Source organism: Mesorhizobium sp. BR-1-1-10 (genome assembly GCF_020165595.1).
Taxonomy (GTDB): Bacteria; Pseudomonadota; Alphaproteobacteria; order Rhizobiales; family Rhizobiaceae; genus Mesorhizobium; species Mesorhizobium australicum.
Genome location: NZ_JAIUIL010000011.1, coordinates 112,623 through 168,470, shown reverse-complemented (window position 1 = coordinate 168,470; position 55,848 = coordinate 112,623). Strand labels below are relative to the sequence as shown.

General features: G+C 65.4%; 57 protein-coding genes (2 of these 57 running past the window's edge). 31 read left to right on the top strand and 26 right to left on the bottom strand.

Going from position 1 to position 55,848, the window contains the following annotated elements; translation table 11 throughout:
- Positions 1–7 carry the 3' portion of an alpha/beta fold hydrolase gene (locus tag LB555_RS23340; protein ID WP_224683877.1) on the top strand. It extends 908 nt beyond the left edge of the window, so only the last 7 of its 915 coding nucleotides appear in the window; the start codon falls outside the window, past its left edge; its stop codon occupies positions 5–7.
- Between the two features lie 116 nt (positions 8–123).
- On the top strand, positions 124–885 hold the full coding sequence (locus LB555_RS23335; protein ID WP_224683875.1) for an alpha/beta fold hydrolase: 762 nt from the start codon (positions 124–126) through the stop codon (positions 883–885).
- Here LB555_RS23335 and LB555_RS23330 read toward each other — a convergent pair.
- The 6 genes from LB555_RS23330 to LB555_RS23305 all read right to left on the bottom strand — a co-directional run bounded on the left by LB555_RS23330 (position 854) and on the right by LB555_RS23305 (position 5,935).
- Positions 854–1,852, bottom strand: coding sequence for a sigma-70 family RNA polymerase sigma factor (locus LB555_RS23330; RefSeq protein ID WP_140716279.1), 999 nt, complete (start codon positions 1,850–1,852; stop codon positions 854–856). The genes LB555_RS23335 and LB555_RS23330 overlap by 32 nt on opposite strands.
- A complete protein-coding gene (locus LB555_RS23325) occupies positions 1,849–2,379 on the bottom strand; it encodes a dihydrofolate reductase family protein (protein WP_015316987.1) in 531 nt (176 codons plus the stop codon). Before LB555_RS23325 ends, LB555_RS23330 begins: the two co-directional genes overlap by 4 nt.
- Before the next feature lie 2 nt (positions 2,380–2,381).
- Positions 2,382–3,320: an alpha/beta hydrolase gene (locus LB555_RS23320; RefSeq protein ID WP_224683873.1), complete on the bottom strand. Its 939-nt coding sequence runs from the start codon at positions 3,318–3,320 to the stop codon at positions 2,382–2,384.
- 106 nt (positions 3,321–3,426) lie between these two features.
- Entirely contained in the window at positions 3,427–4,308 is an 882-nt protein-coding gene (locus tag LB555_RS23315; protein WP_224683872.1) for an SDR family oxidoreductase, read from the bottom strand.
- 123 nt (positions 4,309–4,431) lie between these two features.
- Positions 4,432–5,019 (bottom strand): dihydrofolate reductase family protein, encoded by a 588-nt coding sequence (locus tag LB555_RS23310; protein ID WP_224683871.1) that lies wholly within the window; start codon positions 5,017–5,019, stop codon positions 4,432–4,434.
- Positions 5,020–5,056: 37 nt separating this feature from the next.
- Positions 5,057–5,935: an NmrA family NAD(P)-binding protein gene (locus LB555_RS23305; protein ID WP_224683870.1), complete on the bottom strand. Its 879-nt coding sequence runs from the start codon at positions 5,933–5,935 to the stop codon at positions 5,057–5,059.
- Between the two features lie 110 nt (positions 5,936–6,045).
- On the opposite strand from LB555_RS23305, the gene LB555_RS23300 reads away from it, so the two are divergent.
- From LB555_RS23300 to LB555_RS23290, 3 genes are all read left to right on the top strand, one after another.
- On the top strand, positions 6,046–6,462 hold the full coding sequence (locus LB555_RS23300) for a winged helix-turn-helix transcriptional regulator (RefSeq protein WP_015316982.1): 417 nt from the start codon (positions 6,046–6,048) through the stop codon (positions 6,460–6,462).
- A gap of 158 nt (positions 6,463–6,620) precedes the next feature.
- Positions 6,621–7,868, top strand: coding sequence for a DNA polymerase IV (dinB, locus tag LB555_RS23295; protein ID WP_224683869.1), 1,248 nt, complete (start codon positions 6,621–6,623; stop codon positions 7,866–7,868).
- Positions 7,869–8,080: 212 nt separating this feature from the next.
- Positions 8,081–8,464: a YkvA family protein gene (locus LB555_RS23290; RefSeq protein ID WP_140876324.1), complete on the top strand. Its 384-nt coding sequence runs from the start codon at positions 8,081–8,083 to the stop codon at positions 8,462–8,464.
- A gap of 80 nt (positions 8,465–8,544) precedes the next feature.
- On the opposite strand, the gene LB555_RS23285 is transcribed toward LB555_RS23290, so the two are convergent.
- Positions 8,545–9,078, bottom strand: coding sequence for a sterol desaturase family protein (locus LB555_RS23285; RefSeq protein ID WP_140716295.1), 534 nt, complete (start codon positions 9,076–9,078; stop codon positions 8,545–8,547).
- Between the two features lie 182 nt (positions 9,079–9,260).
- On the opposite strand from LB555_RS23285, the gene LB555_RS23280 reads away from it, so the two are divergent.
- The gene (locus tag LB555_RS23280; RefSeq protein ID WP_015316978.1) at positions 9,261–9,725 is read left to right on the top strand and encodes an NUDIX domain-containing protein; all 465 of its coding nucleotides are present in this window, start codon (positions 9,261–9,263) and stop codon (positions 9,723–9,725) included.
- 45 nt (positions 9,726–9,770) lie between these two features.
- Here the strand turns inward: LB555_RS23280 and LB555_RS23275 are convergent, their stop codons facing one another.
- Entirely contained in the window at positions 9,771–10,958 is a 1,188-nt protein-coding gene (locus LB555_RS23275) for a Gfo/Idh/MocA family protein (protein ID WP_140618018.1), read from the bottom strand.
- Between the two features lie 201 nt (positions 10,959–11,159).
- On the opposite strand from LB555_RS23275, the gene LB555_RS23270 reads away from it, so the two are divergent.
- The 9 genes from LB555_RS23270 to LB555_RS23230 all read left to right on the top strand — a co-directional run bounded on the left by LB555_RS23270 (position 11,160) and on the right by LB555_RS23230 (position 21,368).
- The gene (locus tag LB555_RS23270; protein WP_224526967.1) at positions 11,160–12,053 is read left to right on the top strand and encodes a MurR/RpiR family transcriptional regulator; all 894 of its coding nucleotides are present in this window, start codon (positions 11,160–11,162) and stop codon (positions 12,051–12,053) included.
- A gap of 78 nt (positions 12,054–12,131) precedes the next feature.
- On the top strand, positions 12,132–12,914 hold the full coding sequence (locus LB555_RS23265; RefSeq protein WP_140618016.1) for an SDR family oxidoreductase: 783 nt from the start codon (positions 12,132–12,134) through the stop codon (positions 12,912–12,914).
- A complete protein-coding gene (locus LB555_RS23260) occupies positions 12,911–14,443 on the top strand; it encodes a mannitol dehydrogenase family protein (protein WP_224683867.1) in 1,533 nt (510 codons plus the stop codon). The genes LB555_RS23265 and LB555_RS23260 overlap by 4 nt, the downstream gene beginning before the upstream one ends.
- A 35-nt stretch (positions 14,444–14,478) precedes the next feature.
- Positions 14,479–15,393: a sugar phosphate isomerase/epimerase family protein gene (locus LB555_RS23255; protein WP_140876330.1), complete on the top strand. Its 915-nt coding sequence runs from the start codon at positions 14,479–14,481 to the stop codon at positions 15,391–15,393.
- An 89-nt stretch (positions 15,394–15,482) separates the two neighbouring features.
- Positions 15,483–16,517: an ABC transporter substrate-binding protein gene (locus LB555_RS23250; RefSeq protein WP_015316972.1), complete on the top strand. Its 1,035-nt coding sequence runs from the start codon at positions 15,483–15,485 to the stop codon at positions 16,515–16,517.
- 207 nt (positions 16,518–16,724) lie between these two features.
- Positions 16,725–18,272, top strand: a complete 1,548-nt coding sequence (locus LB555_RS23245) for a sugar ABC transporter ATP-binding protein (RefSeq protein ID WP_224683866.1) — start codon at positions 16,725–16,727, stop codon at positions 18,270–18,272.
- Positions 18,269–19,243, top strand: coding sequence for an ABC transporter permease (locus LB555_RS23240; protein ID WP_224683865.1), 975 nt, complete (start codon positions 18,269–18,271; stop codon positions 19,241–19,243). The genes LB555_RS23245 and LB555_RS23240 overlap by 4 nt, the downstream gene beginning before the upstream one ends.
- Positions 19,244–19,334: 91 nt before the next feature.
- Positions 19,335–20,333 carry an ABC transporter permease gene (locus LB555_RS23235; RefSeq protein WP_140876336.1) on the top strand — a complete coding sequence of 333 codons (999 nt, stop codon included), beginning with the start codon at positions 19,335–19,337 and terminating at the stop codon, positions 20,331–20,333.
- Positions 20,334–20,393: 60 nt separating this feature from the next.
- Positions 20,394–21,368 (top strand): nucleoside hydrolase, encoded by a 975-nt coding sequence (locus LB555_RS23230; protein WP_140618010.1) that lies wholly within the window; start codon positions 20,394–20,396, stop codon positions 21,366–21,368.
- Between the two features lie 114 nt (positions 21,369–21,482).
- Here LB555_RS23230 and LB555_RS23225 read toward each other — a convergent pair whose 3' ends face one another.
- The 7 genes from LB555_RS23225 to LB555_RS23195 all read right to left on the bottom strand — a co-directional run bounded on the left by LB555_RS23225 (position 21,483) and on the right by LB555_RS23195 (position 26,302).
- Positions 21,483–21,791: a DUF1236 domain-containing protein gene (locus tag LB555_RS23225; protein WP_140725290.1), complete on the bottom strand. Its 309-nt coding sequence runs from the start codon at positions 21,789–21,791 to the stop codon at positions 21,483–21,485.
- 69 nt (positions 21,792–21,860) lie between these two features.
- Entirely contained in the window at positions 21,861–22,085 is a 225-nt protein-coding gene (locus LB555_RS23220; protein ID WP_023782864.1) for a hypothetical protein, read from the bottom strand.
- A 771-nt stretch (positions 22,086–22,856) separates the two neighbouring features.
- Positions 22,857–23,459, bottom strand: coding sequence for a cupin domain-containing protein (locus LB555_RS23215; protein ID WP_140618007.1), 603 nt, complete (start codon positions 23,457–23,459; stop codon positions 22,857–22,859).
- A gap of 105 nt (positions 23,460–23,564) precedes the next feature.
- Entirely contained in the window at positions 23,565–23,873 is a 309-nt protein-coding gene (locus LB555_RS23210; RefSeq protein ID WP_015316965.1) for a DUF982 domain-containing protein, read from the bottom strand.
- A 138-nt stretch (positions 23,874–24,011) separates the two neighbouring features.
- Positions 24,012–24,236, bottom strand: a complete 225-nt coding sequence (locus tag LB555_RS23205) for a hypothetical protein (protein ID WP_015316964.1) — start codon at positions 24,234–24,236, stop codon at positions 24,012–24,014.
- Between the two features lie 61 nt (positions 24,237–24,297).
- Positions 24,298–25,929: a chaperonin GroEL gene (gene groL, locus LB555_RS23200; protein ID WP_140716319.1), complete on the bottom strand. Its 1,632-nt coding sequence runs from the start codon at positions 25,927–25,929 to the stop codon at positions 24,298–24,300.
- 58 nt (positions 25,930–25,987) lie between these two features.
- Positions 25,988–26,302: a co-chaperone GroES gene (locus LB555_RS23195; protein ID WP_015316962.1), complete on the bottom strand. Its 315-nt coding sequence runs from the start codon at positions 26,300–26,302 to the stop codon at positions 25,988–25,990.
- 392 nt (positions 26,303–26,694) lie between these two features.
- On the opposite strand from LB555_RS23195, the gene LB555_RS23190 reads away from it, so the two are divergent.
- Positions 26,695–26,973, top strand: coding sequence for an usg protein (locus LB555_RS23190; protein ID WP_015316961.1), 279 nt, complete (start codon positions 26,695–26,697; stop codon positions 26,971–26,973).
- Positions 26,974–27,061: 88 nt separating this feature from the next.
- On the opposite strand, the gene LB555_RS23185 is transcribed toward LB555_RS23190, so the two are convergent.
- The 3 genes from LB555_RS23185 to LB555_RS23175 form a co-directional block, all read right to left on the bottom strand.
- Positions 27,062–27,271 carry a hypothetical protein gene (locus tag LB555_RS23185; protein WP_181174005.1) on the bottom strand — a complete coding sequence of 70 codons (210 nt, stop codon included), beginning with the start codon at positions 27,269–27,271 and terminating at the stop codon, positions 27,062–27,064.
- Entirely contained in the window at positions 27,268–28,767 is a 1,500-nt protein-coding gene (locus LB555_RS23180) for an ATP-binding protein (RefSeq protein WP_224683864.1), read from the bottom strand. The genes LB555_RS23185 and LB555_RS23180 overlap by 4 nt, the downstream gene beginning before the upstream one ends.
- Before the next feature lie 337 nt (positions 28,768–29,104).
- Positions 29,105–29,812: a glutathione S-transferase family protein gene (locus LB555_RS23175; RefSeq protein WP_181177900.1), complete on the bottom strand. Its 708-nt coding sequence runs from the start codon at positions 29,810–29,812 to the stop codon at positions 29,105–29,107.
- A 198-nt stretch (positions 29,813–30,010) separates the two neighbouring features.
- On the opposite strand from LB555_RS23175, the gene LB555_RS23170 reads away from it, so the two are divergent.
- A complete protein-coding gene (locus tag LB555_RS23170; protein ID WP_015316958.1) occupies positions 30,011–30,319 on the top strand; it encodes a hypothetical protein in 309 nt (102 codons plus the stop codon).
- Positions 30,320–30,340: 21 nt separating this feature from the next.
- Here LB555_RS23170 and LB555_RS23165 read toward each other — a convergent pair whose 3' ends face one another.
- The 3 genes from LB555_RS23165 to LB555_RS23155 all read right to left on the bottom strand — a co-directional run bounded on the left by LB555_RS23165 (position 30,341) and on the right by LB555_RS23155 (position 33,146).
- A complete protein-coding gene (locus tag LB555_RS23165; protein ID WP_224683863.1) occupies positions 30,341–31,171 on the bottom strand; it encodes an aldo/keto reductase in 831 nt (276 codons plus the stop codon).
- An 87-nt stretch (positions 31,172–31,258) separates the two neighbouring features.
- Complete coding sequence (locus LB555_RS23160) at positions 31,259–31,891, bottom strand: DUF5074 domain-containing protein (protein ID WP_023775517.1); 633 nt, start codon at positions 31,889–31,891, stop codon at positions 31,259–31,261.
- 34 nt (positions 31,892–31,925) lie between these two features.
- A complete protein-coding gene (locus LB555_RS23155) occupies positions 31,926–33,146 on the bottom strand; it encodes a hypothetical protein (RefSeq protein WP_015316955.1) in 1,221 nt (406 codons plus the stop codon).
- Positions 33,147–33,261: 115 nt separating this feature from the next.
- Between LB555_RS23155 and LB555_RS23150 the strand changes: the two genes are divergently transcribed.
- The 3 genes from LB555_RS23150 (at position 33,262) to LB555_RS23140 (ending at position 34,547) form a co-directional block, all read left to right on the top strand.
- A complete protein-coding gene (locus LB555_RS23150; RefSeq protein WP_140876350.1) occupies positions 33,262–33,441 on the top strand; it encodes a hypothetical protein in 180 nt (59 codons plus the stop codon).
- Complete coding sequence (locus tag LB555_RS23145) at positions 33,438–34,184, top strand: DUF899 domain-containing protein (RefSeq protein WP_140663351.1); 747 nt, start codon at positions 33,438–33,440, stop codon at positions 34,182–34,184. Before LB555_RS23150 ends, LB555_RS23145 begins: the two co-directional genes overlap by 4 nt.
- 99 nt (positions 34,185–34,283) lie before the next feature.
- A complete protein-coding gene (locus LB555_RS23140; RefSeq protein ID WP_224683862.1) occupies positions 34,284–34,547 on the top strand; it encodes a hypothetical protein in 264 nt (87 codons plus the stop codon).
- A 42-nt stretch (positions 34,548–34,589) separates the two neighbouring features.
- Here LB555_RS23140 and LB555_RS23135 read toward each other — a convergent pair whose 3' ends face one another.
- Complete coding sequence (locus LB555_RS23135) at positions 34,590–35,588, bottom strand: bestrophin family protein (RefSeq protein WP_140725270.1); 999 nt, start codon at positions 35,586–35,588, stop codon at positions 34,590–34,592.
- 296 nt (positions 35,589–35,884) lie between these two features.
- Here LB555_RS23135 and LB555_RS23130 point away from each other — a divergent pair, with 296 nt between their 5' ends.
- Complete coding sequence (locus LB555_RS23130) at positions 35,885–36,088, top strand: hypothetical protein (RefSeq protein ID WP_224683861.1); 204 nt, start codon at positions 35,885–35,887, stop codon at positions 36,086–36,088.
- Here LB555_RS23130 and LB555_RS23125 read toward each other — a convergent pair.
- Positions 36,070–37,362, bottom strand: coding sequence for an MFS transporter (locus tag LB555_RS23125; RefSeq protein ID WP_041163791.1), 1,293 nt, complete (start codon positions 37,360–37,362; stop codon positions 36,070–36,072). The two genes, LB555_RS23130 and LB555_RS23125, sit on opposite strands and share 19 nt — an antisense overlap.
- Positions 37,363–37,560: 198 nt before the next feature.
- Here LB555_RS23125 and LB555_RS23120 point away from each other — a divergent pair, with 198 nt between their 5' ends.
- Entirely contained in the window at positions 37,561–38,514 is a 954-nt protein-coding gene (locus tag LB555_RS23120; protein ID WP_224683859.1) for a LysR family transcriptional regulator, read from the top strand.
- Positions 38,515–38,644: 130 nt separating this feature from the next.
- Here LB555_RS23120 and LB555_RS23115 read toward each other — a convergent pair whose 3' ends face one another.
- Entirely contained in the window at positions 38,645–39,262 is a 618-nt protein-coding gene (locus LB555_RS23115) for a TetR/AcrR family transcriptional regulator (protein WP_140716329.1), read from the bottom strand.
- 258 nt (positions 39,263–39,520) lie between these two features.
- Between LB555_RS23115 and LB555_RS23110 the strand changes: the two genes are divergently transcribed.
- From LB555_RS23110 to LB555_RS23085, 6 genes are all read left to right on the top strand, one after another.
- On the top strand, positions 39,521–40,051 hold the full coding sequence (locus LB555_RS23110; RefSeq protein ID WP_224683858.1) for a (2Fe-2S)-binding protein: 531 nt from the start codon (positions 39,521–39,523) through the stop codon (positions 40,049–40,051).
- Entirely contained in the window at positions 40,048–41,100 is a 1,053-nt protein-coding gene (locus LB555_RS23105; RefSeq protein ID WP_224683857.1) for an FAD binding domain-containing protein, read from the top strand. Before LB555_RS23110 ends, LB555_RS23105 begins: the two co-directional genes overlap by 4 nt.
- Positions 41,097–43,355 (top strand): xanthine dehydrogenase family protein molybdopterin-binding subunit, encoded by a 2,259-nt coding sequence (locus tag LB555_RS23100; protein WP_224683856.1) that lies wholly within the window; start codon positions 41,097–41,099, stop codon positions 43,353–43,355. Before LB555_RS23105 ends, LB555_RS23100 begins: the two co-directional genes overlap by 4 nt.
- 231 nt (positions 43,356–43,586) lie before the next feature.
- Positions 43,587–44,069 (top strand): (2Fe-2S)-binding protein, encoded by a 483-nt coding sequence (locus LB555_RS23095; protein WP_224683855.1) that lies wholly within the window; start codon positions 43,587–43,589, stop codon positions 44,067–44,069.
- Positions 44,066–45,049 carry an FAD binding domain-containing protein gene (locus LB555_RS23090; RefSeq protein WP_224683853.1) on the top strand — a complete coding sequence of 328 codons (984 nt, stop codon included), beginning with the start codon at positions 44,066–44,068 and terminating at the stop codon, positions 45,047–45,049. The genes LB555_RS23095 and LB555_RS23090 overlap by 4 nt, the downstream gene beginning before the upstream one ends.
- Positions 45,046–47,361, top strand: a complete 2,316-nt coding sequence (locus LB555_RS23085) for a xanthine dehydrogenase family protein molybdopterin-binding subunit (protein ID WP_224683852.1) — start codon at positions 45,046–45,048, stop codon at positions 47,359–47,361. Before LB555_RS23090 ends, LB555_RS23085 begins: the two co-directional genes overlap by 4 nt.
- 94 nt (positions 47,362–47,455) lie before the next feature.
- Here the strand turns inward: LB555_RS23085 and LB555_RS23080 are convergent, their stop codons facing one another.
- Positions 47,456–48,466: a zinc-dependent alcohol dehydrogenase family protein gene (locus LB555_RS23080; RefSeq protein WP_140663371.1), complete on the bottom strand. Its 1,011-nt coding sequence runs from the start codon at positions 48,464–48,466 to the stop codon at positions 47,456–47,458.
- Between the two features lie 95 nt (positions 48,467–48,561).
- Here LB555_RS23080 and LB555_RS23075 point away from each other — a divergent pair, with 95 nt between their 5' ends.
- Complete coding sequence (locus LB555_RS23075) at positions 48,562–49,488, top strand: LysR family transcriptional regulator (RefSeq protein ID WP_041163790.1); 927 nt, start codon at positions 48,562–48,564, stop codon at positions 49,486–49,488.
- Between the two features lie 35 nt (positions 49,489–49,523).
- On the opposite strand, the gene LB555_RS23070 is transcribed toward LB555_RS23075, so the two are convergent.
- Positions 49,524–50,825 carry a helix-turn-helix transcriptional regulator gene (locus LB555_RS23070; RefSeq protein WP_224683851.1) on the bottom strand — a complete coding sequence of 434 codons (1,302 nt, stop codon included), beginning with the start codon at positions 50,823–50,825 and terminating at the stop codon, positions 49,524–49,526.
- Positions 50,826–50,871: 46 nt separating this feature from the next.
- On the opposite strand from LB555_RS23070, the gene LB555_RS23065 reads away from it, so the two are divergent.
- Positions 50,872–51,828, top strand: coding sequence for an AraC family transcriptional regulator (locus tag LB555_RS23065; protein WP_015316937.1), 957 nt, complete (start codon positions 50,872–50,874; stop codon positions 51,826–51,828).
- Between the two features lie 211 nt (positions 51,829–52,039).
- Positions 52,040–55,848, top strand: the 5' portion of a protein-coding gene (locus tag LB555_RS23060; RefSeq protein WP_224683850.1) for an autotransporter outer membrane beta-barrel domain-containing protein. 601 nt of this gene lie beyond the right edge of the window; 3,809 of the gene's 4,410 nt are visible here — the first part of the coding sequence; the start codon lies at positions 52,040–52,042; its stop codon lies off the right edge, out of view.

Here is a 55,848-nt window from a genome sequence, read left to right as displayed (position 1 = left end):
CAAGTAACAGCACGGCTTCAGCGACCACCGCGGGCTCTGCCAGGGCCGACCTTTGTAACGATGAAGCCGAACGGGATCGCGCCCAGCAAGGGTGCGGCCCGTCGCGACGATGGGAGACATTCTATGCCGTTAACGCATTTCCTGGCTCTTGGAAGCGCCGTTCTCCTGGCGGCGACAGCACCGGCGTCAGCCGCCGATGTCCCGAAGAAAACGGTCGTCCTGGTGCACGGCGCGTTCGCCGACGGATCGAGCTGGAGCAAGGTCATTCCCTTACTGGAGGCCAAGGGGCTCAATGTGGTGGCCGTGCAAAATCCGTTGAGCTCGCTTGCCGCCGATGTCGACGCAACCATGCGCGTCATCGAGGCACAACTTGGTCCAGTCATTCTGGTCGGTCACTCCTGGGCCGGCGTCGTCATCAGCCAGGCCGGCGTGAACGACAGGGTCAAGGCGCTGGTCTACGTCGCCGCCTTCGCGCCGCCAAAGGGCGTGTCGATCAACGAGCTTGGCAAGGGTCAGCCGCCGCCGCCCTGGGCAAGCGCGCTGCAACCCGACAGCGGCGGCTATCTCAGGTTGAGCGCCGAGGGTGTCGCCAAATATTTCGCGCAAGACCTGCCGCCGGCGGAAATCGGGGTGATCGCCGCCACCCAGGGACCAGCCTTCTCCGGTATCTTCGACGAAAAGCTCACCGCGGCCGCGTATGAGACAAAGCCGAGCTGGTACATCGTCGCCAGGCACGACGGAATGATCCCGCCGGCGGCCGAGGCCGCGATGGCGAAGGCGATCGGCGCCAAGGTCACCGAGTTGCCGACCAGCCACGTCGCCATGCTCGCCAAGCCCCGCGAAGTCGCCGATGTTATCCTGGCGGCGGTGGACTCGGTGAAGTAGGCAGGGAAACGATACCGGCGAGGAGGCCAGGATAGATCCCCTCCACGTTTGCCATCTCCAGGATCCACGGGCAGGCATAATAGTCGCTGATGCTGTCGATCACCCCGCCCGTGGCGCCGATCCGGACCAGATATGCCTGCCGCCAGACCTCGCCATATTGCCTGTCGACGACCAGCACCATCTCCCCTTCGAACGCGCCTGGCCGCACGCGCCAGGGCAGTTCGCTGCGCTCATATTCGACGAAGTAGGGCGAACCCGACAGCAAGCCGCTGTAGCAGTCCGACACCTGGAGGCGTGCATCGGCGCTGGTCAGTGCCCGCACGCCGTCCCAGTCCCTGGCGTTGAAGAGCGCGACATAGCGATCAAGCAGCCGCTCCAGTTCGGGATCGTGTGGCGGCGCCGCGGCCGGTTGCGCGGGTAGAGCGGCGAGCTTGGCGCGGCCGCGATTGAGCGCCGATTTGACGCCGCCCGGTGTCGAGCCGACCATCTCGGCGATCTCCTCCAGCGAATGGTCGAAGACATCCTTGAGCAGCACGCAGGCGCGCTCCTTCGGTGGCAGATGCACCACCAACCGCTCGATGGCGCGGCCGGCGCCCGGACCGGCCGGCTCGACCGGCTGCACCACGTCGTCGTCGGCATAGAAGGCCTCTGCCGCGTGCCGCGTGCGGCGATTGCGGATGAAATCGATGCACCTGTTATGCGCGATGCGGAAAAGCCACGGCCGCAGCGCCTGCGCATCGTCGAGCAGCTCGATCTTGCGATAGGCCTCGAACAGCGCCTCCTGCATGATGTCCTCGCCATCCAGCGCCGAGCCGGTCATGCGGGCGCAATAGCGATGCAGCCTGGCGCGCAGATGCGAAACCGTCTCCAGGAACGCGGCATAGCGCAGGTCGAACACGCGGTCGGGCTCAGGCCAGACCCGCATGCCTCGTGCCGTGTCGGGGGATTTGCGGATCTGCTGGTTCATCGCGGCACATAGGTCAGGGTCACCACGCCATTGGCAAAACGGTTGATGTCGACCAGTTCGAGATCGATCGGCCCGACGTCGTCGAAGGCGCGCTTGCCCTGCCCGACCCATGTCGGCACGATCGACAGATGATACTCGTCCACCAGCCCAGTGGAAAGCAAGGTGCGGTCGAGCTGCGACACGCCATATTTCAGGATGTCGCCCCCCGGCTGGCGTTTCAGCGCCGCGAGCGCCTCGGCGACGTCGCCCTCGATCAGCGCGGCATTCCACGACACCGTCTTCAGCGTCGTCGAGGCGACCAGCTTCTTCAGGCCGTTGATGCGGTCCATGTACGGACCCTTGGTCCCGGGCCAGCGCGCGAAGAACATCTCGTAGGTGGCGCGGCCAAGCAGGAAGAACTCGACGTTCGAAAGCGCCCGCAAGGCATGGTCCACATTCTCTCCGACGAAAAATGGCGACGCCCACGTCATCGGCGCCTCGATGACGCCATCCAGCGAGACGAAACTCGACACGATCAGCCGCCGCATGCTCACGCCGCCTTTTCGCTGGTCTTCTCACCGGGAGCCGGCAGCCCCAGTCTCGGCCGCACCCAGGCGGCGAAGCGGGCAATGGCGTCATCGGCCTCCGGCGCCCGCCCTGCCATCATCTGGAACGAGTGGAGCATGCCGTCAAAGACGTCGAGCCGCGTCTCGACGCCCGCCTGCCTCGCCCGCTCGGCGAACATGCGGCTTTCGTCGACCAGCGTCTCGTCGGCGCCGGCCTGCAGGAAGACGGGCGGAAAGCCGGAGAGGTCGGCGTAGAGCGGACTGACTTCGGGATCGCGCCGATCGGCATCGCCGATGAAATTGGCCGCCAGCCAGTCGACGGCTTCCCTGGCGAAGGCCGGGTCCTTGTCGCGGTTGGTCTCGTAGCTGGCGCCGGTCAACGCCATGTCGAACCAGCCGGAGATGATCAGCGTGGCGACCGGCAGCGGCCGCCTTTGCGCGCGCAGCCGCTGCAGGACGCCATAGGTCGGCACCGCGCCGCAGGAGTCGCCGGCGATCACGATCCGCTTGGGGTCGAGGCCTTGGTCGACGAGCCAGTCCCAGGCCGATGACGCGGCCTCGAGCTGAGCCGGATGCTTGGCTTGGTGCGCCAGCGGATAGTCGTAGAGCAGCGCCCGGCAGCCGACGGCCTTGGCGAGATGACCGACCAGCTTGCGGTGCGTGTAGATCGAGCCGCCGATGAAGCCGCCGCCATGCGCGTAAAACAGCACCCGCTGCTCGTCGGCGCCCTTCGGCACGATCCACATCGCCGGCACGCCGCCGGCATCGACCTCGATATAATCGACGCCGCCCGGTTCGCCGGTCAGCGCCGTCCAATTGACGTCGTTGTAGTCGATGACCGCCTGCGGGCTGGTCAACTTGCCCGCATTGGCCGCGAGCGCGGCGTAGTGGTTCCTGTTTGCCTGACTTTGCATGCTCGCCATGACCGTTTCTCCGTGGTGGCCGATCGCGGTCCGGCGCGACCTTCAGGCAAGAGACGGACGGGCAGGCAAAAAGGATACGTGCCGACCTGCGTTTTTTTTCGGCGGCCTACGCCTCGCCCCGCAACATCGCCGCGTGGCGTTGGGCGAATTCGACGAACGGCGTTGCGCGCACGCCGAACATATCGTGGGTGGCAAGATGCACCCGCGATTTCGGCCGCCGCAGGCGCTCGGTCAACTGCTCGTCCAGCGCATCGGCGAAGTCGGCGGGAACGCCGGCGGCCAGCAGGTTGCGGCGGCGGTCCTGCGGGCTGATGTCGACGTAGCGGACCGGTTTGCCGATCGCCTGCGAAATCCGCGCCGCGATGTCGCTCATCGTCAGCGCCTCGGGTCCGGTCATGTCGAGGCTCTCGCCTTCATGGCCGCCATCGCGCAGCAGACGGACGGCGACCTTGGCGATATCCTCGACATCGACCGGCGACAGTTCGGTGCCGCCAAGCGCCAGATAGAAGGCGCCCTCGGCGGCGATGGTCGGCGCGTCGCGCAGATAGACCTGCATGAACTGGCTGGGGCGCAGATGCGTCCACGCCATGCCGGCTCCTTCGAGATAGCGCTCGATCTCCTCATGCATGCGCGTGAAGCGGAACTTCGTCGCGTCATAGCCGATGTTGGATTCGGCACCGGAAAACTTCACCACATGCGCGACGCCGGCCTGCTTGCAGGCATCGATAAAACGGCACTGCGTCTCTACCATGTCTTGCGCGGCGGTCGAAATCATCAGCACGCGATCGACACTATCGAGAGCCGCGCCAAGCGTCTCCGCCCGGCGCATGTCGCCGTCGACCAGCTCGACGCCGGCAAGTCCGCCGAGCCCTGCCGCGGATGCCCGGTTAAGATCGCGAACCAGCGCCCTCACTTGATGCTTCTGCCGCGCGAACTCGCGCACGATTGCCTTGCCGTTCAGGCCGGTGGCGCCTGTCACCAGGATCATCTGTCTCTCCATTCAGCGTTGATGCGGCCGCCCTTCCGGCGACCCACCTTGAAGACGAAGAGAAGCGGGCAAAGGATTCCGGCCAAACGTCTTTTTACCGGCGTGCGGCCTGCACGCCGGTAATCAGCACGCTGGCGCGTAGCGGCTGACCACCATGCCGCAGCCATAAGCCTTCGAGCCAAGCAGAAGCAGGTTTCGGAACCCGCCTTGGTCGAAGATGCGGCGGCCGGCGCCCAGCACGGCCGGATTGACGAACAGCTGGAACTCGTCGACCACCCCGGCCGCGATCAGCGCCGACGCAAAGCCCGCCCCGCCGAAGACGGCCATGTCGCCGCCCTCACCCGCCTTCAATGCGTTGACCTCGCGCGGCAGGTCGCCGCTCACCACCGTCGTGCGCTCCCATCGCGAGGTCTCGAGCCTGTCGCTCGGCACCACCTTGCGCGCTTCGACGATACGCTGGGCGAAGGCATAGAACGGATCGGCCGGGTATTTCCGCGCCGCGTTGCCCCAATGGGTGAGGTAACCTTCCTCAGCCATCTTGCGGCTGAGCAGGATGGTGTCGATGCCGGCAAACACCGCGTTGAAATCACGCTTCAGTTCCTCGTCCCAGCCGATGTCGTCGCCCCATCCCCAAAGTTGCCAGGGGTGGTTCTCATTGGCACCGACAAAGCCGTCGACCGACATCTGCATCTGAAGGATCAGCTTTTTCATGGGGTTCTCCTCGTTTCCGGATTCCAGGCAGGAAGGATCACGCCGCGCTTTGCGAACGGGCAAAGGCTTGTGCCCAGCTCTCGAAAGTGGTCGGCGTGGCGTTGCGGATTGACGGTGCCTCAAGTGCCCAGCGTTCACCCTTGTTGAAACTCGCCGCCGTTTCGCCGAGCGCATCGGCAAAGCTCGGTGACAGACCGTTGGCGATCATCCCGGCGCGCGCCTCAGTGAATGGAGCCGCCTTGTAAGTGACCTGCCTCCCCATCGCGCTGCCCAGGATCGTGGTGGCCTGCTCGAAGGTATAATAGCCGCCGCCATGCAATTCGATAATCCGCTCGCTTGGAAAACGCGTAGCGTCCAGCAGGGCGGCGGCGCGCTGGCCGAGATCGCTGGCAGCAATCAAAGGCATCGGCAGATCGCCACGGAACGGCGTCATGAAGATGCCGGAAGCGGCCTGCTGGACAAAGCCCATGCCCTTGGCGAAGTTCTCCATGAAGAACGAGGCGCGCAAAAACACCAGTTCGTCGAGGCCGAGCGCCGCCAGCCGGTCCTCCATCAAGGCGGCGCCGAGCGAAGTTCCCATCCTGAGATGGGCGTTGAGGCCGCTGAGCAGCACGACGCGGCGCACGCCTGACTTCGCGATCACCGCCGCCAGCCGCTCGCTGACTTCATCTTCGAAGCGATGAAGATCCGGCGCCGTGACGTCGAACGGAATCATTACATAGGCGCTGTCGGCACCGGAAAAGGCGGAGGCGAGCGCGTCGCTATAGTCAAGCGCGACACCCAGGCTGCGCGCCACGCCGCGCACAATATGCCCCCGCCCGGTCAGGACCCGGGCGACTGCCTTGCCAACCTCGTTGGTGGCCCCGATGACCACGACGGTTCTTGGTGAGCTGATTTTCCCGACGGCCTGACTCATGACGTCCTCCTGCTGGCCAAGTTGCGGCCCAACGATTTACTTTTGGAAGCATTTGACTGATGGAAAGAACGATGTCAATAGTAAAGTGATTTAAAAATGGAACCGTAGAGATGTCGACGCGTGAAAGATCCGGCTGCCCGATCAGCCTGTCGCTGGAATTGCTCGGCGACCGCTGGACGCTGCTCATCATCCGCGACCTGGTCTTCGCCGGCAAAAAGCATTTTCGCGAGTTCCTGCAATCCGATGAAGGCATCTCCTCGCGCACATTGGCCGAGCGGCTGCAGACGCTGCAGGACGAAGGCATCCTCACCCGCAGCGACGACCCTAGCCATGGGCTGAAGGCGATCTACCGGCTGACCGAAGCCGGCATCGATCTCCTGCCGGTGCTAGCCACGCTCGGCGCCTGGGGCAGCAAGCACCGCAAATCCGACGACAAACTCGCCCGCATCGCCGACGAACTGGCGGCCGGCGGCGAGCCGGCGCTGGAACGGATGAAGGCGGCACTGCGGGCGGAGCATGTTGTCTAGGAAGTGGCGCTGCCTCCTCCGCCCTGTGGAAAAGGAGGCACTTTACGCGCCTCGGTTACGCCCAAAGGACACGATGCAGCAAAGACCCAATTGACAACGATCTCTGTTTGTTCACTATATGTTTCTGTCTATCAGCAATCGCGGATGAGCGGAACAGGATGGAAACGACGGCCACCATCCTGCATGCCGATCTCGACGCCTTCTATGCCTCGGTCGAGCAACTGCTCGACCCGTCGCTGCGCGGCAAGCCGATCGCGGTTGGCGGCGGCGTGGTGCTCGCCGCCTCTTACGAAGCGCGCGCCTTTGGCGTGCGCGGCGGCATGCCTGGACGCAAAGCGCGCGAGCTTTGCCCGCAATTGATCTTCGTCGGCGGCAATTTCAGCCACTACCAGCGGCTGGGCGACGCGGCGATCAAGGTGCTCGACGATTTCACGCCGGTGGTCGAACGCATCTCCATCGACGAGGCCTTCGCTGATGTCGCCGGCTGCACGCATCTGTTCGGCTCCCCGCGGGAAATCGCGACGGCGATCCGCGGCCGTGTGCGGGCCGAACTCGGCCTGCCGATCTCGATCGGCGTGGCTCGCACCAAGCATCTGGCCAAGATCGCCTCGCAAGTCGCCAAGCCAGACGGGCTGGTGGTGGTCGAGCCCGGCACCGAGCTTGCCTTTCTGCACGATTTGCCGGTCTCGCTGATGTGGGGCGTCGGCCCGGCAACCAGGGCGCGCTTGGCCGAGATCGGCGTCGAGACCATCGGCGAGCTGGCCCGGACCCACAGCGGCGCCCTGACCCGGCTGCTAGGCCCCGCGGCCGGCGAAAAGCTCGCGGCGCTGTCGTGGAACCGCGATCCGCGCAAGCTGCAGACGAAGCGCCGGGCGCACTCGGCCGGCGCGCAATCGGCGCTCGGGCAAAAGCCGGCCGTGGCGCGAGTGATCGTGCCGACACTGCTGCATCTGGCCGATCGCGTCGCCAGCCGGCTGCGCGCCAAGAACCGCCCCGGCCGCACGGTAACCGTGCGCGTGCGCTTTGCCGATCTCAGCGCCGTCACGCGCTCGATCACGCTGGAACAGCCGATCTCGGCGACCGCCATGCTGGCCGAGATCGCAGGGGATTTGGTGCGCGGCGTGCTCGCCGAGCATCCCCGGGAGAAAACGATCTCGCTGCTGGCGATCTCGGTCTCGCACCTGGAGGAGAGCGCCGAACTGCAGCTCGACCTGCCGCTCGGCCTCGCCGACGAGAAGCGCCGCCCGGGCAGCCAAAAAGGCCTCGCGCGCTTCGGCGCCGACCGCGCCATCGACAAGATCCGCCAGCGTTTCGGCAAACAGGCGGTCGGCTACGGTACGGTGGTCCTGGAAGCGGCCCGCTCGGTGCCCGACGCATTCAGGGAACTGGCGGAGAAGGAATTGTGAGCGGAGGAGCCCTCCCCGTCGCTCACGCTTTGCGGATCGACGTCCCGAACCAGGCGGCGCGGTGGTCGTCACCAGCGCCGGCTTTCAACAGGTCTTCTTCACGGCACGCCCGTTGGGCGGCGGGGTCAGTTTGCAGACCGTCGACATCGCTGCAATGATCGAGGAAGGAGCGGAGACGCCGATGTTCGGGGCCTTCCAAAGAGAGTTGCCGGGTGACTGTCCTCGACAAGACAAAGCAATGGGCGAGAGCCATCAAGCGCGATGTGATGGCCCTGTGGCTGGCCGCCCGCGATCCTCGCGTTCCCTGGTACGCCAAGCTTGCCGCCGGCATGGTCGCCGCCTACGCCCTCAGTCCTATCGATCTGATACCCGATTTCATTCCCGTACTCGGATATCTGGACGATCTGATCATCGTGCCGCTTGGCATCCTGCTTGCGGTGAAGTTGATCCCCGCCGATCTGATGGCGGAGTTTCGCGCGGAGGCCATTCGCCGATCGAGGCCGACCAGCCGCGGCGGTCTCGCATTCATTGTCGGACTTTGGGTTCTGATGGCCGCCGCGCTCATCTGGCTATTCTGGCCAGATCGCTCGGCCTGATATGGATTTCAGGCTGGGCGTTTCCCGTCGCCCGGCAGACCACGAATGAAGTTGGTCGCCTGGTCGAAAGATTCCCCACGTCAAAGCCTAGCGGTGCCGAAAATCCGGTCCCAGAATATCGACGTCACGCCGAAATTGGCGTTGTCGTCGATATGGTGGTGCACCGCGTGGCGGCGCTTGAGCGTGTAGAGATAGCTCGGATGGGCCGGATGCCAGTGGTGGATCATGTGGTGGACGCTGATGTACCAGAGATAGCCCAGCATCAACCCGCAACTCACCGCGCTGGCGGTCGCGAAGTCGGAGACCATCCAGACGGGCAGGAACGCCACCAGCGCATGCACGCCCAGGCTGAGCCAGGTGGGCGTGCCCACCGGACTGCGCTCCTCGACGTGGTGACGGTCGTGCAGGTCTCGGATCCAGGGGACGTGGTGCAGCACGAAACGGTGCAGCACATATTCGATCAGCGTCCACAGGCCAAGGCAGATCAGCATCGTGCCGACCCAGTCCGGCGCGCTTTCTTCTCCGGCCTCGATCAGTCCGGCCACCCCCAATATCGCGATCACCAGGGGATAGACCACGAAGTCGCTGTAGTAGCCGATCAGACCCAGCTGCATTCGGACGCCTCACCTGATTTTCGACGCCGCCCCAGAAACGATGCTATCAGTTTGCCGGACTCGCGTATGAGGTGCAATGCGGATGCATCTGACATAGCGTCGCAATTTCCAGGTGCAAGATCGGCAGCCATGATCTCAGAATCGGCCGGCTTCGCACCGGTGCCGCAAACGGACATGCAAACATGGCAAAACGCAGCGCGGGTCTGCTGATCTATCGCCGGAGCGATGACGGTATCGGGGTGCTGCTGGTTCATCCCGGCGGCCCCTTCTGGGCAAAGAAGGACGATGGCGCCTGGTCGATCCCGAAGGGCCTCATCGACGAGGACGAGGACGAATTGGCGGCGGCACGACGCGAGACCGAGGAAGAGCTCGGCATGAAGGTCGAAGGCCCCTTCGCTCGCCTTGGCGACTATCGGCAACCGGGCGGCAAGATCGTCATGGCTTGGTCCGTCGAGGCCGACATCGATGTGACCGCCATCAAGAGCAACACCTTCACCATGGAATGGCCGCCGCGGTCGGGATCGATGAAGGAATTCCCGGAGGTCGACAGGGCCGGCTGGTTCACCTTGGCCGAGGCCGGGGTGAAGATTCTGCAGGGTCAGCGCCCTATGCTGTCGGATTTGGCAGAACAGTTGGGTATCGAATAGTTGCCGACGGCAAAAGCCGCCGATCTCCCCTCGGAGGTCGGCTGTTCATCCCGCAAACCTGGCCGCGGTCCAAGCCCCGCCAGCCGCGTTCGACTCCACCGCGGCGGCGACGAACTTCACGCCGCGCGCGCCGTCGATCACGTCTGGCACCCGCGCCGCGCGGGCGGGATCCACCGCGCCGCCCGAGCGGTGGGCTCGGATGATGTCGGCGGCGTCGCGGTAGAAATTGGCGAAGGCCTCGATATAGCCTTCGGGATGCGCCGCCGGCATGCGCGACACGCGGCGGGATTCCTCCGTCGAGCCATGGCCGCCGCGCACCAGCGTGCGGGTTTCCTCGCCATATCTGGAAAAGCGCAGTTCCTCCGGCCGGCCGCCCGACCATTCGAGCCCGGCCCTGTCGCCATAAATGCGCACGGAGAGGTCGTTGTAGTGGCCGGGCGACGTCTGGCTGGCCAGGATCGTGCCGCGTGCGCCATCGGTCCAGCGCACCAGCACATGGGCATTGTCGTCGAGCCGGCGTCCGGGCACCGCGGTGAACAGGTCGGCCGACACCGTCTCGGCCTCGCGGCCCGAAATGAAGCCTGCCAGGTTGAAGGCATGCACGCCGATATCGGCCAGCACCGCCGACTGCCCCGCCCTCGCCGGATCGGTGCGCCATTCCGCCTGCTTCTGGCCGTCGGCATCGATCGGCTTGGTCAGCCAGTCCTGGATGTAGGCGCCATGCACAGACACGACCCGGCCAAGCTCGCCCGCCATCACCATCTCGCGCGCCTGGCGCACCATCGCGTAGCCGGTGTTGTTGAGCGTGACGACGAAGCGGCGGTTTTTCGCCTTCGTGAGTGCAACCAGTGCCTCGGCGTCCGCCAGCGTCGTCGACAGCGGTTTGTCGCAGATCACGTCGATGCCGGCCTCGAGGAAGGCGGTGGCGATCGGCGCGTGCAGATGGTTGGGCGTGACGATGACGACCGCCTCTATGCCATCCGGCCGCGCGGCCTCCGCTTTGGCCATGGCGCGGTACTCGGCATAGCTGCGCTCCGGCGCGATGCCGATCTCGGCGGCCGAGGCGGCGGCATTGTCCGGGTCGGACGACAGCGCGCCGGCAACCAGCGCGATCTGGTCGTCGAGGCGCATGGCCAGCCGATGCACGGCGCCGATGAAGGCATTGCGGCCGCCGCCGACCATGCCGACCCGCAGACGCTGGCGCGTCGATCCATCCGATGTTGCATAGACCATGTTTTCTCCTCGGGGCTGATCACTAGCGGGGTCGTCATCCCAGGGCGTAGCAAGGAGCGAAGCGACGCGCCGCAGACCCCAGGATCTGCGCGGCTGCTTCACCTTGGGATGACGAAATCGCCGAGCCCTCGCCCTATCCCCATCGAACACCATTTCCAATTTCCATATTGTAAAACGATCGTATCGCGCTAGCCTGAATTCATGAGCGGGGCGAGAAAACCATCCGGACGATCCAGTGCCGACGAGGCAGCGACGCGCAAACGCGGCCGTTCGCTGGCGGCACTTGGCTATATACAGCCGCGAACTTATGAGGAGCTGCGCGCGGTGCTGTCTTCCGGCACCGTGCATTTTCCCAAGCGCCTGCGCCAGGTGGCGATCTTCCTGTGGCAGCACCCGAGCGAGGTGGCGCTCGGCACCATTGCCCAAGTGGCGGCACAGGCCGGCGTGCAGCCCTCGACGCTGGTGCGCTTCGCCCAGATCTTCGGCTATTCCGGCTTTTCCGATTTCCAGGGCCTGTTCAAGGACCACGTCAAGGGATCGTGGCCGGAAGGCCGCGGCGAGCAGCGCGCCGAGGCCGAGCCTAATGCCGCCACGCATTTCCTGCGCGGCATGGTTGGCGCCTCGCAGGCCTCGCTCGGCCGCATCGAAAGCGGCTTCGATATCGAAAGCTTCGAGAAGATGGTGGCGACGCTGGCCAAGGCGGACCTGATCTACGTCATCGGCTCCAAGCGCGCCTTCCCCGTCACCACCTATCTGTCGCTGACGCTTTCGCAGCAAGGCGTGCGCAATGTGCTGGTCGACAATGTCGGCTCGACCGCGCTCGATCAGGTCGGCTGCATTGGCGCACGCGACGCCGTGCTGGCGGTGTCCTTCAGCCCCTACAATTCGATCACGCCGGACCTGGTGGCCGTGGCGCATGAACGCAAGGCCCGCATCGTCACTATTACCGACAGCACCTTCTCGCCGCTCATCCGGCTGTCGGACAGCTGGCTGGAAGTGGTGGAATCCGACTTCGCCGGCTTCCGCTCGCTGGCGGCGTCGCTGGCGGTGGGCATGGCGCTGGTCCAAGGCGTCGCGGCGCGCCGCGGCACATGAGGCGCCGCTGGTACAATTGACTATCGGGAATTAGCATTCCATATTTCAATAAATAGAAACTTTGTTCCGGGAGGAGGAATGGAGATCAGGCTCGAAGGCAAGGTGGCGCTGGTCACCGGGTCGACGCAAGGCATCGGCCGTGCCATTGCCGAGACGCTGGCGCGCTCCGGCGCTGCCGGCCTGCTGATCACCGGGCGCGACAGCAAGCGCGGCGAGGCCGTGGCTGCGGAACTGTCGGCCCTGGGTACGCCGACGCTCTTCGTCGCCGCCGACCTTGGAGACACGGAAACTCCCGCCCTCTTGGCGCAGGCCTGCATCGACCGCTTCGGCCGCATCGACGGCCTCGTCAACGCCGCCGGCCTGACCGACCGCGCCTCCTTCCTCGACGCCACGCCGGACGACTGGTCGGCGCTGTTTGCCGTCAACGCCCGTGCGCCCTTCTTCCTGATGCAGGCCGTGATCGCCGACATGAAGAAGCGTGGCCACGGCGGCGCCATCGTCAACATCCTCTCGATAAACGCCCATTGCGGCTCGCCGGAACTCGCCGTCTATTCCGCCACCAAGGGCGCGCTGGCGACGCTGACCAAGAATGCCGCCAACGCCCACCGCTTCGACCGCATCCGCGTCAACGGCATCAATGTCGGCTGGACCGACACGCCGGCCGAACGCATCATGCAGGCGCAGACGCTGGGCAATGGCCCGGGATGGCTCGACGCCGCCAATGCCGCGCAGCCCTTCGGTCGGCTGCTCAAGCCGGACGATATCGCCAATCTCGCCGTGTTCCTGCTTTCCGACGCAGCCGGGCCGATGACCGGCGCGGTGATCGACCAGGAGCAGGCGGTGATCGGGGCGAACCGGTGAACTCCATCGAAAGGCTCGGGCCCAGACTGCTGGAGCGGCTGCCCGCAGCCGTGCAAAAGCCGTCATACGACCGCGCGGCGCTCTCACCAGGCATGGCGCATCTGGGCGTCGGCGCCTTCCATCGCTGTCACCAGGCCGAATACACCGACGACCTGCTTTCGCGCCGGTTCGACCGCTGGGGCATCGTCGGCATCAACATTCGCCCGCCCGCCCTGACCAAGACGCTTGGCCGGCAAGACGGCCTCTACACGAGGCTGATCCGCGAGAACGATCATGTCGAGGCACGCGTCATCGGCAGCATCGTGAAGGTGGTCGACAGCCAGGACAGCGCCGCACCGGCGCTCGAGGTGCTCGTCTCCGCCGACATCGAGCTGGTGACGATGACGGTGACCGAAAAAGGCTATTGCCATGTGCCCTCGACTGGCGCGCTCGACCTCGATCATCCCGACATCGTCCACGACCTCGCCAACCCAGAAGCGCCCCGCAGCGTGCCCGGCATCCTCACGCGGGCGCTGGAGCGACGCGGGGCCACGCATGGCCGGAAGCTGACGCTGCTCTCCTGCGACAACATTCCGACCAACGGCGTCATCCTGGAAAATGTCGTGCGGAGCTTTGCCGAACGGCGCGGCAATGGCCTGGCCGACTGGATCGCGGCCAATGCCGCCTTCCCCTCGGCCATGGTCGACCGCATCGCTCCGGCGGTGACACAGGACGATCTCGACAGCGTCGAGCGACGGTTCGGCTATCGCGACGCCGCCGTCGCCGTCGGCGAACCCTTCCGGCAATGGGTGATCGAGAAAAAGTTCGCCGGCCGCATGCCGCGCTGGGACCTGGCCGGCGCGACCTTTGTCGACGACGTCACCCCGTTCGAGCATCTCAAGATGCGGGTGCTCAACGGCGCCCAGACGACACTCGCCACGCTCGGCGTACTGGCCGGCCTCGAACACACGTCGGATGCCATCGCCGACCCGCTGCTTTCGATCTTCGTCAGGCGAATGCTGGTCGAGCAAACCCTGCCGACACTGATGCCGGTGGCTGGCATGAATCCATCTGCTTATGTCGAGCAGAGCCTTGGCCGGTTGAAGAACACCGCGATCCGCCATCGCAACCACCAGATCGCCACCGACGGCTCGCAAAAAATCGTGCAGCGCCTGCTCAACCCGATCCGCGACCGCCTGAACCTGGGGGCCAGCATCGGCCTGCTGTCGGTGCCGGTCGCCGGCTGGATGGCTTATCTGATCCTGGCCTCGGCGCGCTTCGGCAAGCGCTGGCCGGTGTCGGATCCCTATGCCGGCAAGGTCGCCGCGATTGCGGACGAAACCGGCCACGATGCGCGGGCGCTGGCTTCCGCCATCCTGGCCATCGACACGATATTCGACCCGGGCCTTGCCGCGGACGAGACGTTCCGGCAGGCCGTCACGTCAGCGCTTGGCGAACTGCTTTCGGGCGATCCGATGGCGGCAGTCCGTCACAGTCTCGAACAAGATGAGGTCGCGAGGTTGAAGCGATCCAAACAATCGGCATTATAGGCATCGATCGTGGGTTCGCGGCCAGGGGAGGCATGATGAAACTTGGACTGCTCACCGCACCGTTCGCGGACACGCCGCTTGGCGAGGTCGCCGGCTGGGCAAGCTCTGTCGGCTTCGAGGCACTGGAAATCGCCTGCTGGCCGAAAACCTCCGGCGCGACCCGCCGCTATGCCGGCACCAGCCATATCGATGCTGATGGCACTTCGGTCTCGCGGGCGAAAGAAATCGTTGCATCGCTGGCGGAAAAGAACCTCACGGTCTCCGGTCTCGGTTATTACCCCAACCCGCTGCACCCGGATACCGCCCATCGCGAGGCGGTCATCGGCCACCTGAAGAAGGTCATCGTCCTGGCGGCAAACATGGGCGTTCCCCTGGTCAACACCTTCTGCGGCGGCGATGCCTCCAAGACAGTCGACGTCAACTGGCAGGACGCGCTGAAAGTCTGGCCGGAAATCGTTGCCCATGCGCGCGGCCACGGGGTAAAACTCGCCTTCGAAAACTGCCCAATGATCTTCAGCTATGATGAATGGCCGGGCGGGCACAACATCGCCTATTCGCCGCAGGTCTGGCGTCGCATTCTCGAAGCCTGGGGCGGCGATGTCGGCATGAATTTCGACCCCTCGCATCTGGTCTGGCAGATGATCGACCAGGCCCGCTTCATCCGGGAATTCGGCCCCTATATGCTGCATGTCCACGCCAAGGACCTGATGATTGATCGTGATGGTTTGTACGAGCGCGGAATTCTGTCGGCGGGCATAGGCTGGCAGGTGCCGCGCATGCCGGGGCTGGGCGATGTCGACTGGAGCGGCTTCTTCTCGGGCCTCTACCGCGCCGGTTATGACGGATCGGTCATCATCGAACACGAGGACAGGCGATTTGAAGGCAGCGACGAGCAGGTGAAGCGGGGCTTTCTGCTCGCCCGCGACGTGCTGCGTCCCTTCGTCAAGTAACGGCAAAGCGAGCCACTTGACTCTGATTGTGAGTGGCGCGGCCCAACAGGTTAAAACTGAACTGAAAAACAATGTGGAGGAAGACTGAAATGAAGAACTATCTGACCATGGTCCCGCTGCTTGCCAGCGCGGCGCTGCTGGCCTCGGTGGGCGTGTCGTCCGCTGCCGGCAAATACACGATCGGCATTTCCAACACCGTGCAGGGCAATGGCTGGCGCGAGGAAATGGTTTGCGCCATGAAGGCGCAGGCGCTCGCCTCCGGCGAAGTGACCAAGCTCAACATCGCCCACCGCAACACCGATGCCGCCGGCCAGCTGGAAGACATCCGCAACCTGATCAGCGCCAAGGTCGACGCCATCGTCGTCAACCCCGCCGACCCGGCCGGCATCAAGGCCGGCCTGGAAGAAGCCACCAAGGCCGGCATCGTCGTCGTCGCCGTCGACCAGGCGGTCACCGAGCCGTCGGCTTACATCATTTCCAACAACCAGGAGCAGTATGCGTATCTCGGTGCCAAATGGCTGTTCCAGCAGATGGGCGGCAAGGGCGAGGTGTTTTACATGCGCGGCGCGGCGGGCGCTTCGGCCGATAGCGATCGCGACAAAGGCTTCAAGAAGGCACTGGCCGAATTCCCCGACGTGAAGGTGGCGCAGGAGGTCTTCACCGGCTGGCAGCAGGACCAGGCCAAGCAGCAGATGCTGTCCTTCCTGGCCACCGGCACGCCGTTCAACGGCGTGTGGACGTCGGGCATCGATAACGTCATCGTCGACGCGCTGGTCGAATCGCAGGCGCCGCTGGTGCCCGTGGTCGGCGCAGACAATGCCGGCTTCGTCGGCCAGCTGAGCTCGGTCAAGGGCCTCGTGGGTGCCGCCGTCACCAACCCCGGTTCGATCGGTGGTGCCGGCGTGACGCTGGCGCTGCAGATCCTCGACGGCAAGAAGCCGGCCCAGCAGACCGTGCTGGTCGACCCGCAGCTGTGGGAGAATGCCACCGAGGAAGGCAAGGCCAAGCTGAAAGCCGCCGCCGACCCGTCGCTGAGCCCTGAATGGCCGGTCTCGATCATGATCCCCGACTGGACGACGTATACCAAGGACCAGATCGTGGCCTGCAAGGGCCCGGGCGAGTAAGCAGCGGCTTTGCTGACCATGGTCGGCGCCGCCCCTCACTGTCCTGCCGGACATCTCTCCCGGTAAACGGGGCGAGAGAAGCTGGCCGCAACGCCGGAGGCAAGCCCCCTCTCCCCGTCTCTATATGGGGAGAGGATGCCGGCAGGCAGGTGAGGGGCGGCGCTGACATTCGCGGTTATTAGGCACATAAATCGAGACCCAAATCATTTGACCACCAGTCCCCTCCTCGACGCGTCAGGCGTCGCCAAGAACTACGGCGCGGTCGCGGCTCTCCGCGATGCGTCGCTCTCCGTGCTGCCGGGCGAGGTGCATGCGCTGATGGGTGCCAATGGCGCCGGCAAGTCGACGCTGGTGAAGATCCTGACCGGCGCGATATCAGCCAATGCCGGACGCATCCTGATCCGTGGCGAGGCGCGCGACATACGCTCGCCGGCCGCCGCGCGCCGGGCCGGGCTGCTGCCTGTCTACCAGGAGCCGTCGCTGATCCCCGATCTCGATGTGCTGTCCAATCTGCGGCTGACCGGCACGCCGGTCGAGCCGTTCCGCGCCTGGGTACGCGAACTCGGCATACCTGACCTCGACCTGCGCGACACCGCGCGCGACATCCCGCTCGCCATCCTGCGCGTGCTCGACCTGGCCCGCGCGCTGGCCGTCGAGCCCGACGTGCTGCTGCTCGACGAGATGACGGCCGCACTCCCCGCCAACCTTGCCGAAAAGGTGCTGGAAGTGGTGCGCCGGCAGGGCGACGCCGGCCGCGCCGTGATCTTCATCTCCCACCGCTTCGTCGAAATCTCGGCCCTTTGCGACCGCGCCACGGTGCTGCGCGACGGCGCGACCGTCGGCGTCGTCGACATCGTGCCGGGCGTCGAGGAAAAGATCGTCGAGCTGATGCTCGGCACTCGCATTGTCAAGACCCATGTCGCCGCCCGCGGCGCCAGCGAAGAGGCCCGCCCCCCTGCTCGCCCGCGCATCGCCGTGCGAAACCTGCGCGTCGGGACCAAGCTCAGCGATGTCTCCTTCGATCTCCGCGATGGCGAGGTGGCCGGCGTCGTGGCGCTGGAAGGCCAGGGCCAGGACGAACTGTTCGCCGCCCTTGCCGGCTCGATCAAACCATCGGGCGGCACGATCGAGGTCGACGGCAGCCCGGTGAAATTCGCCCACCCGATCGACGCCATCCGATCGGGGGTCGCCTATGTGCCGGGCGACCGTTCCGAGGCGCTCGCCATGCAGCGCTCGGTGCGCGAGAACATTGCGCTCCCCTTCAGTGCCGCCTTGCGCAACTGGGGGCCTATTCGTATGCCCAAGGAGCGCGCCACTGTCGCGAGCGCCATCCAGCGCCTGCAGATCGACACCCGCGCTCAAGGCGAGGTGCAGCGCCTGTCCGGCGGCAACCAGCAAAAGGTCACCATCGCCCGCTGGATCGCGGCCGACGCGCGCACCATCCTGTGTTTCGACCCGACGCGCGGCATCGATGTCGGCACCAAGCAGGAGATCTATCGTCTGCTGCGCGAGCTCGCCGGCAACGGCAAGTCGGTTCTGTTCTACACCTCCGAACTGGAAGAAGTGCAGCGCGTCTGCGACCGCGTCATCGTCATCTTCGGCGGCCGCCTGGTCGATATTTTCCCGGTCGAGGAGGCCGACGAGCCGACACTGATGCGCGCCGCCTACGGCCTGCCGCGCGGCGTCAAGGCGGATATCGGTATTTTGGCCGCACCCACGGCGAATGCTTCCGATGCGCCGGAGGCAACGCCATGAGCCATTTCCTGCGCCGGCAAGGCTGGGTAACAGGCCTGTTCGCCCTCCTCGTCATGCTGTTCATCGCCACCAAGATCATCCAGCCCGGCTATGGCAGCGGCGATTTCGGCTCGCTGGCGCGGGCCGTACTGCCCTACGCCTTTGCCGTCGCCGCGCAGACGGTCGTCGTCATCGCCGGCGGCATCGATCTCTCGGTCGCCGCCATGATGGCGTTGACCAGCGTCACCGCCGCCTCGATGATGGCGGGCGCGAGCGAGGAATACGCGCTGTTCGTGGTGCCTTTCGTGCTCGCCATGGGGTTCGTGCTGGGCGCCGTCAACGGGATGCTGATCGTCGTCACCCGCGTGCCGGACATCGTCGTCACGCTGGCCATGCTGTTCGTGCTGCAAGGCGCGGCCCTTCTGGTGCTCGGCGCCCCGGGCGGCGCGGCGGCCGAATGGCTGAAGGCGCTGATCTCGGGCACCGTGCCGATCCCGGGCCTGCCCGACGCCGTCGACGCGTGGCTGCCCAAGGCGCTGCTGGTGCTGATCGTCTGCCTCTGCATCGTCTGGATACCGCTTCGACGGTCGCGCCTCGGCCTTTCCATCTACGCCATCGGCTCCAGCGAACTGGCGGCGTTCCGCAGCGGCGTGCCTGTCGCCCGCACCAGGGTCATCGCCTACGCGCTGTCAGGCCTGTTCGCGGCCATGGGCGGGTTGGCGCTGACCATGAGCACAGGCATCGGCGCGCCGATCCCCGGCCCCTATCTCCTGGCCAGCGTCGCCGCGGTCGTGCTGGGCGGCGTGGCGCTCGGCGGCGGCAAGGGCGGCCTGCTCGGCCCCATCGTCGCCGTCTTCGTGCTGCGGCTGGTGCGCACGGATCTCACCTTGCTCGCCATCGACCCCAACGTCACCGCCATCATCGAAGGCCTGATCATGGTCGCCGTGGTGATGTTCGGCGCCTTCATCACGATGCGAGGGCGGCAATCATGAAATTCACCCGCAGCGCTGTACGGCGCCGTAGAGCACCATCCTTCCAGAACGCCACCACCAAGCCCCCCTCCTCGCGAACGGGAGCCACCCCATGAGCACCACCGCGATCACGCCCGCGCCGGTCTCCTTCGGCCGCCGCATAAAACGCTTCATGGCCGACCGGCCCCTCATCCCGCTGATCATCCTGCTGGTCATCCTGGTGGTGATCCTGCAGATCCTGCGCCCCGGCATCGTCAACGAGCGCTGGATCGCCAACACCATCAAATTCGCCATTCCGCTGGCGATCCTCGCCGGCTGCCAGACCATGACAATGCTGACCGGCGGCATCGACCTTTCGGTCGGCACGGTGGCGACGATGAGCGCCTTCATCATGGCAACGCAGATCGTCAGCCAGGACCCGGCTGTGGCCTTCCTCCTGGCGATGATGCCGGCGGTGCTGATCGGCCTCGTCAACGGCATCGGCGTCGGTGTCTTCCGCGTCCACCCGCTGATCATGACGCTGGGCACCAGCCTGATCGGCACCGGCTGCCTGCAGGTCTACCAGCGCACCGTGATCGCGTCCGGCGCCAAGATCCCCGACTTTCTCGCCTGGCTGGGGACCGGCGTCACCCCCGTACTCGGCTTTGCCTTCCCCAACGCGCTGCTGCTGTTCGTGCCGCTGGCGGCCCTCATCGTCTTCACGCTCGCCCGCACCGGCTTCGGCCGCCTGCTCTACGCCGTCGGCGACAATGAGCGCGCGACGCGCCTGTCGGGCGTGCAATACTGGCAGGTCATCACGGCGCTCTACGTCACCTCCAGCGTGCTCGCCGGCGTCACCGGCCTGCTCTATATCGGCCTGATCAAGGCGCCGTCGCTGTCGCTCGCCGAACCGCTGGTGCTGCCCTCGGTGGCGGCGGCCGTCATCGGCGGCACCTCCATCTTCGGCGGCCGCGGCGGCTACACCGGCACCATCATCGGCGCGCTGATCCTCACGGTGCTGACGACGCTGCTGACGATTTTGCAGATGCCGGAGGGAGCGAGGCGGATACTGTTCGGGTTGATCGTCCTGTTCGTGACGGCGGCCTATCTGCGCATTGTCGAGGACAAGTAGGCGCGGGCCGACTATTGGCACGGGGCAGCCACAGGCTTTGGCGACAAGGGAGACGAAATCATGGAAAAAATCATCCTGGACTGCGATCCGGGGCACGACGACGCCATCGCCATCCTGCTTGCGGCGGGAAACCCGAATATCGACCTTCTCGGCATCACGACGGTTTCGGGAAACCACAATGTCGAGAACACCACGCGCAATGCTCTGGCCGTATGCACCGCCTACGGCATCAAGGTGCCGGTGGCGAAGGGCTCACCCGGCCCGCTCATCGGCGACCAGGTGCTGGCCGTCGAAATCCATGGCGATACCGGGCTCGACGGCCCCGTCCTGCCGCCCGCCTCGTTCGAACTCGACAAGCGGCATGCCGTCGACTTCATCATCGACACGGTCATGGCACACGAGCCGAAAACCATCACGCTGGTGCCGGTCGGTCCCTACACCAACATCGCGCTCGCCATCCGCAAGGACCCACGCATCATCGATCGAGTGAAGGGCGTCGTCGCGATGGGCGGAGCCTACACGCGCGGCAACATCACGCCAGCGGCGGAGTTCAATGTCTATGGCGACCCGGAGGCCGCAGACGTCGTGTTCCGCGCCGATTGGGATGTCACCATGGTCGGCCTCGACCTCACGCACCAGGCGCTGGCCACTCCGGACCTGCAAAACAGGGTGCGCGCCGTCGGCGGCCCGATCGCCAAGTTCATCCTCGATATCTGGGAGTTCATAGCGACCACGCATGGCGGCCTCCTGCAGATCGAGTATCCAGCCGTCCACGACGCGTGCTGCGTCGCGGCCATGATCGACCCGACCGTCTTCACCACCGAGAAGGCCGATATCCGCGTCGAAATCGCCGGGCGGTGGACCAAGGGCATGACGGTGTGCAATTTCGAGAAGATGGGCGGGATGCACCATTTTGGCGGCACGGCGAGCGAGCAGGTCGACTTCCGCCATACCGTGGCGATGAAACTTGACCATCCGAAATTCTGCGGCCTGATCGTCGATGCGCTGGAGCGGCTAACCCACGCCAAGGCCTGACGGGTGAAGGTTTCGGCGATGTTCACAGGGATTAAGTGGCTCCGCATAGAAAGCCCGCCGCGCCATTTGCGGCACGGCGGGCCGCCCCCGTTGGCCAGGGGCAAGCTACCAGCATCACTCGATGATCTGCACGACCCTGCGTGTATCGGGATCAACCAGAACCGCATGATCGCCGACAACAGTGTATTTGTATCTGACGTCGGGGACGTCGATTGTATGAAGCTCGACAGTGTCAGGGAGAGCGGAGCCGACGTTGAGTTCGACGCCGAGCAGGCTGACTGACGCGAGTTTTTGCTTGTGGATGTATTCGCGAACGACCGTCTGCTGCTCAGGCTTGAGAATTACGACGTCTCCCGCGAAGGAAGCACCAATTCCAGCCACAAGCGCGAGGGCCGCGACAGCGCCGACAAGATACCTTTTCATGACAAGTCCTTTTGTGAACTAAGACACATTTTCAGAGGCCAGAACAATTCTGGCCTCTGCCGCAGCCAATCAGCCACCATTGGCAGGTGCCGCTGGCTTCGCGGGCGCTGAAGTGGCCGGAGCTTCCACCTTTGGCGCCTCAACCTTCACGTTGATGTCCTTCCCGCCGCCGCCGCCGATGTTGATGACACCGGTAAATATCAGCAGGACAACGATGGCGATTATCGCAAGAACAATAGCGACCGCAGTGCCGCCGCCACCTCCAGAGTTAACAACAGTTGGGCCGTCAGCCATGACTTTCTCCTCTCCTATTCTTTGAGTTGTCACCGGTCAGCAACGGCTCCCGCTGCATTGCGTTCCCAGGCAAGGCTTAGGTCTAATAATTGGCAAGACTGAAGTCGTATGCGGCAACCCATTTCTTGCCGATACGTTGGGTTTCGCGCCGGAGCAACGCAGCCAATCACCCATCATCGCGGAATCCAGCTCGACCGCCGGATATTCTGAGAGCGAGGCAAGCAGTGACATCAGCCCAGAGACCGAGCATCCACGACGACAATCGCCCCGCAAATGACAATGATGTTCAGGCCCCGGAAATCCCGTCGGGCCCGCCCGTCTGTCTGAGTGAGGACGCCAACATGGTCGATCTTGTCAGGCGAACCGAGCGCTTGGCCATCGCCGTTGTCGTGGGAATGGCGATCTGCCTGACGCTTATCCCGGCGATCTATGTTGCCCTCACCTACGGAATGTAGACGGTATCAGTCGTCTGTCCGCTCCGAGGCAGGCGCAATCTCTTCACCACCTGCTTTCTCCAGGCTTGCTCCCATTGCGCCTGGCATGCCGGACATGTTCCCGCGCGCCATCAATCCCGAGAATCTCAGACAAAAAAGAACCCGCCCCGGCGTCAACCGAAGGCGGGCTCTCTCCGTTTTCCAGTCCGTTGATAAAGCATTCGACGGCTATCAACCTCCAATGCCCGAGAGCGTTCCACCGGAGTGATGAACTATGCTTCGATCTGCCCGTCGATCGTTCCGAGGCAGGGCCTGCTCTCTTTCGCCTTCGGCGAACTCAATCTTTCTTCCACGCCGCCAGCAGCGGGCCCTTGCTTCCATAGACGGGATCCTTGCGCGGACGGCCGACCTTGGGGATCGTCACCACCGCCTTGGCGTGGTCGGCGGTGGTCGTGCATTCGTCATAGGTACCGGCCGGCGGATAGGCGCCAACGACGAGAAAGTCGTCCGAAGCGGAGATGCGCTGGTGCCCCGTGCCGGCCGGAAGAACCGCGACATCGCCGGCCTTCAGCGCCAGCGTTCGGCCCTTCTTGCCGCCAAACCGGACCTTCGCCGTGCCACGCGCCACGCCGAGCACTTCGTGGATGCGCGAATGGTAGTGAACATAATCGTAGATGCCGTTGCGCCAGCTGTCTCCCCAGCCATTGGCCGAGAAAAGCGCCTCTAACACGGCCGCGGGATCGAAGTCTTCCGGCAATCTCACTGCGCCGCGATAGACGACCAGCGGCCAGGACGGATGATTGGGCACCAGGCCATCATCGCCAAACCTGAACTCGTTCGCTTTGCGCGGCCTGACAAGGTCGGCCGCATGACGGCTGTCCGGTCTTGCGGCACCGGTCACCTGTTCGGCCACTTTCTTGATGCTTTGCAGGATGCTCATGACGTCGCCTCGCCTCGGGGAACCAACGCTGATTCAACCCGATGGCCATCGCTTGGTTCCCCGCGGGCTCGCGCCCGCCACCGCCGCGAGGCGGATCGCTGAAGATCAGGCGGACCTGCCGCCTCGCCCTGCCTGCAGCGCATTGTCCATCGCAGCGGCCGGCGAAACCATATCCGGCAGCAATATGTCGTTGCGGCGTGCGAAGGTGACCAGCGTCGCGCGCACCGTCTCCGGGTCGATCTCACCGGCGATGCCCGCCTTGCAGGCATTGAGGGCGACGGCATGGGCGCCGTTGCGGCTGGCGGCCGGCCAGTCCTGCAACAGCGCGTAGGCTTCCATCACGCTTTCGATCTTCCTCGGAAAGCCCATTCCGACCAGAATGGTCACCGGTTCTTCAAACTGCCAGCGATTCATGGCTTGTGCCTCCTCTCGATTGTGCGGACCCGCGGCGGGCCGAACACCGGAAGGCGCGGCCCGCCGCGTAAGGTTCATGGGACTGCCCGTAAGGTTCATGGGACTGCCCGTAAGGTTCATGGGATTGAATGTCAGCGCTCAGCCGCCGGCCGAGGCCTCGGACGCCTCCGACACCTGTTGCGCGGCCAGGAACATCAGCGTCGCGGCAACGGTCCGCCGCTTCCAGCCGGCGGCTTCGGCCCTGTCGAGCAGTTCCGCCAGCAGCGGCTTCAACGCACCGCGGCATTCGCTTTCATAGGCCAGGAACTCCTTTGCCTGATGTGTCGGCGCGGGCACGGGCCCAAGGTCGGCAAGCGCATCCATATCTCTCTCCCTTCAACCGATGCCCGCTCCCTGTCGAGGGAGCGGGCGGACTGGTCGGACCTCAGAAGTCCATGCCGGCGCCGGCCGGCATTGCCGGGCTGGCGGCTTCCTTCTTCGGCTTCTCGGCCACCATTGCCTCGGTGGTCACCAGCAGGCCGGCGACCGACGCCGCATCCTGCAGCGCGGTGCGCACCACCTTGGCCGGGTCGATCACGCCCTGGCCATAGAGATCGCCGAACTCGTTGGTCTGAGCGTTCCAGCCCCAGCCGAATTCGCTCTTCTCGCGCAGCTTGCCGACGATGATCGAGCCTTCAGCACCGGCATTTTCCGCGATCTGGCGGACCGGCGTCTCGATGGCGCGGCGCACGATCTCTACACCGGTCTTCTGGTCGGCATTGTCCGTCTGGACAGCATCGAGCGCCTTGGCGGCCCGAAGCAACGCGACGCCGCCGCCGGGCAGCACGCCTTCCTCGACAGCCGCGCGGGTCGCGTGCAAGGCATCGTCGACGCGGTCCTTGCGCTCCTTGACCTCAACCTCGGTCGAGCCGCCGACGCGGATCACCGCGACACCACCGGCAAGCTTGGCCAGCCGCTCCTGCAGCTTCTCGCGGTCATAGTCGGAGGTGGTCTCCTCGATCTGGGCCTTGATCTGCGCGACGCGGCCCTGGATTTCTTCCTTGCGCCCGACGCCGTCGACGATGGTGGTGTTTTCCTTTTCGATCACCACCTTCTTGGCGCGGCCCAGCATCTCCAGCGTCACATTCTCGAGCTTGATGCCGAGATCCTCGGAGATCGCGGTGCCGCCGGTGAGGATCGCGATGTCTTCCAGCATGGCCTTGCGGCGGTCGCCGAAGCCCGGCGCCTTGACGGCCGCGACCTTGAGGCCGCCGCGCAGCTTGTTGACGACCAGCGTCGCCAGCGCCTCGCCCTCGACATCCTCGGCGATGATCAGCAGCGGCTTGCCCGACTGGACCACCGCTTCCAGCACCGGAAGCAGCGCCTGCAGGTTGGCGAGCTTCTTTTCGTGGATCAGCACGTAGGGCTCGTCAAGTTCGACGCGCATCTTGTCCTGGTTGGTGACGAAATAGGGCGAGAGATAGCCACGGTCGAACTGCATGCCTTCGACGACTTCCAACTCGGTCTCGGCGGTCTTGGCTTCCTCCACCGTAATGACGCCTTCATTGCCGACCTTCTCCATCGCTTCGGCGAGGAAGCGGCCGATCTCGGCGTCGCCATTGGCGGAGATGGTGCCGACCTGCGCGATCTCGTCGTTGCGGGTCACCTTGCGGGCGTTGGCCTTCAGCTCGGCGACGACGGCGTCCACCGCCTTGTCGATGCCGCGCTTCAGGTCCATCGGGTTCATGCCCGAGGCAACGGCCTTGGCGCCCTCCTTGACGATGGCCTGGGCCAGCACGGTCGCGGTGGTGGTGCCGTCGCCGGCAAGGTCATTGGTCTTGGAGGCGACTTCGCGCACCATCTGCGCGCCCATGTTCTCGAACTTGTCCTCAAGCTCGATTTCCTTGGCGACGGTGACGCCATCCTTGGTGATGCGCGGCGCACCGAACGACTTGTCGATGACGACGTTGCGGCCCTTGGGACCGAGCGTCACCTTCACCGCATTGGCCAGGATATCGACGCCGCGCAGCATCTTCTCGCGCGCTTCGGTATGGAATTTTACCTCTTTGGCAGCCATTGGATCACTCCTCTATCTCTAGGCAGCATTCGTTGACTGGTGGATTTCTAAGAAGCCGTCAGGCGGCCTTCTTCACTTGCGCGGTCTGTTCGATCACGCCCATCACGTCACTTTCCTTCATGATGAGCAGGTCCTCGCCATTGAGCTTGATCTCGGTGCCGGACCATTTGCCGAAAAGGATACGGTCACCCACCCTGACATCCAGCTCGGTCAGTTTGCCGCTGTCGTCGCGCGCGCCGGGACCGACGGCGATGACTTCGCCTTCCTGCGGTTTTTCCTTGGCGGTATCGGGAATGATGATGCCGCCGGAGGTCTTTTCCTCGGCCTCGATGCGGCGGACCAGGATACGGTCATGCAATGGACGGAACGCCATGTCGTTCTCCTCTTGGGACAAACAGGTTTTCAGCTTCCTCCACACCGGACCGGCAATTCGGGCCGATGCGGAAATGCGGCGACCCTTTGTCAGGCATCGCGCGCGCATATCGAGCTAGTTTTCCCTTTTTTCGGTTTCAAGAGGCCGGCCAGAAAATTTTAGCACTCACGCCGTCGGAGTGCCAACTCACTGTTATAGCGGTCTTATTCGCTCTGCGTCGGGAGCCGCCCCTTGAATTTACGCCTAGATCCGGCAAAATTATCCGAGCCGGTACCATCGCCGGCGCCGGAACCGCTCACCCTCTGAAGGAGTTGTTTACCGACGGCGCACATCGATGGGCCGAGAGACTTTTTCGCCGTTACGGCCACCGCTGCCGCCGAAAGGAGACACGAATGATCGCAAGCGTCAGCAAGGAGTTCCGCCTCCAGATGGAAGGCTATGGCCTGACCACCGCACAAATCCATTACCGTCTGCCTGACCATCGGAGCCTGCTGCAGCTTTATGTCTGGCAGGACTACGACCTGGCGCCGGAGTTCCCCGAACTCAAGGGCTTTCTCTCCTATTGGGAGCGCGAATTGGACGGGCCGCTTCACTCCGTCCACATCGCCCACCACCGGCTCATCACCCCATCGGAATGGCGGGCGGTCGACGGTGTCATCACGGTCCAGTAAGGGCGGCGTCATCGCGCGGTGCTGACCTTACCAGAAGCCGACCAGCGACCTCACCATCGCCTTCGCACCCGCCGTCTGCAAGCAAGCTTCAGATACGATGATTGACCAGCGCCACGCCGAGCCCGGCAAGGATCGAGCCGCAGGTTCCCGGCACCAGCCACCTTGCGCCGCTTGCCGGGGACCGCGCAAGGGCCAGCGAGGCGATGCCGGCCGCCGCCAGGTCCGCCATCGAGAACCAGCGGATCAGCGTTTGTCGATGAGATCGCAATGCCGCCACGGCCGCGTTGGATGCCCTCACAAAGCCAGGCTTCCCTGTTCCGCCCCCTCGGCATTGGGATCTCCGGGCGCCGTTGCCCAGGCGAGTTCGACCAGCGTCACGGTGCGCTTCCCCGTGCCGTCGAGCTGGCAGACGATGAGGCCCTGCTCCTCGATATAGGTGAGCAGCCGCCGGGCGCGGCGCATGGAGTGCGAGCCGTAGGCGCGGGCAATCGCGCCATCGCTCGGGCACGGCCAGCCCTCCTTCGCCGCGCGCGCGATCATCATGAACACGCCTTGCATGTCCTCCGGCAGCAGCGAAGCGCGCACCGAGACGTCGCGCCACACATCGTCCTCGCTGGCTTCGGCCCCCAGCCCGGCACGGGCGCGCGTCAACATGCGCCGGAAGGCGGGCAGGTCAGGCACGACCGAGGCGAGCCCCTCGATGCGGCAGCGCACGACAAACTCCTGGTAGAGCACCCCGATCACGCGGAAGCCCGCGTCAGGTTGTGCAAGAATGGCGCGCAGCACGCGGTCCACCCGCTCGCGCCGCTCCGCCAGATCCTCGGCGCTGACTTGCGGCTCCGCCGGTTCGGGGCGGATTTCCAGCGCAGCCGACTTCGCCGCCATCAACTGGTCGAGCAGGTCCGGCGAGGCCACCCGGCGCGGCGCGCGCATCGTCTCGGGCGGGGCGGCCAGGATGATGGCGCGGGCATCCTCGAGCGCCGCCTCCGGCAGCGGCATCAGCCTAGGCGTGCCGTTGCGCGGGCTGGTGTCGGTCGGGCCGATGCGCAGGCCGAGTGGCCGGCGCGACAGTGCCGGCCCCAGCGCCATGAACTGGCCGCGCTCCAGATCGCGGAACGCCTCCGCCTGCCGCCGCTCCATGCCCAGGAGATCGGCCGCGCGCGCCATGTCGATATCGAGGAAGGTGCGGCCCATCAGGAAATTGGAGGCTTCCGCCGCGACGTTCTTGGCGAGCTTGGCCAGCCGCTGCGTGGCGATGATGCCGGCAAGCCCGCGCTTGCGGCCCCGGCACATCAGGTTGGTCATGGCGCCGAGCGAAAGCTTGCGCGCCTCGTCCGACACCTCGCCGGCCACCGCCGGCGCGAAAAGCTGAGCTTCGTCGACCACCACCAGCATCGGGTACCAGTGGTCGCGCGCGACCTCGAACAGCCCGCCGAGGAAAGCGGCGGCGCGCCGCATCTGGTTCTCGGCATCGAGGCCTTCGAGGTTGAGCACGGTCGAGACACGGTGGATGCGCGCCCGCTCGCCGGCCGCCTGCAAGCCGCGCTCGGTATGCTCCTCGGCATCGATCACCAGATGGCCGTAGCGTTCGCCCAGGGATACGAAGTCGCCTTCCGGATCAATGATGGTCTGCTGCACCCAAGGCGCGCTCTGTTCCAGGAGACGCCGCAAGAGGTGCGACTTGCCGGAGCCCGAATTGCCCTGCACCAGAAGGCGGGTCGCCAGCAACTCCTCGAGATCGAGTTTCGCCGGCGCGCCCGCTGTCGTGTGTCCCATCTCGATCGCAACGGTCATGCCAGACTCATCAACTCCTTCGCGGACGGGCTTAGCAATCCGATCGCGGCCCGTCGAGCGTGGCATGGCCGGCGATTCGCGTTGCGCACAGCCGAGACAATGACGACCGGCCGCAATGGACGGCCGCAATCCGGCGGGCCTGCCGTTTACGGCCCTGACCTGTGGATAGTAACCACCTGTTCACCATGGGCGGGCGTTTCGATTGCGGCGGCCGGCCATCCGCTTAGCCTGGCCTCTGCATCGCCCCCCCAAAGCGATGCACCCCAACGCCCCCAAATGGCGGCCGGCGTTTTCAAGTTTCTCTCCAAACGTATACGCCGGTCGCCACCCCTTTCGACTACAGCCTCGGCGCCTCATGCGGCTCGACCTGTCCTGGGACTGGCGGCAATCGCGGCGCGTCCAGACCCTCGAAGGGATCACGCCAGGCGTCGATCGCTTCAAGCCGCCGATACCAGCGATCGACCAGTCGATAGTCGCCGAGCGGCAGGCCCGCGACATCGTTGAAAGGCAGGAAGGTCGCCATGCGGAAGTCGGCATAAGAAACTTCGTCTCCGACCAGCCATTGCCGGCCCGCAAGCGCGGTTTCCAGGATCGCCGCCGTCGTGTGAAACAGTTTCAGCCCATCCTCGACCAGTTGGTGATCGATCGGCCCGATGTGATAGCGCTGCTTGGTGCCGCGCTCGAAATGCACCATGTCGCAGGCCCGCATGAAATTCTCCTTGCCCCAACTCAGCCAGCGGATCATCTCGGGCTCATCGTCGCCGCTGCGCCAGAAATCGGAACCCATGTCGCGCGACAACCGGCAGGCTATGGCGTCGGCCTCCCACAGGCTTCCGCCGGGCCAGACCAGTATGGGCAGGGAAAGATTGGGATTGAGCGGCCGGAATCGCTCCGCTTGCCCCGGCGCGAACGGCGACGCGAATTCGAAGGTCACCCTCGCCCCGAGATGACGCGCCACCGCGACCCCCAGGCGCGGATTGGGGTTGCGGCTGAAGTACAGTTTTGTTTCCACCCCAGCCGGCATCGGCTCGACTTCGTCACTCATGAATGCCTCTCCTTGTCTCGGCGACCGTCGCCAGATCAAGGACGGATGCGGCTGGTGCAATCCGACAAATCATCCACTCCCCGCGCGCCGGGCGGAACGAGCAGCCTATCGAAACAGGATGGGTTGCGCAAAGTTTGGGTTGACCGTCTCCGACGACGAGGCGACACTTCATCCCACAGCAAGGCAGGAGGAAATACGATGGACGAGCCCGACCGCTGGCGCCATATGTCGAGCGCGCCAAAAGACGGCAGCCGGATCCTCGTGACGGTCCGCCCATCCGAGCAGGGGCCGGCGGAAGTCGACCTCGCCTACTGGTCACGCGCCGATCAGTTCGGTGACGAGGGCTGGCGCGCCTCCGATTCCTCGCCCGGCCGCGTCGTCGAATATGCCGAGCCGGAGCTGAAGTGCTGGATGCCGATGCCCTCGGCCAATCTCAGCCGGGGCGCCTCGATGCCAGCGCCGTGGGAAGGCGACGACGCGCAACAGCTGGACGGCTCGGGGATTTAGCGCGCCGACCGCTTCGTCCTGTCAGAACAGAAACGCCGCCGTCACCGGATCCGGACCGTTACGGCCGTCAGCCGAATCCATGCCGGCGATCGTCTCCAGGTCCTGTGCGTCCAGTTCGAAATCGAAGACATCGAAGTTGGCCGCGATGCGGTCCTGGCGCACCGACTTCGGGATGACGATCAGCCCTTGCTGGAGATGCCAGCGGATCATTGTCTGCGCGGTGGACTTGCCGTGTTTGCGGGCAATGCCTGATATGGTCGGGTCGCTCAGCAACCGGCCGCTGCCCAGCGGACTCCAGCTTTCCGTATGGATGTCGTGCCGGGCGTGAAATTCCCTCAGATCGCGCTGCTGGAAGCGCGGGTGCAGCTCGATCTGGTTGACGACGGGCGTCACGCCCGTCTCGCCGATGATGCGCTCCAGATGATCCCTGTTGAAATTCGAAACGCCGATCGACTTGATGCGGCCGGCCTGCTGCAGCTCGACGAGCGTCTTCCACGCCTCGACATATTTGTCCTGGCTGGGCACCGGCCAATGGATCAGGAACAGGTCGAGCTGCTCGACGCCGAGCTTCTTCATCGTGTCGTCGAAGGCCCGAAGCGCCGCATCGCGCTGGTGCGCGCCGTTGCGCAGCTTCGAGGTGATGAACAGCTCTGCCGCCGGCACGCCGGCGGCGCGGATCGCCTCGCCGACCCCTTCCTCGTTCCGGTAGCCCTCGGCGGTGTCGATCAGCCGGTAACCGGCCTGGATAGCCCAGCCCACCACCTGCGCCGTGATGTCGTGATCGACCTGCCAGACGCCAAGGCCAAGCTGGGGAATGGCGGTGCCGTCGTTCAACGTGATCTGTTCGGGCATGGGAGAATCCTTTTGTGGGGGATGGTCCAGCCTATCTAGGTTTGGCATCGCACAACGGCCAGTCGATTGGGGAAAATTCGCGGACCCTTATTTCGGCCGGCGCACCGCCCTCACCACGCCGGCGTTTCCGCTGCCGCAGAACAGTCGGTCGGCGCCATCGGATTCCAGCCCCGAGACGCCCATGCCGGCAGGCATGTCGAGCTTCTCCAGAACCTTGCCCGTCCGCGGGTCGACGCGGCGCAGATCGCTTTCGTCGCCCTCCCAGGTGGCGTGCCACAATTCCCCGTCGACCCAGGTCACCCCGGTGACGAACCGGTTGGATTCGATGGTGCGCAGGATCGCGCCGGTCTCGGGGTCGATCTGGTGGATCTTGCGCTCCCGGTGCTGGCCGACCCATAGCGTGCCTTCGGCCCAGGTCAGCCCGGAATCGCCGCCATTGCCGGGGGCTGGAATGGTGGAAAGCACCTCGCCCGTGTCGGGATCGATCTTCTGGATGCGGTCCTTGGCGAGTTGGAAGAAATGCCGGCCGTCATAGGCGGTGCCGGCATGTGCCGCGACATCGATCGAGCGCAAGGCCTGCCCACTCTCCGGATCGAAGGCGTTCAGCCTGTCGCCCGAGGCGAACCAGACATTCTTGCCGTCAAAGCTTACCCCGGCCACTGTATTGGCACCGGGAAAGGGCCCGTATTCCCTCAAGATTTCGGCTGCCGAATGTTTCATGTCCTTGTCCCTCGATGGTGGTCGTCGTCACTTTCTAGCCATTGGGAAGCGGCGCGGGGAGTAACAAGGTGGTCGTGAAACCCGCCACCGGCGGCGTCATCCAGCGGCGCGCCCGGCCATGGCCGAAGGATTGTACCTTGCCGGCCTCGGCAAGCGGCTCAAGCGCCCGCTGCACGCTGCGCTGGCCGGTTCCAAGTGCCAGCGCCAGGGCCGAGCTCGACCAGGCCTCGCCGTCGGCCAGCAAGGCAAGCACGGCCGCGTGCCGTTCCTCGATCGGCCGCGCCAGCACCACCACCGCATGGGCCTGGCGCGGCACCAGCGTGAAGCCATGCCTGGTGGCGCTGATGCCGGCCAATGCGCGAAGCTCGGCACGCAGCCGCCCGATCTCGACGCGCAGGCGCGCGCGATGCGATTCATCGGCATGCTTGCCGCCGAAGGCCCGCGCCACGAGTTCCCCCCGCGAAACATCACCGGGCCATGCTTCGGCGAGCGTCCGCGCCAAGGCGAACAGCACAGGCCGGCTCGCCAGCGAAACCGTGGTCCGCCCAATGCGCACGGCGTAGCGGAAAGCATCGACGACCAGCGCCGGCGTTCCCTGCAATGCCTCGACCTCTTCGAGCAGCAGCGGCTGCTCCCTGCCCTGCGCGATCAGCCGCGCCGCGGGTGTCTCCAGTGCCAGCCACGCGCTGTCGACCTCCGCGATGAGGCCGGGAATGCCGGCCTTGCGAGCGGCATGGCGCGCCCACTCCAGCGCCGCGCGCGCCGGCCTGGTCCGCAGGCGCCGCATGGCGATACCGGCGACGGCGAGTTCGTGCGCGGCCCTTGCCGCCGGCGGCAGTGGCGCCGGGTCGAGCCCGGCCAGCACGTGCTCGGCCTCGTCGAGGCGGCCGATCAAGAGCAGGCGCCGCACCTTGAGGTGGCCGGCATGGGCCGCGTTCAACCGGTCGCCATGCTTTTCCAGCGCCGTGCGGGCCGCGTCGAGCGCCTTGGCCGGCCAGCCCAAATCACGCGAAACCAGCGCGATTTCGGCCTCGGCGACGACGCATCTGGCGCGCGCCACGGCCTCTTTCGGGCTGAAGGCACGCGCGGCCCGTCGCAACAAGAGCTTGGCGCGATCGAAGTCGCCGAGCTGCGCCATGGCAATGCCGCGCAGCGCCAGCGCCGGCGCATCCTCGCGCAGGGCAACGCGGTCGAGCGCGCCGAGCGGATCGCCGGCCGCCAGCGCCAGCGCTGCCGCGGTGATCAGCGAGTCCATTCAAATCCCGTCACACTTGTAACTCCCATCTCGGCGCAGCGCCGCCCTAACTTACGTCAGTACCGTCAACCAGCAAGACGTGCCGGCAATGACGGCAGCATGGGAGAACCAGAAAATGCCTGCCTCCACCAACCTCGACCTCGACGCGGCCAATGATACGGCCAAGCGCGCCGCACGCCACCCCTGCTGCGCCGGGCCGGATCTTTCGGATTTCGCCGCGCCTACGGCTCCCCCACACGTCCAGGCAACACCACACCGCAACGACGCCACGACCGGCAAAGGAGAAGACCAATGACCATGACCATGAACACCCCACCGATCGTCTCACAGCAGGATTGGAACGCCGCGCACGAAAAGATGCTGGTGAAGGAGAAGGCGACGATGCGCGCCAGGGACGCGCTGTCGGCCGAACGCCGGCGCATGCCGTGGACGGAAGTGGACAAGGCCTATGTCTTCGAGGGCCCTGACGGCAAGGTGAGCCTGCTCGACCTGTTCGAAGGCCGCCGCCAGCTCATCGTCTACCGCGCCTTCTTCGAGCCCGGCGTCTATGGCTGGCCCGATCATGCCTGCCGCGGCTGCTCGCTCGGCGCCGACCAGGTCGGCCACCTCGCCCATCTCAACGCCCGCGACACCACCCTCGCCTACGCCTCTCGCGCCCCGCAGGAAGACATCGAGCGGCTGAAGACACGGATGGGTTGGGAGATGCCCTGGTATACGATCACCGATAGCTTCGACAAGGACTTCGGCGTCGACGAATGGCACGGCCACAACGTGTTCATCCATGACGGGAACCGCATCTTCCGCACCTATTTCATCAACAACCGCGGCGACGAGGCTTTGGGCACCGTCTGGAGCTATCTCGACATCACGCCGCTCGGCCGCCAGGAGGTGTGGGAAGACTCGCCCGAAGGCTACCCGCAGACGCCACTCTACAGCTGGTGGAACTGGCACGACAATTACGATGCCGGAGCCGACAAGAAATGGGCCGAAGTGTCAGCTGCCGGCGAGGCCGCGTTCCGCGACAAGGGCAACCAGTAAGCTGGCGCAAGTCCGTCCAGCCTGGGTTCCTCTTCCCGCCTCCGGCAGGGCCGAGGACCCCAGGTGATGACGGGCCGCAACCATCAAGGGAATAAGATCATGAGCGATATCCCTTCCGGCATCGGCAGCGTGACCCCCGAAAATGTCGTCCCCCATGGCATAGCCGACTGGCTATGCCTCGCCGCGGCGCCGACCTTTGCGGTGATGGCGCTGCTTTCCCGTCTTCACGGCGGCGACGGGACCATGCTGTGCATAGGCGCCTCGCCGCTGGCCGGCTCGATCCTGACCGGCATGCCGGCCATGTATCTGCTGATGAGCGCTTTCCATCTGGCGCCGTGGCTGAGGGTGATGTCCCGCCGCTAGGCGCTGAGAAGGCATGGCTCTGCCCGACTCCGGCGCCCGACCTCACGTCGCGATGTCATTGACCGGCAGCAATGGCTTGGGAAGATCGCTCTCGCCGAGCCCGGCGCGCATCTCGATCTCGATGTCGCGGCAGATTTGCGAGATCGGCACGTCGTTGGCGTTGCCCTCGAAAGGGTTGGCGCTGCTCTCGCCGACCTGGTCGAGGGACATGTAGGCCCAGCCCAGCAGCGTGCTGAACGGGATCGTCAGCCAGATGCCGATCGAGCCGAGCATGCCCCCCAGCTTGCCCATGTCGGCGAACACCGGAACCACGCCGAACGGCAGCAGCGTGCAGAAGATCATGACGAACATGGAACTGACGATGGCGTATTGCCGGGGATAGGGATTGTTCTTGATGCGGTCGCAGCGCGCCTGCTGGTCGTGGAAGTCGCGGATCAGCTTCGTCAGTTCGCCATGGATCTGCGGCGGGACCTTGGCGTCCTTGAACAGTGCATTGACCTGGACGGACTGCAATTCGAGCAGGGCTATCGCCGGACGAGGCGATTTCAGGACATCCGCGGTCTGGTCGCCCAGCAGCGGGCGTAATTCGTCGGCGATCGAACCCTTGTCCTCCTGAATGTGGTAACGCCGTCGGTATTCGATATTGGCGGCGTTCCCCATGGATTCCCACGGCATCGGCCGCCGCAGCGCGTATCGCAGCGCCGTCATCCAGGCGATATGGCGGTAGATGAGCTGCCTGGCCGTCGGCGCATCGAGGAAATCCCGACAGAAATTCGACCATACGCGGCTGCTGGCCGTGATCTGCGTGAAGGCCTGCAGCGCCTCACTGCTGCGGGTGAACACCTGCGAGTTCTTGAAGCCGGCGACCAGCGACACCGTGGTGCCGAGCACCAGCACCACCGACCATGGCACGGAGAACCCGGCAATGCCCGGAAAGCGGTAGGCAGCCACGGCCAGCCCACTCACCACCACCATGTAGAGGACGCTGCGCCGTGACCACAGTGCGAAATCGATCACCTTGTAGGAACGGCCTACATACATTGAAATGCCCCTCAATCACGAACGGGCGGCAATCGGACCACCGGTAGCCTGACGCCTATCATATCGTTTGCACAGGGCGAAGAGCCGTCGACCGCGGTGTGCGCAGGACGCCGCCATGGGCACAGGATCTCGCCCGCGCCCGTGATCGTTCCCCCTATTTAAATTGCACTTCGGCTTGGCGAGTTGCAGGCGTCCGCCAGTTCCGCCCGGCGAGTGGTTGTGGAAGACCGTCTTGAAGGATTCCAGCAGCACCGGACTGCACCGTCGGCAAGGCCTGGACTCCGATCGACGCCGGCGTGGGTTCACCAATAAGCGACTTCATCATGGCAAGCGCCTCGGCGACGCCCTTGTCATCGGGACGCCACGAGCCGGTAGCCTTTGGCGATCTCGATTGCCGAGCGCAGGCCGAGATCGACCGTGGTATCGGAATGTGGATGCCTTGCGCGCGCATCGAGGACAGCGTGTCGAGCGCCAGCTGGTCTCATGCCACCTTCTCGTAGCGGGCGCGGCTCAGGCTGACCAGGCAGGCGATGGCCGCGCAGATGCCGGCCAGGACCAGCGCGAGGCTGGGTGCGCCTGTCAGCGGCACGGTCGCGAAAATGATCGACATCGAAATGGCGCCAAGCGTTTGTCCCAACAGCCGTGCCGTGCCCTGCATGGCTCCCGCCGCACCGCTGCGCGCCTTGGGTGCGGAGAGAAGCAGGATGCGATTGTTCGGCGTCTGGAAAAGACCAAAACCCGTGCCCGCGACGACGGTTCCGACCAGGAAGGCAATCGCCCTTGGACCGGGCGGTGTCAGGCCCGCGATCAGAAGGCCGATCGCCAGCAACCCGCCGCCGGCGGCGCACAGCCACGCTGTCTTGAAACGATCGGCCAGCCGCCCCGAAATCGGAGCGATGATGATCGTCGCGATGGGCCATGGCATCATGTAGAGGCCCGCCTGGACCGGGCTCATGTGCAAGGTGTGCTGCAGGTAGAATGGCAGCGCGACGTAGCTGAGCATCTGCCCGGTGAAGCACGAGATCGAAGCGATGACGGCTACCCGGAAGGCTGGATCGGCCAAGAGGTCGGTCGGCACGATCGGTGCGGCACTCCTGCGTTCGAGAGACAACAAGATGACGAGGCACAGGACGGAACAACCGATCAGGATCGACCCGCTGACCGGCGCACCGGCGATGCGGTCGGCGCCCGTGAAGAACAGGATGAACATCAGTGTGTTGGCCAGCAATGCCACGAGGTTGAGGTGACGCTTCACGCCATCCAGATGCGCAAGCAACCCGCCAGACAACAGGACGATGATGCCGATCGGGATGTTGACGGCGAACAGCCACGGCCAGCTGGAAACGGAGAGGATCGCGCCGGCGACACCAGGGCCGGCGGCCGCGGAAATCGCGATCGTCATCGCGTTGAAGCCGATGACGGTTCCGAGCAGCCGCTGCGGCACCGAAACGCGCAGGTTCATCGGCCCGGTCGCCATGATGGCGCCCGCCCCCAGTCCCTGGATGGACCGGGCAGCCACAAGAACAGGCAGGCTGCCGGCGAAGGCGCAGGCCGCGGAAGCCACCGTGAACAGCGCGACACCCAGAAGAAAGACACGCCGGGGGCCGTGGATCTCGCCCAGCGCGCCGCAAGGCAAAAGAGCCACAAGCACCGCAAGCTGGTAGCTCGACACCACCCACACGGTGCTGCTGGCACTGGCATTGAGCGACGCCGCGATGGATGGCAGCGCGACATTGGCGATGGCGCCGTCCAGCACGACGAGCACCAGCGTCATCAGCAGGACGCCGATGGCCAGGTAGCGGCGTGGCGACGGCAGGCCGTCATGGGCGGGAGTGATCGTTGCGGCTATGGACATCGGAGGCTCCGCTTCGTGGATTGTCGCCGCATCGATACCGCTCACCCCATTATTGCACCAGACGCAACGGAGTAAATTGACCGTTGCGTCAAACGCCTCATCCCGTTAGGCTCTCTCATGCTCGATCTCGACCTGAACCTTCTGGTGGCGCTTGACGCCTTGCTGCGGGAGCGCAGCGTCTCGGGCGCCGCCAAGAAACTTGGCCTCAGCACGTCCGCGATGAGCCGCACACTGTCGAGATTGCGGCTGGCGCTGGGCGATCCCATCCTGGTGTCGGCGGGACGCGCCATGGTGGCGACGCCTCATGCCGAAGCGATTGCCGAACAGGTGCACACGCTGACGTCGGAGGTCCGGTCCGTGCTCAGCCCCTCGCCGGAGATCGACATCAGCCAGGTGCGGCGCGATTTCACCATCCGGGCCAATGAAGCCTTCGTGCTGCTCTACGCCGCGCGTCTCCATGCCCTTGTCACCAGTGCCGCGCCCGGCATAAGGCTGCGCTTCGCGCCCCGGCCGGACAAGCGCATCGAACTGCTGAGAGAAGCCACGATCGACCTCGATATTGGCGTGCTTTCGGGTGATGGTGCCGAATTGCGTGGTCAGGCGTTGTTCGATGACCGTTTTATCGGTGTGGCGAGAACGGGGCATCCGCTTCTGGAGACCGAAATAACCGCTGAGCGTTACGCCGCGTGCCGGCACGTGGTCTCATCCCGGCGAGGCCATTTCATCGAACCGATCGATGAAGCACTCGCCGAACTCGGCCTTTCGCGAAATGTCGATCTGGTGGTGCCGAGCTATCCGGCGGTCGTCGCGGTCGCAGCCGCATCCGATCTCGTTGGACTGGTGCCGCGCTCGTACCATCTGGGTGCGACAGGCCGTACCCAGATGTTTGATCTGCCGGTGGCAATCCCAGGCTTCACCATCACCCAGGCATGGCACCCCCGCATGGATGCCGATCCCGTGCATCGCTGGCTGCGATCGTTGATCTTCAAGGAGTTTCCGAGCGCGGTTCGCCGGCTCGAGCAGCCGGCGACGGCAGGAAGTCTGGTGGCCGATCGACGGCGGGCCGACTGATCCTGTTCCTGGACCCGGAGCAGTCGCCGAGCTGCCATGCCGGAGCCAAATTCAGCCGCCCCCAAACACGATCGCACGATCAGCGTTTGTCATCGCTCGCCTCATGCCGGGGCAAGCGGCGTTCGCCCTCTCATCCAGCCTTCCTCGCCCCGAACCGCAACCCGTCCATCAGGAGCTTGACCAGGCGGCGCGAGCGGTCGCGCCATTCGGGCGTGTCGGGCGCCGAGTAGATGCCGCCGAGCGCATGCAGCACGTCGGAGGCATCGACATCGCCGCGGATGGTGCCGTCGGCCACCGCCGCCTCGACCAGTTGCCGCAGCGCCTGCGACACCCGTCCCGACGTGTCGGAAAACAGCGTCGAATTGGTGGTGAACAGGATGCGCAGGCTGGTCGCCAGGCCGCGCTTGGTGGCGATGTAGTCGACGAAGCGGCGCATCCATTCTTCCAGCGCCACATCGGAGGGATATCTTGCAGCGAGCTCGCCGGCCGCCGCGCACAACCCCTCCGCTTCGCGGCGGTAGACCACCTCGACCAAGTGCTCGCGTGTCGGAAAATGCCGGTAGAGCGTGCCGATGCCGACGCCGGCGCGCCGAGCGATCTCCTCCAGCGAGCCGTCGATGCCGCGCTCGGCAAAGACCGCAGCCGCCACCTCGACCAGCCGGTCGCGATTGCGCCGTGCATCGGCACGCAACGGCTTGTCGGCGGCGGCGGTTTTTTGGTCAGCGGTTGTGACGGGCGCAAAAGCCAATTTTTTTCTCCACCAGGGATATGGGGGCTTGAACCACGCCTGGCCAGCCCCCACGTAAATAAACGGAGGCACCTCCGCTTTTAGTGGAGAACCCTCATCATATAATCAGGGGAACCGGTATGTCACGTCTTTCCAAGCCGCAACCCGCCACTTTCCCAACCCGCGGGAGATTGGCCGTTGCCTGACCTTGCCCTTGCCCTTCCCCGCCCCTACCCCAATTCATTCCCCTCAGCGTCAAGCAACTGGAGCCAGACGCCCATGACCAGCCTTCCCATCTCGCTTACCGTCAACGGACATCGACACGAACTGAAGGTCGACCCACGCGTCACCTTGCTTGACCTGCTGCGCGAGCGGCTTGAGTTCACCGGCACGAAAAAGGGCTGCGACCGCGGCCAGTGTGGCGCCTGCACGGTGCTGGTCGACGGCAAGCGCATAAACTCCTGCCTGGCGCTGGCGGTCAGCCATGACGGCGCCGAAGTGCTGACCATCGAAGGTATCGCTCACGGTGAAGAACTGCACCCTGTGCAGGCCGCCTTCATCGCCCATGACGGTTTCCAGTGCGGTTTCTGCACGCCCGGGCAGATCATGAGCACGCTCGGCCTGATCGCCGAAGGACAGGCTGGCGACGATCCCGAGCGCATCCGCGAGGGGCTGAGCGGCAACATCTGCCGCTGCGCGGCCTACGGCGGCATCGTCGAGGCCGTCCTGGAAGCCCAGAAAAACATGGAAGCCCAGAAAAACATGGCCGACACCGCCACCACCGAGGCACGCAGGAGGACCGCGGCATGAGAGACTTCGATTTCATCAGGCCGGCCACCGTCTCCGACGCCATAGCGGCGGCGGCCGAACCGGGTTCGGCCTATCTCGCCGGCGGCACCAATCTGCTCGATCTGATGAAGGGCGGCATCACCAGCCCCGAACGGATCGTCGACATTACCCGCCTGCCGGAACTCAATCGCATCGAAACGCTCGATGATGGCGGCCTGCGCATCGGCGCGCTGGTCCGCAATGCCGATCTCGCACATGATCCGGCCTTCGCCAGAGCCTATCCGGCGGTGGCCGAAGCGCTGCTTTCGGGCGCCTCTGCGCAGCTTCGCAACGCCGCCACTGTCGGCGGCAATCTGTTGCAGCGCACGCGGTGCAGTTACTTCTACGACACCGCCAGCGCCTGCAACAGGCGCGAACCCGGTTCCGGCTGCTCGGCGCTTGGCGGCGAGAACCGCCTGCATGCGGTGCTTGGCTGGAGCGATGCCTGCATCGCCACCCATCCCTCCGATTTCTGTGTGCCGCTGGTGGCGCTGGACGCCGTCGTCGAGATCGAGGGCAAGGGAGGCCGGCGCCACGTGACCTTGGAGGAATTCCACCGGCTTCCGGGCGACACGCCGCAGCGGGAAACCGTGCTGCAGCCGGGCGACCTGATCGTTGCGGTGCGCCTGCCGGCGGAAGCAGCGTCCTTCGCCGCCCACGCCCGCTACCTGAAGCTACGCGAACGCACCTCCTATGCCTTCGCCGTCGTTTCGGCTGCCGCGGCCCTGACCGTTGCCGACGGCAAGATCCGCGCCGCGCGGCTGGCGCTCGGCGGTGTCGCGGCCAAGCCATGGCGGGCGCGCTCGGCGGAAGCGGTGCTGCTCGGCGCCGATGCCAATGAAGCGAGCTTCGTTCGGGCCGCGGATGCGGCTCTGGTCGACGCCAGCCCCTCCGGCGACAATGCGTTCAAGATCGAGCTTGCCCGCCGCATTGTCGTCAGGGCGCTGATGTCCGCACAGGCGGGAACGCCCGCTCTGATGCCCGCTTTGCCTGCTTCCCCTTTTTCCTTCCCTTCCCGGAGTGCGTCATGACGCTTGAACTCGGCCTCAACCAACAGCCTGCCCATACGCGCCAGGGCTCCAGCATCGGCCAGCCGCTGACGCGTCGCGACGGATTTTTGAAAGTCACCGGGGCCGCGCGCTTTGCCGCCGATAACAATCCGCCCGGCATGCTCTATGCCGTGCTTGCCGTCTCCAGCATCGCACGCGGCCGGGTTGTCTCGCTGGATGTCGAGGCGGCCAAGGCGCATGCCGGCGTGGTCGAGGTGATGACGCCACTGAACCGGCCGGCGCTCGCCGTCGATCCGGATGCCAAGGACCATCCCTTCATGTTCCGGCTCGACCTGCTGCAGAACGATGGGGTTCGCTATCCCAACCAGAGCATTGCCGTGGTGATCGCGCGGACGCTGGAAGCGGCGACCGAAGGGGCGGCGCTGTTGTCGCCGCGCTATGAGGAGTTGCCGGCGCGCGTTGGTCTGGACGGCGCCAAAAGCTTCGTGCCGCGCGGCGTTGGCGTCGGCAATCCGGCTGTGCAGGAGAAGGGCGATGTCGAGGCCGGCCTCAAATCGGCAAGGACGCGGATCGAGGCGACCTACGAGACGCCGGCCCAGTACCACAACGCCATGGAGCCCCACGCGATCGTCGCTGCCTGGGATGGCGACCGGCTGTCGATCGACACGCCGAGCCAGGGCCTGGCCATGGCGCAGGGCCGCATCGCCGGCCTGTTCGGCATCGCGCCGCAAAACGTCCATATCCGCAGCCCATTCCTGGGCGGCGGCTTCGGCTCCAAGGGCATGATTTCCGGACCGCAAGTGCTCGGCATCCTGGCGGCGCGTCTCGTCGGCCGCCCGGTCAAGCTGGTGCTCCGGCGCGAGCAGATGTACGGCCCGGTCGGTCACCGCGCCCCGACCCGCCAGACATTGCGCATGGGCATGGATGGCGAAGGGCTGCTGACCGCGATCTCCCATCACGCCAGGACCACGTCGAGCACGTTCGACGATTTCTTCGAACCGGCGGCCGATGCCTCGCACACGCTCTATGCCAGCCCGGCCATCGCCACCTCGCACGATGCCGTGCGGCTCGACACCGGCACGCCGCTGTTCATGCGGGCGCCAGGCGAGGCCACCGGATCGATCGCGCTTGAGAGCGCCATCGACGAGGCGGCCCATGCCTGCGGCATGGACCCGCTGGAATTCCGGCTCAGGAATTACGCCGAGGTCGAACCGATGACCGGCAAGCCGTTCTCCTCCAAGGCGCTGCGCGAATGTTACGAACAGGCCGCCGAGGCGTTCGGCTGGGCGAGTCGCCCGCTGCAGCCGCGGCGGATGCGCGACGCCGACGGTTTCCTCACCGGCTGGGGCATGGGCACGGCGACGTTCCCTGCACTCATGTTCCAGGCAGAGGCACGCGCGGTGCTGAGGGCCGACGGCACCGGCTTGATGGAGACCGGCGCCCAGGACATGGGCCAAGGCGCCTGGACGGCTTTTGCCCAGATTGCAGCAGACGGGCTGGGGCTCGACATCGACCAGGTCGATTTCAGGGCCGGCAGTTCCGACCTGCCCAATGCGGGCATCGCCGGCGGTTCGGGTCACACGGCGACGGCCGGCATGGCCATCCACAATGCGGGTGCGGCCGTCATCGCCAACCTTGCCGATCTCGCCACCGGCGACGAAGCCTCGCCGCTGTTCGGCGCCGGCAATGAAGGCGTTGTTGCACGCGGCGGACGCCTTTACCGGCGCGATGACGAAAGCCGCGGCGAAAGCTATACCGAGATCCTCGTCCGCGCGGGCCTGACCGAAATCGAGGGCCGGGGCAAAGGCGCTCCGGATCCGGCCTCCCAGGAGACTTACGCCAAGCACGCGCATGGGGCCGTCTTCGCCGAGGTGAAGGTCGACCCGGATCTCGGCCAGATCCGCGTCACCCGGCTGGTCGGCGCATTCGCCGCCGGACGGGTCATCAATCCGCGGCTGGTGCGCAGCCAGTATTATGGCGGGATGATCTGGGGCGTTTCCTTCGCGCTGCATGAGGAAGCCGTCACGGACCGGCGTTCCGGCCGCATCCAGAATGCCAACCTGGCGGACTATCACGTCCCGGTGAATGCCGACGTGCCCTCGGTCGAGGCGCTGCTGGTTCACGAGGACGACCCTTACGTGAACGCCCTCGGCATCAAGGGCGTTGGCGAAATCGGCATCACCGGGACTGCCGGCGCCGTCGCCAATGCGGTCTGGCACGCGACCGGCGTGCGCCCGCGGCGCTTTCCGATCCGGATCGAGGACCTGCTGGGGTGACGAGCGGTCCGCCTGAAACGACAGGCCTGCGCCAGAGCATGATGCCGAAAAGTGGGAACCGGTTTTCGGACGACATCATGCTCTATCTATTTTGATTTAGAGGCGGATTCAGATTTCAGGCCGAACGGACCTGAAATCATCCGGCTCTAGGGCAGGCAAGCGGTCGGTTGGAGCGCCCTGCCCCAGTTTCAATTCATTCCCCCAGCGTCAAGCAACTGGAGCCAGACGCCCATGACGAGCAAGACCACGATTCCCGTCCATCTCGATATCAACGGCCAGCGTCACACGATGGAACTCGAGCCGCGTGTCACGCTGCTCGACGCCTTGCGTGACAGGCTCGGCCTGACCGGCACCAAGAAGGGCTGCGACCACGGCCAGTGCGGCGCCTGCACCGTCCATGTCGACGGCGAGCGCGTGCTGGCCTGCCTGACGCTGGCGGCGCAAGCCGAGGGCCGCGCCATCACCACCATAGAGGGGCTTGCACGGGAGGGCGAACTGCATCCCGTGCAGGCTGCCTTCCTCGAGCAGGACGCCTTCCAGTGCGGCTACTGCACGCCAGGCCAGATCATGTCGGCGGTGGCCTGCATCCGCGAGGGCCATGCCGGCTCGGACGAGGAAATCCGCGAATACATGGCCGGCAATCTCTGCCGCTGCGGCGCCTATCCGCATATTGTCGCCGCCGTGCGCCAGGCTGCGCTGGAGGCCGCGTCATGAGGGATTTTTCCTATTTTCGCGCCACTTCGGCTGATGCCGCCCGCCAGGCGGCCGCGCTGCCCGGCGCCATGCTTCTGGCAGGCGGCACCACGCTGATCGACCTCGCCAAATGCGGTGTCGCCGAGCCCGACACGCTGGTCGATATCACCCATCTCGAGGGGTTCGACCAGATCGAGATCGACGAGCGCGGCGCCGTCATCGGCGCGCTCGCCAGGATGGGCCATGTCGCCGACCATGACGACATCAAGAGCCGCTTCCCCGCCATCTCCGAAGCGCTCTGGCAGGCAGCCTCGGCGCAGATCCGCAACATGGCGACGATCGGCGGCAATCTGATGCAGCGCACGCGCTGCCCCTATTTCCGCGATCCCTCGAACTTTGCCGCCTGCAACAAGCGCGAACCAGGCAGCGGCTGTTCGGCGATCGGCGGCGTTACCAGGGGCCATGCCGTGCTTGGCACCAGCGAGGCTTGCATCGCCATGTATCCCGGAGACCTCGCCACCGCGCTCGTCGCTTTCGACGCAACGGTCCATCTGGGCGAACGGCGCGTGCCGGTGGAGAACTTTTTCCTGCTGCCAGGCGCGACGCCCGACAGGGAACACGCGATCGGACCGGGCGAGATGATCACCACCATCGAAATCCCTTCTTCCGCCGTAGCCCGCCGTTCGACCTATCTGAAGATCCGCGACCGGCAGTCCTATGAGTTCGCCGCGGCCAGTGCCGCTGTCGGGCTCGAACTGGAGGCCGACGGGCGCACCATCCGCGACCTGCGCGTGGCGCTCGGCGGCGTCGCGACCAAACCCTGGCGGGCGCGAACCGTGGAAGCCGCGCTGAAAGGCAAGGTGCTGGAGCCGGAAGCTGTTCGCACGGCCAGCCTGCTCGCCGTCGAAGGCGCCGTCGACCATGGAGCCAACCGCTACAAGATCGAACTCGCGCCGCGCGTCGTCGCACGCGCCATCCTCAAATTGGGAGAAGCGGCATGACTGTTCACATCGCAAGCACTGTTTACGTCGGAAGACATGGCGACGCGTCCGACGGCGCGCAGGTGGAGGCCGTCGGCGGCCGGCTGTCGCGCGTCGACGGCCCGGCCAAGATCACGGGTGCGGCGAAATACGCCGTCGAGCAGCAGCTCGAAGGGCTCGCCTATGCCGTGCTGGTCGAAAGCACCATCGCATCCGGCAAGGTGCGCGCCATCGAGACGGCGGAGGCCGAGACTGCGCCGGGCGTCCTCAAGGTGTTGACACCAGACACGATCATCAGCCTGAAAACCGCCTCGGACTGGTTCGGCACGCCACCGCCGGACAAACCCTATTGTCCGCTGGCGCACGACGTCACCTTCTCGGGCCAGCACGTCGCCGCCGTGATCGCCGAGACCTTCGAGCAGGCCGTGGCCGCCGCGACGATGGTCAAGGTCAGCTATGATGAGGCTCCGGCCATCGTCGACCTCAGCGACGGCAAGGCCGGCGACGGCGTCCCGGTCGACGCCATGACCAAGGAATGGGGCGACGCGGCCGCCGCCTTCGCCTCCGCCCCGGTGCGCATCTGCGCCGCCTACAACACACCGCGCGAATACCAGGCGCCGATGGAACCGCATGGCCTGATCGCCCGCTGGGAGGGTGACCATCTCACCGTGTGGGAGCCGAGCCAATGGCTGGACGGCATGGCGCGCACCTATGCCGAATGGTTCGGCGTGCCGTTCGAGAATGTGCGGCTGGTATCGCCCTATGTCGGCGGCGGCTTTGGCTCCAAGGCGCTGGCGCTCAGCCATGGCGCGATCGCCGCAAGTGCCGCGAAAATGCTCGGCCGGCCGGTGCGGCTGGTCATGACGCGGCCGCAGACCTTCACCGGCTATGGCGGCCGCGCCGCGACGCGGCAGACGGTGACGATCGGCGCCGACCATGACGGAAGAATCCAGTCGATCGTGCATCGCGGTGTCAACGAAACCTCCATCGACGGCATGTGGGTCGAGCCACTGGGCTCGGTCACCTCGATCATGTACGCGACGCCGAACTTCTCCTCGAAACAGAATGTCGTGCGGGTGAATTCGGTGGTGCCGGGCGCCATGCGCGCACCGGGTGAAAACCCGTCGGCCTTCGGCATCGAAAGTGCCATCGACGAGCTCGCCTACGAGGTCGGCATCGATCCGCTGGAAATCCGGCTGCGCAACTACGCCGAACAGGATCCGCACGCGAAAAAAGCCTGGTCGACCAGGCAGTTGCGCGAGGCTTTTGCAGCGGGTGCCGAACGCTTCGGCTGGGCCAGGCGCACGCCTGAGCCACGCTCGATGCGCGACGGCAACCATCTGGTCGGCTGGGGCGTGGCCGCCGGCACCTATCCGGTGCGGCGCGCCTATGGCGAGGCGATCGTGCGCATCCTGGCCGACGGCTCGGTCGAGGTCGAAAGCTCCTCCATCGACATGGGCCAGGGCACCTACACCATCCTGGCGCAGACGGCCGCCGAAACGGTCGGCGTTGCGGCCGACGACGTGGTGGTGAAGCTCGGCGATTCGCGCTTCCCCCGCGCCGGCGTCGCCGGCGGCTCGCGGCTGGCCGGCGTGATGACGGGCGCGGTCCACAAGGCCGCGACCTCGGCGCTCGACCAGCTGGTCGGCCTGGCGATCAGCGATCCGCGCTCGCCCTTCCATGCGCTGCAGGCCAACACGCTGGTCGTCGTCAATGGCCGCATCACCGCGCCGCGGGGCGACGGCCCCGACGTCTCGATCGCCGAACTGCTCAAAAGCGTCGGCCGCGACCGCATCGAGGCGACGGGCGACACCATGCCGGCCAATTCGAGCGTCGAGGATCGCTACAAGAACTACACCACCATCGCCATGGCGCTGCCACACACGGAGGGTGACTATTCGCGCCATTCCTGGTGCGCGCATTTCGTCGAGGTGCGCGTCGACGAGGATTTCGGCACGGTGCGTGTGTCGCGCGTCGTGTCGGCGCTGGATTCGGGCCGCCTCTACAATCCGAAACTCGCCGAGAGCCAGTGGAAGGGCGGCATCATCATGGGCATCGGCCAGGCGCTGCTCGAAGAAGGCATCGTCGATCGCCGCCACGGCCGCATCGTCAACAACAACCTCGCCGACTATCTCATCCCGACCAATGCCGACATCCCCGACATCGAGGTGATCTCGGTGGGGATTCCCGACCCGCACTCCTCGGTGCTCGGCGGCAAGGGCGTCGGCGAGCTGGCGATCGTCGGCATGGCGCCGGCCATTGCCAACGCGGTGTTCCATGCCACAGGCAAGCGCGTGCGGGATCTGCCGATCACGCTGGAGAAGCTGATCTGACGGAGAGGCTGCCAATCTTCCCCCTCGTGGGGGAGATTGGATGTCGCGGCGGTTCCGCCAATTTTCAACATTGAAAAAAAAGCGCCTGCGCCGATCACCACTCCAGCCCGAACACCAGCTTGCCGAAGTGCAGGCCGCCGGCGGCCATGTGGGCGTAGGCTTCGGCCGCTTCGTCGGGCGAAAACACCTTGTCGACCACCGGCTCGATCCGGGCCGCGCCGACGGCGCGGGCGGCGTCGCTGAGATCGGACACCGATCCGGTGTTGTTGCCGACCACTTTCAGCGCCTTGATGATGATCGGCAGCAGATTGATCGTGGCTTCGGCACCGGTGACGAAGCCGATGGTGAACAGCGTACCGCCGGGCGCGGTGGCGTTGACGGCGCGGGCGAAGGTGGCGCTGCCCCCGGTCTCGACGACAAGGTCGGCGCCGAGGCCGCCGGTCAGCTCCAGCACCTTGCCATCCCACTCGGGCGTCGCGCGGTAGTTGATGAGATGATCGGCGCCGAGCGCCTTCGCCCGCTCCAGCTTTTCGTCCGACGACGAGGTGATGATGACGGTCGCGCCGGCGGCTTTGGCGAGCTGCAGGGTGAAGATGGAGACGCCGCCAGTGCCAAGCAGCACGACGACCGAGCCCGGCCCGACATCGGCGGCGCGGATGGCGTTCCAGGCGGTGGTGCCGGCGATGGGCAGCGTCGACGCCGCCTCGAAGGAAAGATGAGCCGGCACCGGCACCAGCGAATTGGCCGGCAACGCGACATATTCGGCCAGTGACCCCGGCAGCGAAATGCCGCGCATCTGCGTCATTTCGTAAGGCCGCGGCGGCCCACCGATCCAGCGCGGCTTGGCATGGGCGATGACGCGATCGCCGATGGCGAATTTCGCAACGTCCTCGCCCAGCGCGACGATCTCGCCGGCGCCGTCGGCTACGGGGATGAGCGGAAAGCTCGGTCCGGGATAATTGCCGCTTGCCACCGCCACATCGACGAAATTGAGGCTCGCCGCACGCTGGCGGATCAGCACCTCTCCGCGCTGCGGTTCGGGGGTTGCAACGGTGGCGGCGCGGAAGGCGTCCAGCCTGGGCTGGCTGAGTTCGATGGCTTTCATGGTTTCACTCCGGTGGACGATTGGTGGTTGAGTGAACCTATTTGCTGCGTTATCTCTGGATAATCCTCGTTTCGCGAAATTGAGAACTGTGAATGATGCAGCAATCTCACGAACCCGCTGCCCTTGCCGAGATGGCTGCGTTCGCGGCCATCGCCGAGGCGCGCTCCTTCACCAAAGCGGCGGCGCGGGTCGGGCGCGACGCGACCATTCTGTCGCGGCGCCTGCAATCGCTGGAAACGCGGCTGGGGGTGAGATTGCTCTCGCGCACGACGCGCAGCGTCTCGCTGACCGAAGCGGGCGCCGAATTCCTGATGCGCGTGCGCGCCATCCTTGCATCCGTCGACGAGGCCGAGGCCGTCGCGTCCGCGCATGCCGGAGGCCGCCCGCGCGGCGTGCTCAGGCTGGCGCTGCCCGGCACGTTCGGGCGCATGTGGATCGGGCCGCTGCTGCCTCAATTCCTTGCCGAATTTCCCGATGTCCGCATCGAGGCCGAATTCTCCAACCGCTTCACCGATCTGGTCGCCGAGAATTTCGACGTCGCCGTGCGGCTGGGCAGCCTGGAGGATTCGCGCCTGGTGGCACGCAAGGTGGCGACGCGACGCAGGCTGCTCTGCGCGGCTCCCTCCTATCTCGCCCGCAGGGGCACGCCGGAGACGCCGCAGGCGCTGCTCGATCATTCCTGCCTGGGCTTCTCGGGCTTCCAGACCTTTCCGGCCTGGGAGATGACCGACCGCGAGGGCCGGCGCGCGCGCGTCGAGGTTTCCGGGCCGTTGGTCAGCGACGATGCCGAGGTGCTGGTCGAGGCCGCCGTGCAGGGGCTCGGCCTGATGATGAGCACCGACTGGCTGGTCGGGCGCGAGCTTGCCGATGGACGGCTGGTGCCTGTGCTGGAGGAGTGGACCTTGGCGGATGAAGGCGCCGTCTATGTCGTCACGCCCTCGGCCAAGGGAAAAGCCGCCAAGACCCGCGCCTTCACCGACTGGATCGGCAAGCGCTTCGCGCCGGAACCGCCCTGGCGGTAAAGCCGCTGACCCGCTCGCGGTAGAGACTGCGCGCTTCAGGGCCCATGAGCCGCCAGCGGCATGCCGATGTCCGACACGAGTTTGACGAGGTCGGCTTGGCGTCTCGTGCCGGTTTTGGCAAAGATTCGGTTGAGGTGGGTCTTCAAGGTGTTTTCGCCAATGCCGAGCGCCAACGCGCTCTTGGACGCTGACAATCCGCTGCCGATCCGCAGCAGCACCCGCGCCTCCGAGGGCGTAAGATCGAACAGCGTGGTCAGAACGGCCTCCGGGAGGGGAGAAGCCGATGTCGTCGTCGATATGAACACAGCCGCGCATGCCGGCCGGAAAACCGCGCGCGCCGTTCCTTCAGTCAACGGCAACACATAGGCAACGGCGGGCGGCTGGCCTTGGGCCGAAACCGGCAGCCCTATGCCGCGCGCGCCAAGCGAGGCATCCGCGCTCGCCGTGCTGGCGATCGCGTCGAGCAGGGCGCGGGCCACGACCCGATTCTGTGCCTGGAGCAGGCCGTTCCTGGAGAGAATGGGCCCCTGCACCGAAAACATCTGTTCGGCGGCCGCATTCGCATGGAGGATTGCTCCATTGGCGTGGGTAAGCACGACAGGCACAGCCAAATGATCGAGCGCCTGACGATAAAGATCGATGGTGATGCGGCCCTGGTCGAGCAGATCGCCGATCAGCGAAGCACGGCGCAGATGCGGCGAGAGCAATGCCAGGAAATGCTGCTCTTCGATCGAGATGCCTCCCCTGCTGGCTCGCGTGGTGCAGCCCAGAAGCCCGATTCGGTCCGGCGTATGAACGAATTTGGTGATGCAAGCCTCGCGCAGTCCCTGCGGTTTGGCCCAGTTCTGAAAAAACGGCGTCAGTTGGAGTTCGCTTTCGCTCATGAGCGACAGCGTCGCAACGGGCCGGTCGACATCGCCGACGACCGCTGCCTTCAGCCCGGGAATTCCATCAAAGTCATAGTCTTCCTCGAGGGCCCGCATCCGTACGGGATCCCAGGGCGACTGAGCCGCGAAACGGCCGCTATTATGGGCGGTGCCGGCAAGCGCGATGGTGGTATAGGCCGCGTCGACAGCTTTCGTGACGCGGGTCATGACTCCGGCCCAGCCTTCCGGGTTCAAAACGCAATCGTAGATATCGCCGATAATCGAACTCAGGACTTCACTGCTCAGCCTTTCCATCACACCTCCAGGCACGCCCCGATCTCGCCTCGGAGGAATTTGTGACATCATACTTTTGGATGACGCAAGTCGCGGCCGCTCTCGACTATGGGTTGAACTTGGTCGCTTGAACGCCGGGCCGCCACTGTTGCCGGTTATTGTCGCAATGGAAAGCATCGCGTTCGATATTTTTTAAGCCGTGGACAGTTGTCGAGGTTCCCCATTGTCGCGAAAGACGGTGCTTTCATCGGCTCGGTTGCCACCGCATCTTGATGAACGAGAACGATTTTCCCCGTGGCAAGACATCCCTGTCGCGGAAATACGGTCGGCCGAATACGACAGTCCGGCAAACCTGCACTTCGAAGCCATCGAAGCCACGGCCGTCGGTTCAGCGGTTCTCGGCCAGATGTCCGGACCCGTCAAGCATGCCACACGCAAAGCGAGCAACATCGCCAATGACGACAAGGACGGCTATCTGCTGATGATCAACAAGGCCGACACCATGCTGTCAGGGGTACATGCCGGCCGCGAATATGCCGTCGGCCGGGGAGAGGCCGTGCTTGTCACCGCATCGGAAGCTCTGAAAATGAACGGTGCCGACAGCAATGTCTGGACGAATGTGGTGGTCCCACGCGCGATCCTCCTGCGCGCCTTCCCGCAGATCGATGACAGGCTGGGGCTGAAGATCGGCGCCGACAGCGAAGCCCTCGAGCTTCTCAAACGCTATTGCCTGCTTCTTGAAAGCGGCAGCCCGCTTGCCTCCGCGGATCTGATCACGCACGCGACGGACACGATCGTGGATCTGATCGGCCTGGCGACCGGCGCAAAAGGTCGAGCTGCCGAACTGGTCGGGCTTCGGGGCCTGCGCGCTGCCAGGCTGGAGGCCGTCCTCGCAAGGATCGCCGAGGATTTTATCGACCCCGGAATCTCCGCCCAAAGTGTCGCTCTACAACTCGGCCTGTCGGTGCGCTACGTCCACGACCTCCTTCAGGAGACGGGAATGAGCTTCTCCGAACGCGTTCTCGAACTGCGTCTGCAGAGCGCCCACAGGATGCTCTCGCACAAACACAGCGACATGCGGGTCAGTGACATCGCCCTGACAAGCGGATTCAGCGACGTATCGTACTTCAACCGCTGCTTTCGTCGCCGTTTCGGCTATACGCCGACAAGCGCCAGATAAGTTTTGCAGCCTTCGCCAGCAGTCCGGTACCGCCCGTGCGAGGCCGTTCCGCAGCGGCTTGCGCCACCGATGACGCCGAACTGCCACAATGCGCGCAAAACACGCTGCTTTTCACTCCAGTCCAATTCCGGTGCGGCCCTGCCCAAGACAAGGCCGGGCTCCAATGACATGTCAGCCTCAGGGTGAAACGACTGTCATGTCAGGGGATCGAATGCCGCGGAATGCATTTGGAGGCCGCAAGGCCAACGCATTGAAAAACCTGGCGCTGGCGTCGACGGCACTGGTCTGCCTTGGCCTGCCGATCCCCGCATCGGCAGCCGAGATCTGGACCGGCGCCGCCTCCACGGATTGGTTTACCGCCGGAAACTGGAACCCCGCCGCTGTTCCGACATCGAGCGACGATGTTATGCTCGATCCGGTGTTCCCGCACCCGACCGTGGTCAATGCGGCGAATGCGGCCGCTCATTATCTGTTTGTCGGCACCATTTCGAGTTACTCGGGCTCGCTGACGATCACCAATGGCGGCACCCTCTCCGACACTGCCGGCTATCTCGGCTACGCTTCGGACGCGAGCGGCACCGTGAGCGTCACTGGAGCAGGCTCCGTCTGGAGCAACAGTTCGGACCTTTTCCTTGCCTTGGGTACGAACAGCAACGGCACCTTGACGATCTCCAGCGGCGGCGCTGTGAGCGACAAAGTGGGTCATGTCGGCTACGGCCCGGGCACCGGCACCGTAACGGTGGACGGCCCGGGCTCGACATGGACCAACAGCGGAGATCTTTATATCGCCGAATTTGGCACAGGCACGCTGGACATCACCAATGGCGGCGTGGTCAGCAATGCCATGGGCACCATCGGTTGGCATGTAGGCTCCACCGGCACGGTGACGGTCGACGGAGCGGGTTCGACCTGGACAAACTCCTCCCACCTATACGTCGGCGATCAGGGCACCGGTGCGCTGAAGATCTCGAACGGCGGCAAGGTCAGCAATCTGAGCGGTATCCTGGGCAACCTGGCGGGCTCCAGTGGCACGGCAACTGTCGACGGTGCTGGCTCGACCTGGGCGAACGCGGCCCTTGCGGTTGGGAACGCGGGCTTCGGCGCGCTGACGGTCACGAATGGCGGCGCGGTCACCAGTTCGGTGGGCCATGCCGGCTATGCCGCGGGCTCCAAGGGCCTGGTGGCGGTCGACGGCGTCGGCTCGGCCTGGACCAACACTTCGGACCTCTTCATCGGCTTCCAGGGCCAGGGTACGCTGACGATCTCGAATGGCGGCGCGGTCAGCAACACCATCGGTATGATCGGCGCGCAGACGGGCTCGACCGGCATCGCGTTCGTCGATGGCGCCGGCTCGATCTGGACAAACAGCTCCAACCTGATTGTGGGCAATTTGGGTAACGGCGCACTGGGGGTCACTCACGGCGGCGTGGTCAGCAACACCTGGGCCGCTGTCGGCGCGAAGACGGGCTCCATCGGCATGGCGTTCGTCGACGGCGCCGGCTCGACCTGGACCAACAGCGGAAACCTGAGTATTGGCGATTTCGGCGCCGGCACTTTGGCGATAAGCAATGGCGGCGCCGTCACCAACGCCTGGGGCTTTGTCGGCAACTCGGCGGGCTCGGCTGGCGAAGTGTTCGTCGACGGCGCGGGATCAAAGTGGACAAATAGCGGGAATCTCTACCTCGGGGGTCTCAGCACGGGCACGCTGACGATCTCGAACGGGGGCGCGGTCAGCGACACTGTAGGCGCTGTGGGCACCATGGCGGGCTCGACGGGCTTTGCCACTATCACCGGTGCGGGCTCGACCTGGACAAGCAGTTCCGACTTCTATGTCGGCGATGGAGGCACTGGCACGCTGAAAATCCTGAACGGTGGCGCAGTCAGCAATGCCATGGGCTACGTTGGCTTCGAGGCGGCCTCGACGGGCACGGCAATGGTCGACGGTGCAGGCTCGACCTGGACCAACAGCGGAAACCTCAAGGTTGGGGTTGCGGGCACGGGCACGCTAGTTGTCACGAACGGTGGCGGCGTGAGCAACCTTGCTGGCTATCTCGGATATGCCGCGGGCTCGACCGGGACGGCGACGGTGGACGGCACCGGCTCAACCTGGGCGAATACGGGCGAACTCATTGTTGGCCAATCAGGAACCGGCACGCTCGACATCACCAATGGCGGCGCCGTTAGCAACCAGACTGGCTCTGCGGGCTACGACGTCGGGTCCATGGGCACCGTCACGGTCGATGGACCGGGTTCGAGCTGGACGAATTCCGGCGACCTGTTCCTCGGTTTCAAGGGCGCCGGCACGCTCCAGGTGGCAGATGGCGGCCATGTCCTCAACCAGGCCGCACTCCTCGCAGTGTTTGAAACCGCAACCGCCACCGTGACGGTGGACGGGGCGGGATCCTCCTGGAGCACCGATGACAATCTTATCCTGGGAAGCGCCGGTCACGCGGCACTTTCCATCTCCAGCGGCGGTTCAGCGGATGCAGATTCCGTCTTTGTCGGCCAGGCGGCGACAGCCACCGGTGCGGTTACCGTCGACGGCGTGGGCTCGAAATGGACCAACAAGAACGGCATGTACCTTGGCGGTCTGGGAATCGGCACTCTTGCCGTCACCAATGGCGGCGTCGCATCCGGCGGCGGCACCTACATGGCGTTCGCCGCCGGTGCCACCGGCCAGGCAACCGTTGATGGCCCGGCCTCACTGTGGGAGATGCACGGCGACCTGGATATCGGGTTCAGCGGCACTGCTTCGGTGACGCTCTCCAACGGCGGCACCGCTCTGGTGGACGGCTCTACCGTGATCGCCAGCCAGGCCGGCTCTGTCGGCGCGCTTAACATCGGCGGCGCGGCGGGCTCCGCGGCGGCGGGCGCCGGCGTCCTCGATTCGGCAACGTTGCAGTTCGGCTCCGGCACCGGCACGCTCAATTTCAACCATACCAGCGCGAACAATGGCTTCGCTTCGGCGATCAGCGGACTGGGGACGATCAACCAGATCGCCGGCAACACCAAGTTGACCAGTAATTCCTCCGGCTTCACCGGGACGACGAACGTTCTCGGCGGCGGCCTCTATGTCAACGGCTCGCTCGGTGGCGCGATCAACGTCACCGGCGGCCTGCTTGGCGGGTCGGGCACGGTAGGCAACGTGACCATTGCTTCGGGCGGCACCTTTGCACCGGGCAATTCGATCGGCACGATCAATGTCAGCAACACAGCCTTCTCGGCCGGTTCGACTTATGCAGTTGAAGTCGAAATCGGCGGCACATCCGATCGGATCAGCGCCACCGGTACGGTGACGATCGGCGGCGGCACGGTCGACGTCATCCCCTATCCGGATTATGCGACCGGCACGACCTATACGATCGTCACGGCGGCGGGCGGTGTCACCGGCACCTTCGACAAGGCCAGTCTCGAAGGCGGCTCGATCTTCATTGCGCCGACGCTCACCTATGACGCGAACAATGTCTATCTCAACCTGGCCAAGGCAAGCTTTGCCAGTGTAGGCCTGACGCCTAACCAGATCGCCACCGGCGGCGGCGCCGAAAGCCTTGGCGCCGGCAATCCGCTCTTCGATGCCATCTTTGCCTTGCCGAGCGAGGCAGCCGCCCAAGACGCCTTCGACCAGCTTTCCGGCGAAATCCACGCCTCGGCCAAGGGGCTGCTGATCGAGGACTCCGGCTTCATCCGCGACGCCGCCAACAGCCGCATCGCTGCCGCCTTCGGTGATGCCGGCGCGGCGGCGCTTCCGGTCATGGCCTATGGCGAGGGCGGCCCGGAAATGGTCGCCGCCGATACCGACCGCTTCGCCGTCTGGGGCCAGGCGTTCGGTTCCTGGGGCAGTACCGACAGCGACGGCAACGCCGCCGCCTTCGACCGCTCGACCGGCGGCCTGCTGGCCGGCGCCGACGCTTTGGTCGGCGGCTGGCGCGTCGGTGTTCTCGGCGGCTACAGCCATTCCTCCTTCGACGCCGACGATCGCAATTCCTCCGGCAAGAGCGACGGCTACCATCTCGGCCTCTA

Excerpts from the sequence above, each read along its gene's own strand:
- LB555_RS23335 (WP_224683875.1), top strand. The coding sequence starts at position 124 with ATGCCGTTAACGCATTTCCTGGCTCTTGGAAGCGCCGTTCTCCTGGCG.
- LB555_RS23330 (WP_140716279.1), bottom strand. The coding sequence starts at position 1,852 with ATGAACCAGCAGATCCGCAAATCCCCCGACACGGCACGAGGCATGCGG.
- LB555_RS23325 (WP_015316987.1), bottom strand. The coding sequence starts at position 2,379 with ATGCGGCGGCTGATCGTGTCGAGTTTCGTCTCGCTGGATGGCGTCATC.
- LB555_RS23320 (WP_224683873.1), bottom strand. The coding sequence starts at position 3,320 with ATGGCGAGCATGCAAAGTCAGGCAAACAGGAACCACTACGCCGCGCTC.
- LB555_RS23315 (WP_224683872.1), bottom strand. The coding sequence starts at position 4,308 with ATGATCCTGGTGACAGGCGCCACCGGCCTGAACGGCAAGGCAATCGTG.
- LB555_RS23310 (WP_224683871.1), bottom strand. The coding sequence starts at position 5,019 with ATGAAAAAGCTGATCCTTCAGATGCAGATGTCGGTCGACGGCTTTGTC.
- LB555_RS23305 (WP_224683870.1), bottom strand. The coding sequence starts at position 5,935 with ATGAGTCAGGCCGTCGGGAAAATCAGCTCACCAAGAACCGTCGTGGTC.
- LB555_RS23300 (WP_015316982.1), top strand. The coding sequence starts at position 6,046 with ATGTCGACGCGTGAAAGATCCGGCTGCCCGATCAGCCTGTCGCTGGAA.
- dinB (WP_224683869.1), top strand. The coding sequence starts at position 6,621 with ATGGAAACGACGGCCACCATCCTGCATGCCGATCTCGACGCCTTCTAT.
- LB555_RS23285 (WP_140716295.1), bottom strand. The coding sequence starts at position 9,078 with ATGCAGCTGGGTCTGATCGGCTACTACAGCGACTTCGTGGTCTATCCC.
- LB555_RS23280 (WP_015316978.1), top strand. The coding sequence starts at position 9,261 with ATGGCAAAACGCAGCGCGGGTCTGCTGATCTATCGCCGGAGCGATGAC.
- LB555_RS23275 (WP_140618018.1), bottom strand. The coding sequence starts at position 10,958 with ATGGTCTATGCAACATCGGATGGATCGACGCGCCAGCGTCTGCGGGTC.
- LB555_RS23270 (WP_224526967.1), top strand. The coding sequence starts at position 11,160 with ATGAGCGGGGCGAGAAAACCATCCGGACGATCCAGTGCCGACGAGGCA.
- LB555_RS23265 (WP_140618016.1), top strand. The coding sequence starts at position 12,132 with ATGGAGATCAGGCTCGAAGGCAAGGTGGCGCTGGTCACCGGGTCGACG.
- LB555_RS23255 (WP_140876330.1), top strand. The coding sequence starts at position 14,479 with ATGAAACTTGGACTGCTCACCGCACCGTTCGCGGACACGCCGCTTGGC.
- LB555_RS23250 (WP_015316972.1), top strand. The coding sequence starts at position 15,483 with ATGAAGAACTATCTGACCATGGTCCCGCTGCTTGCCAGCGCGGCGCTG.
- LB555_RS23240 (WP_224683865.1), top strand. The coding sequence starts at position 18,269 with ATGAGCCATTTCCTGCGCCGGCAAGGCTGGGTAACAGGCCTGTTCGCC.
- LB555_RS23235 (WP_140876336.1), top strand. The coding sequence starts at position 19,335 with ATGAGCACCACCGCGATCACGCCCGCGCCGGTCTCCTTCGGCCGCCGC.
- LB555_RS23230 (WP_140618010.1), top strand. The coding sequence starts at position 20,394 with ATGGAAAAAATCATCCTGGACTGCGATCCGGGGCACGACGACGCCATC.
- LB555_RS23225 (WP_140725290.1), bottom strand. The coding sequence starts at position 21,791 with ATGAAAAGGTATCTTGTCGGCGCTGTCGCGGCCCTCGCGCTTGTGGCT.
- LB555_RS23220 (WP_023782864.1), bottom strand. The coding sequence starts at position 22,085 with ATGGCTGACGGCCCAACTGTTGTTAACTCTGGAGGTGGCGGCGGCACT.
- LB555_RS23215 (WP_140618007.1), bottom strand. The coding sequence starts at position 23,459 with ATGAGCATCCTGCAAAGCATCAAGAAAGTGGCCGAACAGGTGACCGGT.
- LB555_RS23210 (WP_015316965.1), bottom strand. The coding sequence starts at position 23,873 with ATGAATCGCTGGCAGTTTGAAGAACCGGTGACCATTCTGGTCGGAATG.
- LB555_RS23205 (WP_015316964.1), bottom strand. The coding sequence starts at position 24,236 with ATGGATGCGCTTGCCGACCTTGGGCCCGTGCCCGCGCCGACACATCAG.
- groL (WP_140716319.1), bottom strand. The coding sequence starts at position 25,929 with ATGGCTGCCAAAGAGGTAAAATTCCATACCGAAGCGCGCGAGAAGATG.
- LB555_RS23195 (WP_015316962.1), bottom strand. The coding sequence starts at position 26,302 with ATGGCGTTCCGTCCATTGCATGACCGTATCCTGGTCCGCCGCATCGAG.
- LB555_RS23190 (WP_015316961.1), top strand. The coding sequence starts at position 26,695 with ATGATCGCAAGCGTCAGCAAGGAGTTCCGCCTCCAGATGGAAGGCTAT.
- LB555_RS23180 (WP_224683864.1), bottom strand. The coding sequence starts at position 28,767 with ATGACCGTTGCGATCGAGATGGGACACACGACAGCGGGCGCGCCGGCG.
- LB555_RS23175 (WP_181177900.1), bottom strand. The coding sequence starts at position 29,812 with ATGAGTGACGAAGTCGAGCCGATGCCGGCTGGGGTGGAAACAAAACTG.
- LB555_RS23170 (WP_015316958.1), top strand. The coding sequence starts at position 30,011 with ATGGACGAGCCCGACCGCTGGCGCCATATGTCGAGCGCGCCAAAAGAC.
- LB555_RS23165 (WP_224683863.1), bottom strand. The coding sequence starts at position 31,171 with ATGCCCGAACAGATCACGTTGAACGACGGCACCGCCATTCCCCAGCTT.
- LB555_RS23160 (WP_023775517.1), bottom strand. The coding sequence starts at position 31,891 with ATGAAACATTCGGCAGCCGAAATCTTGAGGGAATACGGGCCCTTTCCC.
- LB555_RS23155 (WP_015316955.1), bottom strand. The coding sequence starts at position 33,146 with ATGGACTCGCTGATCACCGCGGCAGCGCTGGCGCTGGCGGCCGGCGAT.
- LB555_RS23150 (WP_140876350.1), top strand. The coding sequence starts at position 33,262 with ATGCCTGCCTCCACCAACCTCGACCTCGACGCGGCCAATGATACGGCC.
- LB555_RS23145 (WP_140663351.1), top strand. The coding sequence starts at position 33,438 with ATGACCATGACCATGAACACCCCACCGATCGTCTCACAGCAGGATTGG.
- LB555_RS23140 (WP_224683862.1), top strand. The coding sequence starts at position 34,284 with ATGAGCGATATCCCTTCCGGCATCGGCAGCGTGACCCCCGAAAATGTC.
- LB555_RS23135 (WP_140725270.1), bottom strand. The coding sequence starts at position 35,588 with ATGTATGTAGGCCGTTCCTACAAGGTGATCGATTTCGCACTGTGGTCA.
- LB555_RS23125 (WP_041163791.1), bottom strand. The coding sequence starts at position 37,362 with ATGACGCTGGTGCTCGTCGTGCTGGACGGCGCCATCGCCAATGTCGCG.
- LB555_RS23120 (WP_224683859.1), top strand. The coding sequence starts at position 37,561 with ATGCTCGATCTCGACCTGAACCTTCTGGTGGCGCTTGACGCCTTGCTG.
- LB555_RS23110 (WP_224683858.1), top strand. The coding sequence starts at position 39,521 with ATGACCAGCCTTCCCATCTCGCTTACCGTCAACGGACATCGACACGAA.
- LB555_RS23105 (WP_224683857.1), top strand. The coding sequence starts at position 40,048 with ATGAGAGACTTCGATTTCATCAGGCCGGCCACCGTCTCCGACGCCATA.
- LB555_RS23100 (WP_224683856.1), top strand. The coding sequence starts at position 41,097 with ATGACGCTTGAACTCGGCCTCAACCAACAGCCTGCCCATACGCGCCAG.
- LB555_RS23095 (WP_224683855.1), top strand. The coding sequence starts at position 43,587 with ATGACGAGCAAGACCACGATTCCCGTCCATCTCGATATCAACGGCCAG.
- LB555_RS23090 (WP_224683853.1), top strand. The coding sequence starts at position 44,066 with ATGAGGGATTTTTCCTATTTTCGCGCCACTTCGGCTGATGCCGCCCGC.
- LB555_RS23085 (WP_224683852.1), top strand. The coding sequence starts at position 45,046 with ATGACTGTTCACATCGCAAGCACTGTTTACGTCGGAAGACATGGCGAC.
- LB555_RS23080 (WP_140663371.1), bottom strand. The coding sequence starts at position 48,466 with ATGAAAGCCATCGAACTCAGCCAGCCCAGGCTGGACGCCTTCCGCGCC.
- LB555_RS23075 (WP_041163790.1), top strand. The coding sequence starts at position 48,562 with ATGCAGCAATCTCACGAACCCGCTGCCCTTGCCGAGATGGCTGCGTTC.
- LB555_RS23070 (WP_224683851.1), bottom strand. The coding sequence starts at position 50,825 with ATGCTTTCCATTGCGACAATAACCGGCAACAGTGGCGGCCCGGCGTTC.